Origin of the sequence: Paenibacillus polymyxa (assembly GCF_015710975.1) — a bacterium.
In the GTDB taxonomy this organism is placed as follows: Bacteria; Bacillota; Bacilli; order Paenibacillales; family Paenibacillaceae; genus Paenibacillus; species Paenibacillus polymyxa.
Window position 1 is genome coordinate 2547501 of record NZ_CP049783.1, and the last position, 57433, is coordinate 2604933.

Annotated in this window: 68 protein-coding genes, 2 rRNA genes, 1 pseudogene and 1 other annotated feature (2 of these 72 only partly in view); all 71 genes and pseudogenes read left to right on the forward strand. The window is 45.5% G+C overall.

The genetic code is table 11. The features are described from left to right. Window positions 1–1460 (forward strand): 23S ribosomal RNA (locus G7035_RS11340) (it extends 1468 nt beyond the left edge of the window). 150 nt (window positions 1461–1610) lie between these two features. After that, window positions 1611–1727 (forward strand): 5S ribosomal RNA (rrf, locus tag G7035_RS11345). A gap of 161 nt (window positions 1728–1888) precedes the next feature. Then, complete coding sequence (locus G7035_RS11350) at window positions 1889–3076, forward strand: GNAT family N-acetyltransferase (protein ID WP_019688726.1); 1188 nt, start codon at window positions 1889–1891, stop codon at window positions 3074–3076. Between the two features lie 493 nt (window positions 3077–3569). Next, window positions 3570–4034: a CtsR family transcriptional regulator gene (locus G7035_RS11355; RefSeq protein WP_016818631.1), complete on the forward strand. Its 465-nt coding sequence runs from the start codon at window positions 3570–3572 to the stop codon at window positions 4032–4034. A gap of 84 nt (window positions 4035–4118) precedes the next feature. After that, window positions 4119–4643: a protein-arginine kinase activator protein McsA gene (gene mcsA, locus G7035_RS11360; protein ID WP_016818632.1), complete on the forward strand. Its 525-nt coding sequence runs from the start codon at window positions 4119–4121 to the stop codon at window positions 4641–4643. Between the two features lie 29 nt (window positions 4644–4672). Then, a complete protein-coding gene (mcsB, locus tag G7035_RS11365) occupies window positions 4673–5737 on the forward strand; it encodes a protein-arginine kinase McsB (RefSeq protein ID WP_019688725.1) in 1065 nt (354 codons plus the stop codon). 44 nt (window positions 5738–5781) lie between these two features. Beyond that, entirely contained in the window at window positions 5782–8226 is a 2445-nt protein-coding gene (gene clpC, locus G7035_RS11370; protein ID WP_019688724.1) for an ATP-dependent protease ATP-binding subunit ClpC, read from the forward strand. Between the two features lie 242 nt (window positions 8227–8468). Continuing rightward, a complete protein-coding gene (radA, locus tag G7035_RS11375) occupies window positions 8469–9842 on the forward strand; it encodes a DNA repair protein RadA (protein WP_019688723.1) in 1374 nt (457 codons plus the stop codon). 12 nt (window positions 9843–9854) lie between these two features. Continuing rightward, window positions 9855–10931 (forward strand): DNA integrity scanning diadenylate cyclase DisA, encoded by a 1077-nt coding sequence (gene disA, locus G7035_RS11380; protein WP_013373290.1) that lies wholly within the window; start codon window positions 9855–9857, stop codon window positions 10929–10931. A gap of 54 nt (window positions 10932–10985) precedes the next feature. After that, window positions 10986–11732, forward strand: a complete 747-nt coding sequence (gene pssA, locus G7035_RS11385) for a CDP-diacylglycerol--serine O-phosphatidyltransferase (RefSeq protein ID WP_016818635.1) — start codon at window positions 10986–10988, stop codon at window positions 11730–11732. 190 nt (window positions 11733–11922) lie between these two features. Beyond that, the gene (locus G7035_RS11390; RefSeq protein WP_019688722.1) at window positions 11923–13008 is read left to right on the forward strand and encodes a PIN/TRAM domain-containing protein; all 1086 of its coding nucleotides are present in this window, start codon (window positions 11923–11925) and stop codon (window positions 13006–13008) included. Between the two features lie 70 nt (window positions 13009–13078). Next, window positions 13079–13777 carry a 2-C-methyl-D-erythritol 4-phosphate cytidylyltransferase gene (gene ispD / locus G7035_RS11395; RefSeq protein WP_019688721.1) on the forward strand — a complete coding sequence of 233 codons (699 nt, stop codon included), beginning with the start codon at window positions 13079–13081 and terminating at the stop codon, window positions 13775–13777. Next, window positions 13774–14250, forward strand: coding sequence for a 2-C-methyl-D-erythritol 2,4-cyclodiphosphate synthase (ispF, locus tag G7035_RS11400; protein WP_016818638.1), 477 nt, complete (start codon window positions 13774–13776; stop codon window positions 14248–14250). The genes ispD and ispF overlap by 4 nt, the downstream gene beginning before the upstream one ends. A 39-nt stretch (window positions 14251–14289) precedes the next feature. Then, window positions 14290–15750: a glutamate--tRNA ligase gene (gltX, locus tag G7035_RS11405; protein ID WP_017427898.1), complete on the forward strand. Its 1461-nt coding sequence runs from the start codon at window positions 14290–14292 to the stop codon at window positions 15748–15750. Between the two features lie 481 nt (window positions 15751–16231). Next, window positions 16232–16912, forward strand: coding sequence for a serine O-acetyltransferase (gene cysE / locus G7035_RS11410; RefSeq protein WP_013373284.1), 681 nt, complete (start codon window positions 16232–16234; stop codon window positions 16910–16912). 24 nt (window positions 16913–16936) lie between these two features. After that, on the forward strand, window positions 16937–18340 hold the full coding sequence (cysS, locus tag G7035_RS11415; RefSeq protein ID WP_019688720.1) for a cysteine--tRNA ligase: 1404 nt from the start codon (window positions 16937–16939) through the stop codon (window positions 18338–18340). After that, window positions 18337–18795: a Mini-ribonuclease 3 gene (locus G7035_RS11420; protein WP_019688719.1), complete on the forward strand. Its 459-nt coding sequence runs from the start codon at window positions 18337–18339 to the stop codon at window positions 18793–18795. The genes cysS and G7035_RS11420 overlap by 4 nt, the downstream gene beginning before the upstream one ends. Window positions 18796–18850: 55 nt before the next feature. Then, window positions 18851–19597, forward strand: coding sequence for a 23S rRNA (guanosine(2251)-2'-O)-methyltransferase RlmB (gene rlmB, locus G7035_RS11425; protein ID WP_019688718.1), 747 nt, complete (start codon window positions 18851–18853; stop codon window positions 19595–19597). A 4-nt stretch (window positions 19598–19601) separates the two neighbouring features. Next, entirely contained in the window at window positions 19602–20123 is a 522-nt protein-coding gene (locus G7035_RS11430) for an NYN domain-containing protein (RefSeq protein WP_016818643.1), read from the forward strand. 162 nt (window positions 20124–20285) lie between these two features. Next, window positions 20286–20930, forward strand: coding sequence for an RNA polymerase sporulation sigma factor SigH (gene sigH, locus G7035_RS11435; protein WP_016324748.1), 645 nt, complete (start codon window positions 20286–20288; stop codon window positions 20928–20930). A gap of 333 nt (window positions 20931–21263) precedes the next feature. Beyond that, on the forward strand, window positions 21264–21413 hold the full coding sequence (gene rpmG / locus G7035_RS11440; RefSeq protein WP_013373278.1) for a 50S ribosomal protein L33: 150 nt from the start codon (window positions 21264–21266) through the stop codon (window positions 21411–21413). A gap of 20 nt (window positions 21414–21433) precedes the next feature. Next, window positions 21434–21625: a preprotein translocase subunit SecE gene (secE, locus tag G7035_RS11445; RefSeq protein WP_013312170.1), complete on the forward strand. Its 192-nt coding sequence runs from the start codon at window positions 21434–21436 to the stop codon at window positions 21623–21625. Between the two features lie 22 nt (window positions 21626–21647). Continuing rightward, on the forward strand, window positions 21648–22181 hold the full coding sequence (gene nusG, locus G7035_RS11450) for a transcription termination/antitermination protein NusG (protein WP_007432596.1): 534 nt from the start codon (window positions 21648–21650) through the stop codon (window positions 22179–22181). Between the two features lie 73 nt (window positions 22182–22254). After that, window positions 22255–22680: a 50S ribosomal protein L11 gene (gene rplK, locus G7035_RS11455; RefSeq protein ID WP_007432595.1), complete on the forward strand. Its 426-nt coding sequence runs from the start codon at window positions 22255–22257 to the stop codon at window positions 22678–22680. Window positions 22681–22767: 87 nt separating this feature from the next. Next, window positions 22768–23460 carry a 50S ribosomal protein L1 gene (gene rplA / locus G7035_RS11460; RefSeq protein WP_016818644.1) on the forward strand — a complete coding sequence of 231 codons (693 nt, stop codon included), beginning with the start codon at window positions 22768–22770 and terminating at the stop codon, window positions 23458–23460. A gap of 68 nt (window positions 23461–23528) precedes the next feature. Beyond that, window positions 23529–23680: a sequence feature (ribosomal protein L10 leader region), on the forward strand. Between the two features lie 73 nt (window positions 23681–23753). Then, entirely contained in the window at window positions 23754–24257 is a 504-nt protein-coding gene (gene rplJ / locus G7035_RS11465) for a 50S ribosomal protein L10 (protein ID WP_016818645.1), read from the forward strand. A gap of 68 nt (window positions 24258–24325) precedes the next feature. Continuing rightward, window positions 24326–24691 carry a 50S ribosomal protein L7/L12 gene (gene rplL / locus G7035_RS11470; RefSeq protein WP_013373275.1) on the forward strand — a complete coding sequence of 122 codons (366 nt, stop codon included), beginning with the start codon at window positions 24326–24328 and terminating at the stop codon, window positions 24689–24691. A 156-nt stretch (window positions 24692–24847) separates the two neighbouring features. Continuing rightward, window positions 24848–25462, forward strand: a complete 615-nt coding sequence (locus G7035_RS11475) for a class I SAM-dependent methyltransferase (RefSeq protein ID WP_016818646.1) — start codon at window positions 24848–24850, stop codon at window positions 25460–25462. 343 nt (window positions 25463–25805) lie between these two features. Beyond that, window positions 25806–29351, forward strand: a complete 3546-nt coding sequence (rpoB, locus tag G7035_RS11480; RefSeq protein WP_016818647.1) for a DNA-directed RNA polymerase subunit beta — start codon at window positions 25806–25808, stop codon at window positions 29349–29351. A 140-nt stretch (window positions 29352–29491) separates the two neighbouring features. Further along, complete coding sequence (gene rpoC / locus G7035_RS11485) at window positions 29492–33106, forward strand: DNA-directed RNA polymerase subunit beta' (RefSeq protein ID WP_019688717.1); 3615 nt, start codon at window positions 29492–29494, stop codon at window positions 33104–33106. A 221-nt stretch (window positions 33107–33327) separates the two neighbouring features. After that, on the forward strand, window positions 33328–33579 hold the full coding sequence (locus G7035_RS11490; RefSeq protein ID WP_016818649.1) for a ribosomal L7Ae/L30e/S12e/Gadd45 family protein: 252 nt from the start codon (window positions 33328–33330) through the stop codon (window positions 33577–33579). Window positions 33580–33723: 144 nt separating this feature from the next. Then, window positions 33724–34146 carry a 30S ribosomal protein S12 gene (gene rpsL / locus G7035_RS11495; RefSeq protein WP_007432587.1) on the forward strand — a complete coding sequence of 141 codons (423 nt, stop codon included), beginning with the start codon at window positions 33724–33726 and terminating at the stop codon, window positions 34144–34146. Between the two features lie 50 nt (window positions 34147–34196). After that, complete coding sequence (gene rpsG, locus G7035_RS11500; protein WP_007432586.1) at window positions 34197–34667, forward strand: 30S ribosomal protein S7; 471 nt, start codon at window positions 34197–34199, stop codon at window positions 34665–34667. A 47-nt stretch (window positions 34668–34714) separates the two neighbouring features. Further along, on the forward strand, window positions 34715–36793 hold the full coding sequence (gene fusA / locus G7035_RS11505; RefSeq protein WP_019688716.1) for an elongation factor G: 2079 nt from the start codon (window positions 34715–34717) through the stop codon (window positions 36791–36793). A gap of 92 nt (window positions 36794–36885) precedes the next feature. Beyond that, window positions 36886–38076 carry an elongation factor Tu gene (tuf, locus tag G7035_RS11510; protein ID WP_013373267.1) on the forward strand — a complete coding sequence of 397 codons (1191 nt, stop codon included), beginning with the start codon at window positions 36886–36888 and terminating at the stop codon, window positions 38074–38076. 341 nt (window positions 38077–38417) lie between these two features. After that, window positions 38418–38726, forward strand: coding sequence for a 30S ribosomal protein S10 (gene rpsJ, locus G7035_RS11515; RefSeq protein WP_005544556.1), 309 nt, complete (start codon window positions 38418–38420; stop codon window positions 38724–38726). A 32-nt stretch (window positions 38727–38758) separates the two neighbouring features. Next, window positions 38759–39382 carry a 50S ribosomal protein L3 gene (gene rplC / locus G7035_RS11520; RefSeq protein WP_013312161.1) on the forward strand — a complete coding sequence of 208 codons (624 nt, stop codon included), beginning with the start codon at window positions 38759–38761 and terminating at the stop codon, window positions 39380–39382. A 26-nt stretch (window positions 39383–39408) separates the two neighbouring features. After that, window positions 39409–40031, forward strand: a pseudogene (gene rplD, locus G7035_RS11525) (50S ribosomal protein L4). Next, complete coding sequence (gene rplW / locus G7035_RS11530) at window positions 40031–40321, forward strand: 50S ribosomal protein L23 (RefSeq protein WP_013373266.1); 291 nt, start codon at window positions 40031–40033, stop codon at window positions 40319–40321. Before rplD ends, rplW begins: the two are co-directional and overlap by 1 nt. A 30-nt stretch (window positions 40322–40351) precedes the next feature. After that, the gene (gene rplB / locus G7035_RS11535; protein ID WP_016818651.1) at window positions 40352–41182 is read left to right on the forward strand and encodes a 50S ribosomal protein L2; all 831 of its coding nucleotides are present in this window, start codon (window positions 40352–40354) and stop codon (window positions 41180–41182) included. A 72-nt stretch (window positions 41183–41254) separates the two neighbouring features. Beyond that, the gene (rpsS, locus tag G7035_RS11540) at window positions 41255–41533 is read left to right on the forward strand and encodes a 30S ribosomal protein S19 (RefSeq protein ID WP_007432579.1); all 279 of its coding nucleotides are present in this window, start codon (window positions 41255–41257) and stop codon (window positions 41531–41533) included. A 35-nt stretch (window positions 41534–41568) separates the two neighbouring features. After that, window positions 41569–41901, forward strand: a complete 333-nt coding sequence (rplV, locus tag G7035_RS11545; protein WP_007432578.1) for a 50S ribosomal protein L22 — start codon at window positions 41569–41571, stop codon at window positions 41899–41901. 13 nt (window positions 41902–41914) lie between these two features. Further along, a complete protein-coding gene (gene rpsC, locus G7035_RS11550; RefSeq protein ID WP_007432577.1) occupies window positions 41915–42580 on the forward strand; it encodes a 30S ribosomal protein S3 in 666 nt (221 codons plus the stop codon). Window positions 42581–42582: 2 nt separating this feature from the next. Next, complete coding sequence (gene rplP / locus G7035_RS11555; RefSeq protein ID WP_007432576.1) at window positions 42583–43017, forward strand: 50S ribosomal protein L16; 435 nt, start codon at window positions 42583–42585, stop codon at window positions 43015–43017. Then, complete coding sequence (gene rpmC, locus G7035_RS11560; RefSeq protein WP_007432575.1) at window positions 43007–43204, forward strand: 50S ribosomal protein L29; 198 nt, start codon at window positions 43007–43009, stop codon at window positions 43202–43204. Before rplP ends, rpmC begins: the two co-directional genes overlap by 11 nt. Before the next feature lie 50 nt (window positions 43205–43254). Next, a complete protein-coding gene (gene rpsQ / locus G7035_RS11565) occupies window positions 43255–43518 on the forward strand; it encodes a 30S ribosomal protein S17 (protein WP_007432574.1) in 264 nt (87 codons plus the stop codon). 34 nt (window positions 43519–43552) lie between these two features. After that, on the forward strand, window positions 43553–43921 hold the full coding sequence (gene rplN / locus G7035_RS11570; RefSeq protein WP_007432573.1) for a 50S ribosomal protein L14: 369 nt from the start codon (window positions 43553–43555) through the stop codon (window positions 43919–43921). Between the two features lie 36 nt (window positions 43922–43957). After that, window positions 43958–44311 (forward strand): 50S ribosomal protein L24, encoded by a 354-nt coding sequence (gene rplX, locus G7035_RS11575; protein ID WP_013312155.1) that lies wholly within the window; start codon window positions 43958–43960, stop codon window positions 44309–44311. A 32-nt stretch (window positions 44312–44343) separates the two neighbouring features. Continuing rightward, complete coding sequence (rplE, locus tag G7035_RS11580; RefSeq protein WP_007432571.1) at window positions 44344–44889, forward strand: 50S ribosomal protein L5; 546 nt, start codon at window positions 44344–44346, stop codon at window positions 44887–44889. 75 nt (window positions 44890–44964) lie between these two features. Further along, window positions 44965–45150: a type Z 30S ribosomal protein S14 gene (locus G7035_RS11585; RefSeq protein WP_010348808.1), complete on the forward strand. Its 186-nt coding sequence runs from the start codon at window positions 44965–44967 to the stop codon at window positions 45148–45150. Between the two features lie 32 nt (window positions 45151–45182). Then, the gene (rpsH, locus tag G7035_RS11590) at window positions 45183–45581 is read left to right on the forward strand and encodes a 30S ribosomal protein S8 (RefSeq protein WP_007432570.1); all 399 of its coding nucleotides are present in this window, start codon (window positions 45183–45185) and stop codon (window positions 45579–45581) included. Between the two features lie 33 nt (window positions 45582–45614). Beyond that, on the forward strand, window positions 45615–46157 hold the full coding sequence (gene rplF / locus G7035_RS11595) for a 50S ribosomal protein L6 (RefSeq protein WP_013373263.1): 543 nt from the start codon (window positions 45615–45617) through the stop codon (window positions 46155–46157). 115 nt (window positions 46158–46272) lie between these two features. Next, window positions 46273–46641: a 50S ribosomal protein L18 gene (gene rplR, locus G7035_RS11600; RefSeq protein WP_007432568.1), complete on the forward strand. Its 369-nt coding sequence runs from the start codon at window positions 46273–46275 to the stop codon at window positions 46639–46641. A 27-nt stretch (window positions 46642–46668) separates the two neighbouring features. After that, window positions 46669–47166 carry a 30S ribosomal protein S5 gene (rpsE, locus tag G7035_RS11605; protein WP_013373261.1) on the forward strand — a complete coding sequence of 166 codons (498 nt, stop codon included), beginning with the start codon at window positions 46669–46671 and terminating at the stop codon, window positions 47164–47166. Window positions 47167–47178: 12 nt separating this feature from the next. Next, window positions 47179–47364 carry a 50S ribosomal protein L30 gene (gene rpmD, locus G7035_RS11610; protein WP_013373260.1) on the forward strand — a complete coding sequence of 62 codons (186 nt, stop codon included), beginning with the start codon at window positions 47179–47181 and terminating at the stop codon, window positions 47362–47364. Window positions 47365–47407: 43 nt separating this feature from the next. After that, the gene (gene rplO / locus G7035_RS11615) at window positions 47408–47848 is read left to right on the forward strand and encodes a 50S ribosomal protein L15 (protein ID WP_013312149.1); all 441 of its coding nucleotides are present in this window, start codon (window positions 47408–47410) and stop codon (window positions 47846–47848) included. Then, on the forward strand, window positions 47848–49146 hold the full coding sequence (gene secY, locus G7035_RS11620; RefSeq protein WP_013373259.1) for a preprotein translocase subunit SecY: 1299 nt from the start codon (window positions 47848–47850) through the stop codon (window positions 49144–49146). The genes rplO and secY overlap by 1 nt, the downstream gene beginning before the upstream one ends. A gap of 90 nt (window positions 49147–49236) precedes the next feature. After that, window positions 49237–49881: an adenylate kinase gene (locus G7035_RS11625; RefSeq protein ID WP_013373258.1), complete on the forward strand. Its 645-nt coding sequence runs from the start codon at window positions 49237–49239 to the stop codon at window positions 49879–49881. A 5-nt stretch (window positions 49882–49886) separates the two neighbouring features. Continuing rightward, window positions 49887–50426 (forward strand): M24 family metallopeptidase, encoded by a 540-nt coding sequence (locus G7035_RS11630; RefSeq protein WP_039269202.1) that lies wholly within the window; start codon window positions 49887–49889, stop codon window positions 50424–50426. Between the two features lie 9 nt (window positions 50427–50435). Continuing rightward, window positions 50436–50744 carry a KOW domain-containing RNA-binding protein gene (locus tag G7035_RS11635; RefSeq protein ID WP_019688714.1) on the forward strand — a complete coding sequence of 103 codons (309 nt, stop codon included), beginning with the start codon at window positions 50436–50438 and terminating at the stop codon, window positions 50742–50744. A 2-nt stretch (window positions 50745–50746) separates the two neighbouring features. Next, window positions 50747–50962, forward strand: coding sequence for a translation initiation factor IF-1 (gene infA / locus G7035_RS11640; protein ID WP_006212898.1), 216 nt, complete (start codon window positions 50747–50749; stop codon window positions 50960–50962). 118 nt (window positions 50963–51080) lie between these two features. Continuing rightward, on the forward strand, window positions 51081–51194 hold the full coding sequence (rpmJ, locus tag G7035_RS11645) for a 50S ribosomal protein L36 (RefSeq protein WP_003333770.1): 114 nt from the start codon (window positions 51081–51083) through the stop codon (window positions 51192–51194). A gap of 21 nt (window positions 51195–51215) precedes the next feature. After that, window positions 51216–51584 (forward strand): 30S ribosomal protein S13, encoded by a 369-nt coding sequence (rpsM, locus tag G7035_RS11650; RefSeq protein WP_007432560.1) that lies wholly within the window; start codon window positions 51216–51218, stop codon window positions 51582–51584. A 19-nt stretch (window positions 51585–51603) separates the two neighbouring features. After that, window positions 51604–51999, forward strand: coding sequence for a 30S ribosomal protein S11 (gene rpsK, locus G7035_RS11655; protein WP_007432559.1), 396 nt, complete (start codon window positions 51604–51606; stop codon window positions 51997–51999). A gap of 135 nt (window positions 52000–52134) precedes the next feature. Further along, window positions 52135–53079 carry a DNA-directed RNA polymerase subunit alpha gene (locus G7035_RS11660; protein WP_013373254.1) on the forward strand — a complete coding sequence of 315 codons (945 nt, stop codon included), beginning with the start codon at window positions 52135–52137 and terminating at the stop codon, window positions 53077–53079. Window positions 53080–53113: 34 nt separating this feature from the next. Then, a complete protein-coding gene (gene rplQ / locus G7035_RS11665) occupies window positions 53114–53479 on the forward strand; it encodes a 50S ribosomal protein L17 (protein WP_013373253.1) in 366 nt (121 codons plus the stop codon). Between the two features lie 151 nt (window positions 53480–53630). Beyond that, window positions 53631–54416, forward strand: coding sequence for a tRNA pseudouridine(38-40) synthase TruA (gene truA, locus G7035_RS11670; RefSeq protein WP_019688713.1), 786 nt, complete (start codon window positions 53631–53633; stop codon window positions 54414–54416). A gap of 183 nt (window positions 54417–54599) precedes the next feature. Continuing rightward, window positions 54600–55037 carry a 50S ribosomal protein L13 gene (gene rplM, locus G7035_RS11675; RefSeq protein ID WP_013373251.1) on the forward strand — a complete coding sequence of 146 codons (438 nt, stop codon included), beginning with the start codon at window positions 54600–54602 and terminating at the stop codon, window positions 55035–55037. Window positions 55038–55057: 20 nt separating this feature from the next. Further along, entirely contained in the window at window positions 55058–55450 is a 393-nt protein-coding gene (rpsI, locus tag G7035_RS11680; RefSeq protein WP_013373250.1) for a 30S ribosomal protein S9, read from the forward strand. 1159 nt (window positions 55451–56609) lie between these two features. Beyond that, the gene (locus tag G7035_RS11685) at window positions 56610–57302 is read left to right on the forward strand and encodes a phosphoadenylyl-sulfate reductase (RefSeq protein ID WP_019688711.1); all 693 of its coding nucleotides are present in this window, start codon (window positions 56610–56612) and stop codon (window positions 57300–57302) included. 55 nt (window positions 57303–57357) lie between these two features. Further along, window positions 57358–57433, forward strand: partial view of a sulfate adenylyltransferase gene (gene sat, locus G7035_RS11690; RefSeq protein ID WP_019688710.1) — the start only. Its footprint extends 1094 nt past the window's final position; 76 of the gene's 1170 nt are visible here — the first part of the coding sequence; the start codon lies at window positions 57358–57360; the stop codon falls past the right edge of the window.

Below are 57433 nucleotides of genomic sequence, written 5' to 3' on the forward strand. Positions count from 1 at the left end.
GATGGGGTGACGCAGTAGGGTAGTGACGCGGACTGATGGATGTCCGTCTAAGCAGTGAGGCTGATGTGTAGGCAAATCCGCACATCGTAAGGCTGGGCTGTGATGGGGAGCGAAAATTATAGTAGCGAAGGTCATGATCTCAGACTGCCAAGAAAAGCCTCTAGCCAGGAGAAGGTGCCCGTACCGCAAACCGACACAGGTAGGCGAGAAGAGAATTCTAAGGCGCGCGGAAGAACTCTCGTTAAGGAACTCGGCAAAATGACCCCGTAACTTCGGGAGAAGGGGTGCCTCGGTAGGGTGAATAGCCCGAGGGGGCCGCAGTGAAAAGGCCCAAGCGACTGTTTAGCAAAAACACAGGTCTGTGCGAAGCCGCAAGGCGAAGTATACGGGCTGACGCCTGCCCGGTGCTGGAAGGTTAAGGGGAGTGGTAAGCTCGTAAGAGCGAAGCTATGAACCGAAGCCCCAGTAAACGGCGGCCGTAACTATAACGGTCCTAAGGTAGCGAAATTCCTTGTCAGGTAAATTCTGACCCGCACGAATGGCGTAACGACTTGGGCGCTGTCTCAACGAGAGATCCGGTGAAATTTTAATACCTGTGAAGATGCAGGTTACCCGCGACAAGACGGAAAGACCCCATGGAGCTTTACTGCAGCTTGATATTGAATTTGGGTACGATCTGTACAGGATAGGTGGGAGCCGTTGAATCTTGAGCGCCAGCTTGAGAGGAGGCATCCTTGGGATACCACCCTGATCGTATCTAGGTTCTAACTTGGTACCGTAATCCGGTACGAGGACAGTGTCAGGTGGGCAGTTTGACTGGGGCGGTCGCCTCCTAAAGAGTAACGGAGGCGCCCCAAGGTTCCCTCAGAATGGTTGGAAATCATTCGAAGAGTGCAAAGGCAGAAGGGAGCTTGACTGCGAGACCTACAAGTCGAGCAGGGACGAAAGTCGGGCTTAGTGATCCGGTGGTACCGCATGGAAGGGCCATCGCTCAACGGATAAAAGCTACCCTGGGGATAACAGGCTTATCTCCCCCAAGAGTCCACATCGACGGGGAGGTTTGGCACCTCGATGTCGGCTCATCGCATCCTGGGGCTGAAGTAGGTCCCAAGGGTTGGGCTGTTCGCCCATTAAAGCGGTACGCGAGCTGGGTTCAGAACGTCGTGAGACAGTTCGGTCCCTATCTGTCGTGGGCGTAGGAAATTTGAGAGGAGCTGTCCTTAGTACGAGAGGACCGGGATGGACGTACCGCTGGTGTACCAGTTGTTCCGCCAGGAGCACCGCTGGGTAGCTATGTACGGAAGGGATAAGCGCTGAAAGCATCTAAGCGTGAAGCCCCCCTCAAGATGAGATTTCCCAGTATGTAAGACCCCTTGAAGACGACGAGGTAGATAGGTTGGGGGTGGAAGTGCAGTAATGCATGGAGCTGACCAATACTAATCGGTCGAGGGCTTATCCTAAAGATAAGACGCAATGAGTTTCGGATCCAGTTTTCAGGGTGTAACCTTGAAGGTATGTAGAAGTACATACGACAAGCGTATAGCTATTCATTCACAGAATCCGTGATGAACCGAATAACCTTACGGAAGAATTTGCGAGGCAAATTCATGTTTGGTGGCGATAGCGGAGGGGTTCCACACGTACCCATCCCGAACACGACCGTTAAGCCCTCCAGCGCCGATGGTACTTGGACCGCAGGGTCCTGGGAGAGTAGGACGTTGCCAAGCAAAAGTAAAAAGGATGATAACCTCACTGAGGTTATCATCCTTTTTTTATGCATTTTGTGGATGGACACCTGATTCTAAGGTTGACAGAGAGAAGAGGCTTTGCGACACTCTAAGTGCGTATTTTTTTAAAGGTCCAAGTATACGAGCGAGGTGACGAAGTTATGGAGATCAGACAATTACAACGTGAGGAATTTGAAGCAGCTATAGGATTATCCCAGTATGCTTTTCAGTTTACAATGACCCCGGAGGATCTGGAGAAAGCCAAGAAGAAATTCAAACCAGAACAAACATGGGGGATATTCGACGGACCTGACTTGAACGCTAAACTGACTTTGCTACCACTACAGGTATACATACATGGTCAGGTTTTTGATATGGGAGGCATTGCTGGTGTGGCAACGTGGCCGGAAAAGCGTCGCGGAGGTATGGTTTCACGTTTGTTGACGCATGCGCTTGAAGAAATGAAGACTGCAGGACAAAGCCTTTCTTTTCTGCATCCATTTTCTTTTGCCTTCTATCGTAAATTTGGATGGGAAACGTATACTGAGTACAAAAAATACGTCATTCCAATTGATAAATTCCCTGCTAAACTTAAAACAGAAGGTATAGTCAAACGGGATATCAAAAATATTTCAGAACTAGACCAAGTGTATCAATCATATGCTTCACGTTACAATGGTACGCTGGTACGAGATAAGGCATGGTGGCAGGAACGGATTTTAAATGAGAATTATCGAACTGTAGTATATTACACAGATGCAAGCGACCCTCAGGGATATGCACTATACAAAATAGAAGATAAACAGTTAAATTGTGATGAGTTGGTATATGAAAATGAGACGGCACGTCGGGCTTTGTGGACTTATTTTGCAAATCATGACTCAATGATAACCCAAGGTAAATTTATTTACGTTCCAGCAGATGACAATCTGCCTTTTTTACTCGATGATCCGCGAATTCAACAGGAAACGGTGCCTTATTTTATGGGGCGTATTGTGGATGCTGTTGCTTTTGTAGAGAGATACCCTTTTGAGCAGATTGGAGAGGAAACAAGTTTAACCTTACATCTGACAGATCGGTATGCTCCTTGGAATGAAGGAGTATGGAGATTAACGATTACTACGGAGGGGCAAGGACATCTGGCAAGAATGGATACATGTAATTTATCTGAGAACGATACAGTAGCTGACTTGGAACTGGGAATTCAGTCATTAACAACTTTAATGCTCGGCTACCAGCAAGCTGATAACCTGTTTAATTGGGGGCGCATTGAAGGAAGCAGTGAGTCTGTGGCTGCACTTAAACGTGTAATACCAACAAAACAAACGTTCCTATTGGATTTTTTCTGATAAAGGCCCAATTAGATTTTCTTAATGCCCAACTCTTTTTAACCAAATTGGATGTGGTATATCATAATTATTCAAAGCTCTTTCCATAATGGGAAGAGTTTTTTTATTCTATGGTATAAAACATAATTAGATTGCGAAAAATGGTATTGACCCCTTGGCAAAAATGAAATTTGTGCTATAATACGAATATAGTCAAAGAAAGTCAAAGTCAATCAGAACCAGTGTGAATCTACAGAAGTATAGCAATAATGACTTGATTTGCGTATAGTTAGGAGCTGCTTCTTATGGACAGAAGAGAAGTGTATGATTTATCGCAAATAAAGGTCACACTAGAAACGAAACGGTACAATTCCAATGGATGTAGAACAGGCAATAGCCTGAATACAGCTTAGATTCGTGACTATACCGTTTGGTTAAGTTCAATATACGGCGGACTCTGTGGAGCGTGAAATGTATTTGAATACTTGCGTTTCCGTTAGTGGAGGATGATGAAATGCGCAATGTTTCCGACATTATTGAACAATATTTGAAGAGCATGCTGCTGGAAAGTCCCCAAGGCTTAGTGGAGATTCAGCGCAATGATCTGGCTGACCGCTTTTCCTGCGTACCGTCGCAAATTAATTATGTAATTAGTACCCGGTTTACGCTGGAAAAAGGTTATGTGGTGGAAAGTAAACGCGGTGGTGGAGGTTATATTCGGATTCAGCGAATTCAATTACCTGCACAGCATGCGATCCATACACACCTTCATCAGAGCATCGGGGAGGAAATTAGCCAATCGGCAGCAGAAGGATTGATTTATCAGTTAGAGGAAGCTCATTTTTTAAGCAAAAGGGAAGCTGGTCTTATAAAGGCTGCTTTATCAAGAGATACGTTATTGCTGAAGCTTCCCTATCGTGACCAACTGCGAGCAAGATTGCTTAAGGCTATGCTGATCTCGTTGCTGGCGGCCAAATAGCTAGTATCCATTAACCAGTGAATAGAGATTTGCAATTCAGATGTAGGGATTTGTAAAAATCCTGACGTTGAAGGAGGTGCTTTTATGCTGTGCCAAGAATGTAATATGCGGCCGGCAACTTTGCATTTCACCAAAATTGTGAATGGCGAAAAGACAGAGTTTCATATTTGTGAGACATGTGCGAAGGAAAAAGGGGAGATGATCCCTGGAACACCTAATGGCTTTTCGATTCATAGCTTGTTGTCGGGGATGTTGGATTTTGACTCCAGCACAAAGAGCCAGTCTTCAGGTCACAGTGTTCCCCAAAATCTGCAATGCAAGGATTGCGGTATGACTTATACACAGTTTAGTAAGCTAGGACGCTTTGGATGTCCATCATGCTATCAATATTTTGATAGTCGCCTGGACCCTCTGTTCAAGCGTGTGCATGGTAGTACGAGTCATGTTGGGAAAGTTCCGGTCCGTACTGGAGGCCGATTAAAGGTTAAACGGCAAATTGATGATTTGAAAAAAGAGATGCAACAACACATTGTACAGGAAGAATTCGAATCAGCTGCTGAGCTTAGGGATCAAATCAGAAAGCTTGAAAAAGAAATGACTGAAGAGTAAAGTTTGTGAAGAGTAGGAGGGAATGCGTGATGCCCAATATCCGATTTACGGAAAAGCCGCTAAGTGATTGGATGCGTGGTGATGCTGCGGATTCGGAGATTGTCATTAGCAGCCGGGTAAGAATTGCGCGTAACTTGCAGCATCTGCCTTTTCCCATGCTTGCTACCAATCAGCAGTCGGAAGAAGTGCTTCAACGCTTAACGGATATCCTTCAGTATGATGATTTGCGTCGTTTTGGTACTTTTCATACCTTGAAAATATCCGAGTTGGATGAGATCGACAAACAGGTACTGGTTGAGAAGCACTTGATTAGTCCTAATTTGGCGAACGAATCTCGCAACGGTGCTGTGTTGATTAGTGATGATGAATCAGTTAGTGTTATGATAAATGAAGAGGATCATTTGCGTATTCAGTGCTTATATCCCGGATGTCAGGTTAGAGAAGCTTGGGAACGCGCTATGGTCATTGATGATGCATTTGAAGCGCATGTTGATTATGCATTTGATGATCGGAGAGGTTTTCTGACCAGTTGTCCGACGAATGTCGGCACAGGTATGAGAGCTTCGGTGATGATGCATTTGCCCGCATTGGTCATGACTCATCAAATCAATCGTATATTGTCCGCTGTTTCACAGGTGGGTCTTACAGTTCGCGGTATTTATGGTGAAGGCAGCGAAGCAGTTGGGAATTTGTTTCAGGTATCCAATCAGATTACCTTGGGACAAACCGAAGCGGAAATTATCGAGAATCTACATGGCGTGGTGCTGCAAATTATAGAGCACGAACGTTCTGCCAGAGAACGATTGATGAATGAATCCATGCTGCGGATTACAGATCGGGTGATGCGTTCATTCGGTATTTTGTCATATGCAGCAGTTTTGGATTCCAAGGAGGCTGCACAGCGGCTGTCCGATGTACGTCTCGGTGTAGATTTAGGGATTTTGGAGCGTCCTTCCATTGCAGCGATGAATGAGCTTAATGTGATGACGCAACCCGGCTTTTTACAAAAAAGCTTTGGGGATAAAATGAATACCGGTGAGCGCGATATGTACCGGGCGAAGCTGATCCGGCAAAAATTAGGCAAAACCCTTTAATATATAGAATGATCTGAAATACACACTGTGGAGGTGCAGGATATATGATGTTTGGAAGATTTACGGAACGTGCACAGAAAGTGCTTGCCTTGGCCCAGGAAGAAGCTGTTCGATTGGGACACAACAACATTGGCACAGAGCACATTTTGCTAGGACTCATTCGTGAAGGTGAAGGAATAGCAGCGAAAGCCTTAATCGGTTTAGGGCTGGGACTGGAAAAAATCCAGGATGAAGTGGAAACACTGATTGGACGCGGTCAAGAGCAACCGACGAACATTGCCTATACTCCACGTGCCAAGAAAGTCATTGAGCTGTCTATGGACGAAGCACGTAAATTGGGTCATACCTATGTAGGTACCGAGCATATTTTGCTAGGCCTTATTCGTGAAGGTGAAGGCGTAGCAGCACGTGTACTGAACAACCTGGGTATCAGTCTGAACAAAGCGCGTCAGCAAGTGCTTCAATTGCTCGGCAGCAGCGAGGCGGTTTCCAGCCATCACGGTGCTCCAGCTAATGTCAGCACACCAACTCTGGACAGTCTGGCACGCGATCTGACGGCTTCTGCGAAGGAAAATAACCTGGACCCCGTTATTGGGCGCAGCAAGGAAATTGAGCGCGTTATTCAAGTGCTCAGCCGTCGTACAAAGAACAATCCTGTTTTGATCGGTGAACCTGGGGTAGGTAAAACGGCGATTGCCGAAGGATTGGCACAAAAAATCATAGCGAATGAGATTCCCGAAACGTTGCGCGACAAACGCGTAATGACACTCGATATGGGTTCTGTAGTAGCTGGTACTAAGTATCGTGGTGAATTTGAGGATCGCTTGAAGAAGATTATGGACGAGATTCGTCAAGCTGGAAATATCGTATTGTTCATTGATGAGCTGCATACGCTGATTGGTGCTGGTGGAGCGGAAGGCGCAATTGATGCGTCCAACATCCTGAAACCTGCTCTGGCACGTGGCGAGCTGCAATGTATCGGTGCCACCACGCTGGATGAATACCGCAAATATATTGAGAAAGATGCTGCTTTGGAGCGTCGTTTTCAACCTATAACCGTGGATCAACCTTCTCCAGAAGAAGCGATTCAAATCTTGTATGGTCTGCGCGACCGTTACGAAGCGCATCACCGTGTAAAAATCACTGATGAGGCTATTGAAGCTGCAGTAAGATTGTCAGATCGTTATATTACGGATCGCTTCCTACCGGATAAGGCTATTGATCTTATTGATGAAGCGGGCTCCAAGGTAAGGCTGAATTCCTATACAGTACCGCCAAACCTGAAACAGCTGGAAAACCGTCTGGAAGATATCCGCAAGGAAAAAGATTCAGCGGTACAAAGCCAGGAGTTTGAAAAGGCAGCTGCACTGCGCGATACAGAGCAAAAAATTCGTGAAGAGCTGGATGTCACTAAAAACCAATGGAAAGAACAACAGGGGCGTACAGATTCCGAAGTTACACCAGAGGATATTGCTCAGGTCGTTGCCATCTGGACTGGTGTCCCAGTCAGCAAGCTGAAGGAAGAAGAAACACATCGTTTGCTGAATATGGAGCAACTGTTGCATGAACGGGTGATTGGGCAGGACGAAGCTGTTAAGGCAGTAAGCCGGGCGATTCGCCGGGCACGCGCCGGTCTGAAAGATCCGAAACGTCCAATCGGCTCCTTTATTTTCCTCGGTCCAACTGGAGTTGGTAAAACAGAGCTGGCACGCGCCTTGGCTGAATCTATGTTTGGTGATGAAAATGCGGTTATCCGTATTGATATGTCCGAATATATGGAGAAACACTCCACATCCCGTTTGGTAGGAGCGCCTCCAGGATACGTAGGATATGAAGAAGGTGGCCAACTGACTGAAAAGGTACGTCGTAAGCCTTACTCTGTTGTGTTGCTGGATGAAATTGAAAAAGCACACCCAGAAGTATTCAATATTCTGCTGCAAGTGTTGGAGGATGGACGTCTGACGGATTCCAAGGGACGTGTTGTTGACTTCCGTAACACACTCATCATCCTAACATCCAACGTTGGTGCACAGGCAATCAAACGTAACTCCACGCTTGGTTTTACAGCTGTTGTGGACGCTGGGGCGGATTACGATAACATGAAGGGCAAAGTGATGGATGAACTGAAGAAAAGCTTCCGTCCTGAGTTCTTGAACCGGATAGATGAAATCATCGTGTTCCATTCTCTCGAAGAAAAACATATTGCCGAAATTGTTTCACTCATGTCTGAGGAACTGCGTAAGCGTCTGAATGAGTATGAGGTTGACTTTGAGTTGACAGACAAGGCTAAGAATTTCCTTGCCAAGGAAGGCTTCGATCCAGCGTATGGTGCGCGTCCATTGCGTCGTGCAATCCAGAAGCATATTGAAGATCGCCTGTCCGAGGAACTGTTGACTGGAAACATTTCTAAAGGCGACTCTCTCTATATTGATGAAGAGAACGGTGCATTGACAGTAACGAAAAAGGATAATATATCCGCGAAGTCCTAAAGCAGTTTAGTAAATAAAACATTAGAAAAGGGTGTCTCGCAGGCTGGAAAGCTATTGCGAAGGCACCCTTTTTGTGTATTGAACACCTTGAAAGGGTAGGGTAAAAGCTTTGGGAAAGTTTGTGATATTGCTTTACGTCCGCCAAGCTTCAATGGTAAACTTTTATTGTTACAGCTCTTTCAGGTGCTGTGTGAAGATAAATTTGACATCATCGTTGTCAAGAAGGAGCCAGGGAATAAAGTATGGCTAAAGTGAAAACTAAATTTTCCTGTACAGAATGTGGCTATGAATCGCCTAAATGGTACGGAAAATGTCCTGGATGCCAGGCATGGAATTCCATGATCGAAGAAACGGAAAGCGTTGTAAAAACTCAAGGAATGGGATCTTCCCTTCTTACTCATAGCACAAAAGACAAACCGCTTCCTATTATTGAAGTGGAGAGTGGCAAAGAAACACGAATTTTGACGGGAATTGGTGAATTAAATCGTGTACTCGGTGGAGGTGTGGTGCCAGGTTCACTTGTTCTGGTGGGTGGTGACCCGGGGATCGGTAAGTCTACGCTTATGCTGCAAACCTCTAATGAGCTGGCTTTAACTGGTTTAAAGGTACTCTACGTGTCTGGTGAGGAATCCGTCCGCCAAACGAAGCTACGTGCAGATCGCCTCGGTGCTTTGTCTCCCAGTCTGTACGTATTATGTGAGACGAATTTGGAGACGATTGAAGAAGCAGTGGACAGCTTGAAGCCGGAGTTTTTGGTCATCGACTCGATACAGACTGTATATTTGCCTGAGGTGACAAGTGCGCCTGGTAGTGTAGCTCAGGTGCGCGAGTGTACTTCACGATTTATGCGGATTGCCAAGGGATTAGGTATTGCTACAGTACTGGTAGGGCATGTGACCAAAGAAGGCGCTATTGCAGGTCCGCGTTTGTTGGAGCATATGGTCGATTGTGTACTTTATTTTGAAGGAGAGCGCCATCATACGTATCGGCTGTTGCGTGCGGTTAAGAATCGTTTCGGTTCTACGAATGAAATTGGTATTTTTGAAATGGCCGAAAGTGGTTTGCGTGAGGTGGCGAATCCTTCTGAGCTCTTCCTGTCCGAACGGCCACTGGGGGTGGCTGGCTCCACTGTCGTTGCCAGTATGGAGGGAACCCGGCCTGTGTTGGTTGAATTGCAAGCACTCATTGCGGCTACGCATTTTCCATCTCCACGCCGAATGGGTACGGGGATTGACCATCATCGGATGGGATTAATCATTGCCGTACTAGAAAAGCGGATGGGCATGTTTTTGCAAAACCAGGACGCTTATCTCAATGTTGCTGGAGGCGTAAAGCTGGATGAACCAGCGGTGGATTTAGCCATAGCGGTGAGCATTGCTTCCAGCTTTAGGGATGCTCCTACCAAGCCGTACGATGTGATTTTTGGTGAAGTAGGACTGACAGGCGAGGTGCGGGCTGTATCCCGAGCAGAACAGCGAGTGCGAGAAGCAGAGAAATTAGGTTTCAAACGGGTGATCATGCCCGAGAAAAGCTTGAAGGGCTGGACACATCCAAAAGGGATACAAATTATCGGAGTTGGAACGGTGGCAGATGCACTGGCAGCCGCATTAGATTAGGGGGCATTGAGGATGAAGGAAGCGAGCCAACTGGATAAAATGAACGATTTGCTACGGCTTGTGGCACCGGGAACTCCCTTTCGCGACGGATTGGAAAACGTTTTGCGTGCCAAAACGGGTGCTCTTCTGGTCGTTGGCTATAGCCCGGAAGTAATGGAAGTCGTGGATGGCGGTTTCTCTATTAATTGTGACTTTTCGCCGAACTATTTGTATGAGCTGGCTAAAATGGACGGCGCAATCATATTAAGTGAGGATTTAAAACGAATTTTATATGCCAATACGCAATTGATTCCCGATTCCTCCATTTCGTCCATAGAAACAGGGATTCGGCATCGGACGGCGGAACGAGTTGCAAAGCAGACTGGTAAACTGGTTGTGTCTATTTCCCAGCGTCGTAATATTATTACGTTGTATCAGGGGACTTTACGATATGCGCTCAAGGAAATCGGGGTTATTTTAACGAAAGCTAATCAGGCTATTCAGACGTTAGAAAAATATAGATCCGTATTGGGGCAAGCCTCAACGAATCTAACTGCATCTGAATTCGAAGAACTGGTTACCATGCCGGAGGTCGTTAATGTCATTCAACGGATCGAAATGGTGCTGCGCATCAAAATGGAGATCAAACGATTTATTAACGAGCTCGGGAATGAGGGCAGGCTGATTAGCATGCAGATGGAGGAGCTTGTCAGTAATATCGAGGAAGAAGCTTGGTTGCTGTATAAGGATTATGCCAAAGACGACAGCGACGAGAAGATCCGTGAAATTATATTGGGACTCAAACGTTCTACGGACGACGAATTACTGGATGTGAATCATATAGTACGTTTATTAGGCTACCCTTCTTCAGCAGCGACATCAGAAGAATATATTGCTGCACGCGGATATCGGGTGCTGAACAAAATACCTCGTTTGCCAAATGTAATTATTCATAATCTGGTGGAGCGATTTGGACGTTTTCCACATGTCATGACAGCAACGATAGAAGAACTGGATGAAGTGGATGGTATAGGAGAGGTTCGTGCACGTACGATTAAAGAAGGGCTTAAACGTTTACAGGAACAAGTTTTCATTGACAGACAAATGTAAATGTAATACAGTGAAAGGATTATAATGGAACAATTCATACATTGAGGTGAAGAGATGATTACCAAATCAATTCCGAACATGTGTACCTTGGGTAACTTGTTTCTCGGAATGATCGCCATTTTATTGGCCGTAGACGGAAAATACAGTCTTGCCGCTATTATGGTTATTGTCGCCATGTTGTTGGACGGACTGGATGGAAGGATGGCCCGGGCTTTGAATGCCCAGAGCGAATTCGGTAAAGAACTGGACTCCTTATCAGATATGATATCTTTTGGTGTTGCTCCCGCAGTTATTATGTACATGGTTGCTTTTCATGATGCGAATTCGGCTTTGGCTTGGACGGTTACAGCCATTTTTCCGATGTGCGGCGCATTGCGTTTGGCTCGATTTAACGTACGTCCCGGTGTACCAGGTTATTTCACAGGTTTACCCATTCCGGCAGCAGGTGGCGTATTAGCCACTTTGTCCTTATTCCATAACGAGATTTCATTGTTATACATGTCGATTGCCATGTTGCTAGTCTCTTATTTGATGGTTAGCTCCATGAGATATCCAAATTTCAAAAAGGTCGGCCTTCCGAAAAAAGCCATCTGGGTTGCTCCGTGGGTCGTAATTGCAGCGGTGGTTCTAGCTGTTAAATTTCCTGATCAGCTGTCGAAGCTGATTTTTGTACCACTGGTGCTTTATGCGTTGTACGGTATGAAGCTGAACATTCGGAAGTTATCACGCAGACGTGGACGTGAGCGGGATCGTTCTAAACAGGAAGAACAGGACGATCAATATCGTCATTCGCAACGTTAGTGTCAGACAAGAACTACAAGAAGCATTTATTTCCTTGATTCATTCAGGGAGATAAATGCTTTTTTTATGCATAAAAAGTGAAAACATAGGGTTAGTTATGTGGGAACTGGACCATACTGGTAAGGGAAGTGCTATGTATCCAATAAATAGCAGACTGTTGAAAAGAAAATAAAGGAGGTATAGAAACTCAATGTGGAGAAAGGCTATTTTAACTTTTACAGGATTGTGCGGCGCGTGGTTTGGCTATACGTTATACCAGCGGATAGGAGGCTTAGTAACGTGGATGCCACAATGGTTGAGTGATGGTTCTTTACCAGGAATGGCTGTTTGGATGTTAGCGGGAGCGGTGGTATTTATGGTTGGCTGCTCATTCGCAGGGGCGTCCGTGGCGAATCGATTGCAGCAGGGTATTGAAGGTTTGGTACGAATTCCGATGAATGAGATGATGGCAGGTGTCATGGGGCTAGCAGTGGGGCTGATCCTTTCCTTGGCAGTTTATCCACTCTTTTCAGGGTTAGGGGCACCTGGTTTACTTATCCAGACCGCGGTTACCTTGGTATGTGGATATGTGGGGTTGATGGTTGGGCTAGAAAAACGGGACGAGTTGTCATCCTTTTGGAGTTCAGGCTTTTTTGGTCGGGGAATGGATGTAGAAGAACGCAAGCTGGAGGAACATAAAATTTTGGACACCAGCGTCATTATAGATGGGCGTATTGCGGATATCTGCAAGACAGGTTTTATTGAAGGGACCATTGTGATTCCTGAATTTGTGTTGGAGGAGCTTCAGCATATCGCAGATTCTTCAGATTTACTTAAGCGTAATCGTGGGCGGCGGGGTCTGGATATTTTGAATAAAATCCAAAAAGAGCTAGATGTGAATGTGCTCATCTATGAGGGGGATTTTGAGGAAATTTCAGAGGTCGACAGTAAGCTGGTTAAGCTTGCAAAGGTGTTGCAGGGTAAAGTTGTAACTAATGATTTTAACCTGAATAAAGTATGCGAACTTCAAGGTGTATCTGTGCTGAACATTAATGATTTGGCGAATGCAGTGAAGCCTGTCGTACTGCCCGGTGAGGAGATTATGGTGCAGATTATCAAAGATGGCAAGGAGCATGGGCAAGGTGTCGCTTATCTGGATGATGGTACGATGATTGTTGTGGAGGGTGGACGTGACTATATTGGATCTCTCATGGAAGTACTGGTCACGAGCGTACTTCAGACCTCTGCGGGCCGTATGATCTTTGCTAAACCGAAATTATTGGAAAAAGCTCAATAAACGAGGTATGATGAAGTAGATGTGTTATCATACGGATCGTCCAAGTGCGATCAGGGCAGGAGTTATTTGAATGAACAATCAGGTAGGAGTCGTGATTGTGGCGGCCGGGCGCGGCTCCCGTATGGGAACGCAGGAGAGCAAGCAATTTCTGCTTTTGCGAGACAAGCCCATCTTCATACATACACTTGAAATATTCGCAGCAATGCCTGAAGTGGATGAAATGGTGATGGTTACTGGAGCTGGAGATGTGGAACGCTGCAGAGACTGGATTCATCAATACAAGATTGGTAAAAATGTACGGGTGGTGGCTGGTGGCAGTGAACGCCAGCATTCGGTTTATCGCGGTTTGCGCCACTTGCGAACAGATTGGGTGATGGTGCATGATGGTGTGCGGCCATTGATTCAACCTGAGCTTGTACGTTCATGCCTGGAGGCTGCTCAGCGTACTGGTGCTTCTGTAGCGGCAGTACCTGTAAAGGATACGATCAAGCAAGTGAACGGGGATGGTATCATTACAGCAACGCCGGATCGCCGAAGTCTGTGGAGTATTCAAACGCCACAGACTTTTCGTCTTTCCGACCTGCTGCGGGCCTATGAGGAAGCGGAGCAGTCAGGATTTTTGGGGACAGATGATTCCATGCTGGTGGAGCGAATAGGCATTCCAGTTGCTGTCGTTCAGGGCAACTACAAGAATATCAAAATTACTACGCCTGAGGATTTGGAGATGGCGGCGTTATGGGTAAAGACAGAGGGAGAGGATATCAAATGATTAGAGTGGGGCAAGGATTTGACGTCCACCAGCTGGTGGAAGGAAGGCCATGCATCATCGGAGGCGTAAATATTCCGTATGAAAAAGGTTTACTGGGTCATTCCGATGCAGACGTGCTGCTGCATGCCATTAGCGATGCTATCCTGGGTGCGCTTGGCTTGGGAGACATCGGAAAGCATTTTCCAGATAATGACCCTGAATTTAAGGACGCGGATAGTCTTAAGCTACTGGAGCATGTGTGGGGGCTGGCTAAAGAGCGGGGATACCGATTGGGGAACATCGATTCTACAATTATTGCGCAGAAGCCCAAGATGGCATCGTACATCCCGCAGATGAATGAAATCATCGCCCGGGTGCTGGAAGCAGAGGAGTCATCCCAGGTAAATGTCAAGGCGACGACGACGGAGCAACTCGGGTTTACCGGGCGAAGCGAGGGAATCGCGGCTCAGTCGGTTGTCTGTCTAATCAAGTAAATGCTATCATCTTGAGTAATTCTATTTGGAGGAGATTATATGAGCACGGAAGTTCGTGTACGCTATGCACCAAGTCCAACAGGACATCTGCATATTGGAAATGCCAGAACGGCATTATTTAATTATTTGTTTGCCCGCAATCAAGGCGGGAAATTTATTATTCGCATTGAAGATACAGATGTGAAGCGCAATATTGAGGGCGGAGAAGAAAGCCAGCTTAAATATTTGAAATGGTTGGGTATGGACTGGGATGAAAGTATAGACGTGGGCGGCGAGTTCGGACCTTATCGCCAGACCGAGCGCTTGGACATCTACAAAACATACTGGCAGGACTTGCTGGATCGCGGTTTGGCATACCGCTGTTATTGCACGGAAGAAGAACTTGAACGCGAGCGTGAAGAACAGATGGAACGTGGGGAGACACCGCGTTACTCAGGAAAACACCGTGATTTAACAGAAGAACAGTGTCAGGCATTTGAAGCAGAGGGCCGTGTACCGAGTATTCGATTTCGCGTACCAGAAGATCGTGAATATACGTTTGATGATATTGTTAAAGGTCAAATTACGTTCAATTCCAAAGAAAGCGGCGATTTTGTTATCGTCAAAAAAGACGGTATTCCGACATATAACTTCGCTGTAGCGGTTGACGACTATTTGATGAAAATATCGCATGTACTACGGGGTGAGGATCATGTATCCAATACACCGCGGCAGTTGATGATTTTTGAAGCTCTCGGCTGGGAGCCTCCACGCTTTGGTCATATGACGCTGATCGTAGGCGAGGATCACAAAAAGCTCAGCAAACGAAATGAATCCATTATTCAGTTCATGGAGCAGTACGATAAGCTGGGCTATCTGCCGGAAGCTATATTCAACTTTATTGCATTGTTGGGCTGGTCTCCGGAAGGCGAGGAAGAGATCTATGATCGGGAACAATTAATCTCGATTTTCGATCCTAATCGTTTGTCCAAAAGCCCAGCTGTATTTGATACAAACAAGCTTGCTTATTTGAATAATCATTATATTAAAAAAGCTGATCCTGAACGGATTGCCAGCATGGCAATTCCACATTTGCAGGCAGCAGGACTGTTGCCGAATGATTTATCGGCTGAACAACAGGATTGGGCTAAAGCTCTTGTCCGCTTATACCAAGAACAAATGACTTCAGCGTCTGATATTGTGGCGTTGTCTGAGTTGTTTTTCCGTTCACATCTGGAGTTGGATGCTGATGCGGCGGCTGTTCTGGCTGAAGAACAGGTTCCTGATGTACTTAGAGCCTTTGCAGCTAAGGTTGAAACGAGCGAGGAATTTACAGCTCCACAAATGGCCAAGCTGATCAAAGAAGTCCAAAAGGAAACTGGTTTTAAGGGGAAACAGCTGTTCATGCCGATTCGTGTGGCCCTTACAGGTCAAACTCATGGACGGGATCTGAACGAGACCATCTATCTACTTGGACGTGACAAGGTATTGGACCGTCTTAAGGCACAAATTAAAGGCTGATATTTCTTGTCAATTTGTTGTCTTTTCGCTATAATGACTCCATTGATATGGATTGATACTTACGTGTAAAGGCTGCGAACAGGAGAAGTACACTGCATAAGGGCATCTGCCAGAGAGGACGGTCGAGGGGAAACCCCAGGCTGAGAACCGTCTAGATGACCTGCGGAGGAAATGCGCCTGGGAGCCGTGCGCCCGAACCCTCGTTAGCCTACAATGCTAATGTGGCAAGGGCTTGCCGATTCGTTCCCGTTACAGGACGCCAAAGACGGACTTTTCTGCTTTTTTTGTAGCAGATATGTTCGAAGCAGAGTGGGACCACGTATATGCGTCTCTGCAGCCTAGGCTGCGGAGACGCTTTTTCATTTTTATCAGATTCAGACTCGCTGTAGACTGAAAATTGTCGAAGAATGCTGGTGACTACGAAAATTGGCGAAATGTGAAGTGTGATGCGGCAAGGATATGGAGGGAATAGGAGGGCGACATGTTCAGGCATTTCAAATCCGATATTCAAACTGTTTTGGATAATGATCCGGCCGCCCGGAGTAAGCTGGAAGTCATTTTTACGTATTCTGGCGTTCATGCCCTTTGGGCACACCGAATCGCACATTGGTTTTATTTGCGAAAGTGGTGTACTCTAGCCCGTGTTATATCCCAGGTATCGAGGTTTATGACAGGAATTGAAATTCATCCTGGCGCTCGTATCGGAGATCGGCTGTTCATTGACCACGGCATGGGTGTTGTCATTGGCGAAACCTGTGAAATTGGCGATGATGTCGTATTGTATCAGGGGGTTACTCTTGGAGGAACTGGAAAAGAGAAAGGGAAGCGCCACCCCACCATTGGGAATAATGTCGTTATAGGCTCCGGCGCAAAAATATTGGGTTCATTTACGATTGGGGCGCAATCCAATATTGGCTCCAACTCGGTTGTGCTAAAAGAAGTTCCGCCAAACAGTACGGTAGTGGGTATCCCCGGGCGAGTGGTCAGACAGGATGGCAGACGTCCAGATCGACTTAGTCACCAGTTGCCTGACCCGGTCGTCGATTCCATACGGTCTCTTCAAATGGAAATAGAACGATTACGAGCAGAATTGTCTGATTTGAAGGAGGAGCAATCTGCTCAGAAACATCAGGTGACCCAAGAGAATAAATTACAAGGATAATTTTCATGAGGGAGGAACATAACGATGTCGCTTCAAATTTATAATACAATGACGAGGAGCCGGGAGCCTTTTGTGCCACTGGAGCCTGGAAAGGTTAAAATGTATGTATGTGGTCCTACAGTGTATGATTACATTCATATTGGTAATGCACGACCTGTAATTGTGTTCGACGTGGTACGCAGCTACTTGGAGTATTTGGGCTATGATGTAAACTATGTGGTGAATTTTACGGACGTTGATGATAAGTTGATCCGCAAAGCTCGGGAACTTAATATGGAGGTTCCGGCAGTTGCCGAGAAGTTTATTGCTGCCTATCATGAGGATCTGACAGGATTGAATGTTCCTGCTGCCAGCATAAATCCTCGTGTAACCGAAAGCATGGATCTGATTATTGATTTTATCAAGGACCTGGTAGACAAAGGTTATGCCTACGAGAATGATGGTGATGTCTTCTACCGGACCAAAATGTTCAAAGACTACGGACAGCTGTCAGGCCAAAATTTGGAGGAACTCCAGTTTGGGATTCGCATCAATGTGGATGAACGCAAGGAGAATGCCGAGGATTTTGTACTCTGGAAAGCAGCGAAACCGGGAGAAATTTACTGGTCAAGTCCTTGGGGGGATGGACGCCCAGGCTGGCATATTGAATGCTCTGCTATGGCTCGTCACTATTTGGGGGATACACTGGATATTCACGGAGGCGGACAGGATCTGCAATTTCCGCATCATGAATGTGAATGCGCACAATCCGAAGTGGTGACGGGTAAGCCATTATCACGCTACTGGATGCATAACGGATATATTCGCATAGATAATGAAAAAATGTCGAAATCACTCGGTAACGGTATTCTGGTTAAAGATCTGCGTGCTCGTCACAAGCCTGAGGCTTTACGTTATTTTATGCTGTCGACACATTACCGCAATCCTTTAAACTACAACCAAGAGACGATGAGTCAGGCGGAGAATAGTGTCGAACGGATAGCTAATGCAGTTGCCAACGTAAAGCATCGTTTAGCCATTGCTTTAAAAGGTAACGGAGAAGTATCTGCTGAGCTGCAAATGAAGCTTGACGGGATATTACAGCAATTTGGCGAAAAAATGGATGATGATTTCAATACGCCTGATGCGATTACTGCGGTGTTCGAATGGGTCAGCGAAGCCAATCTTTTGTTGCAGCGTGATGTTGTCAATCAGGCGGAATTGCAAGCGGTGCTGCATACCTTCCATTCGATGAATACGGTGCTTCGCATTTATTCGGAACCGAGTGAAGAACTGCTGGATGACGAAATTGAGCAGTTAATTGCAGAACGTGTCGAAGCTCGTAAAACTAAAAACTGGGATAGAGCTGACGAAATTCGTGATCTGTTAGCTACTAAAGGCATTGTGCTTGAAGATACGGCGCAGGGTATGCGGTGGCGGCGGAAATGAGTAATAAGCCACTGAACTCAGAAGCTGTGGAAGGCGCAGGAAACTGGTTTCCGTATCCTGCGTCCAAGCCGGCTCGCTTGATGCCCCCCATTGCGTTAGCTTACATTGGTGATGCAGTGTATGAGGTGGCTGTCCGGCAATATCTGTTGGCACAGCCCAACCTGCGTCCCAATCATTTACATCGACGAGCTACAAAACTTGTCTCCGCCAAGGCACAGAGCCGTATGTTGGGATTGCTAGAAACGGTGCTGACGGATGAAGAACGTGATATTGTCCGACAAGGAAGAAATGCCAAATCAGGGAGCCTGCCCAAAAATGCTGATGTGCTTGAGTATCGGCATGCCACGGCGCTGGAAGGCTTGATTGGTTATCTTTATTGTGATGGACATTTGGACAGATTGAGAGAGTTGATTACGTACGGAATTGCACAAATGGAAAATGCAGAAAAATCATAAATTGGAGACGGATTGAACGAATTGATATCGACCGTTTTCCGGGAGGAAACTAGAGATGGAAGAAGAATGGATTGCCGGTAAGCATTCGGTAACAGAGGCGTTGCGTTCAGGCAGGACGATAAATAAGATATGGATTGCGGATAATGCACAAAAGCATTTGACACTGCCGATTACAGCTGAGGCGAAAAAAGCTGGAATCATTGTTTTGCAGGTAGACAAGCGTAAGCTCGATCAAATGGTTCCAGGCATTCAGCATCAGGGAGTGGTCGCGCAAGCTGCACCTTTTGCCTACGCTGAGGTGGAGGACTTGCTTGCTGGTGCTCGTGCTAAGGGAGAAGAGCCGTTTTTGATTTTGCTGGATGAGATTGAAGACCCTCATAACTTGGGCTCCATCCTTCGTACGGCGGACTGCACTGGAGCACACGGTATTATAGTGCCGAAAAGGCGTTCAGCAGCTGTAACTGTAACGGTGTCTAAAACATCGGCAGGTGCTGTGGAGTACGTCCCGGTGGCGCGTGTGAGCAATTTGGGACAAACCATTGACCGTCTTAAAGAAGAAGGTGTATGGGTAGTTGGCACGGATGTTACAGCAACCGATCCCGTCTTTGGGAATGGAGTATTCACCGGTCCCGTAGCGATTGTCATTGGTAACGAAAATAAAGGAATGGGCCGTTTGATCCGCGAGAAATGTGATGTACTCGTCAAGCTGCCAATGGCGGGACAAATCAATTCCCTCAATGCTTCTGTAGCTGCAGGTGTCGTCATGTACGAAGTTTTGCGCGGACGACAGGCACGGGGCTAACGATATGGCTGACACGCGGGATGTTCTGCTTGTGGACGGTTACAACATGATTGGAGCCTGGCCCGAACTTTCCGCACTGGTACAATCTGGTATGCAGGAAGCGAGGGACAGACTTCTAGAACGACTGGCGGATCATCAGGCGTATTCGGGCAGAAGAGTCATCGTCGTATTTGATGCTTACAGGGTGCCAGGATTAGGTAAGACCTTTGCCCAGAGCAAAGTCCAGATTTATTTTACGAGAGAAAAAGAGACAGCCGATGAGTGCATCGAGCGATTAGTTCGTGAATTGAGCAGCAAGAGGAGAAGCATTTACGTAGCGACAAGTGATCAGGTAGAGCAGCATGTGGCCTTTGGCCAGGGAGCACTCAGAGTATCGGCACGAGAATTACTGATCGAGATTGAGGAATCTGAAAGGGAAGTCCAGAAGCGAATCCAGCAGGATAACGCCAAATTGTCCCGCAATTCGCTGGATGGCAAGCTGAGTCCGGAGCTTCGAAAGTTGTTTGAACGCTGGAGAAGAGAATGATCCAGTAATTGGGATACTCTCCATTTTGAAACCATTGACAATTTTGTTAGCGCTCTTCTTTTTTAGGTTGTTGTGGTTGACGGTATCAGGTTACATCGCGTATACTTGTCGTATATTTGAGAGAGTAACGGGTACCTTGCGTTGCAGCCGGAGGGATTGTTAGTGAGTGTGGACCTCAAGGATATCATGTTGTCAAAGTTTGATTACAAAAATGATGAAGACATTGTCGGAGCAGTCCATGAAGGTGATGGGGAAGCGCTGGAGTTTCTGATTAACAAATATCGAAACTTTGTGCGGGCCAAGGCCAGATCCTACTTCCTGATTGGGGCTGATCGCGAGGATATTATTCAGGAGGGCATGATTGGTCTCTACAAATCCATCCGTGATTTTAAGGGAGACAAGCTTGCTTCGTTCAAGGCTTTCGCCGAGTTGTGCATAACACGACAGATTATTACGGCAATTAAGACGGCTACACGACAAAAGCACATTCCTCTGAACTCTTACGTATCTCTGGACAAGCCCATCTATGATGAAGAGTCAGACCGGACGTTGCTCGATGTGATTTGCGGAACACAAGTAAGTGATCCTGAAGAGCTGATAATCAATCAGGAAGAGTTTGTGGGTCTTGAGGACAAAATGTCCGAGATTCTGAGCGAGCTAGAACGCAAGGTACTTATGTTGTATCTGGACGGTCGTTCGTATCAAGAGATTGCTGAAGATCTGGATCGTCATGTGAAATCCATTGATAACGCGCTGCAACGGGTCAAACGTAAACTTGAAAAGTATCTGGAAGTAAGGGATAGTTGAAAGTAGAGGCTGACATGGAAAAGGCTCGAGTTTGAGTCTTTTTTTATTCGTTTTGGGTATGCTGTGCAGGTTTATAAGTGTTGTAAATGATTTATACTAAAAAAGATGAATAATAGATATCGCTTTGATTTTGAAGCAGTATTTCAGAGAATAGCTTCAAAGGATGGACAGATGTAAAAATGCACCACAACCGGGACTGCGAAATGTATGCAAACATTCGTTGACATGGAAAACCCCGTGTGATAAAGTGTTTTAGGTAGGCCTAAATTCGCGGTTTTTTTTAGGATCAATTATGAGACTTCCGGTGTTGGATGTCTTCGGGAGGTGCACATCATGCGGGTAATTATTACTTTGGCTTGTACAAATTGCAAACAAAGAAATTACACAACGACGAAAAACAAGCGTAATCACCCCGACCGCATGGAGATGAAGAAATTCTGTAAGTCCTGTAACGAACAGACTTCTCATCGGGAAACCAGATAGTTTTTGGAGGTGTAGTCGGCGTGAAACGCAGTTTCAAGTCTCTGTTTTCCTTTTTCTCTGAAAGCTGGGCTGAACTCAAGAAAGTTCGCTGGCCCAATCGTAAAGAACTGACCAACTATACGCTGATTGTCATAGGGACGATTGCGTTCGTCACGATTTATTTTTGGGTTCTCGATATCGGCATTTCCGCTGTGATCGAAGCGATTATCTAGGAAGGGTTCCAGGTGGCTTGATATGGAAAAAAGATGGTACGTCGTTCATACCTATTCAGGGTATGAGAACAAAGTCAAAGCCAATTTGGAAAAACGCGTTGAGTCCATGGGCATGGAAGACAAGATATTCCGTGTTCTTGTTCCTATGGAAGAAGAACTGGTAACCAAGGACGGTAAGAAAAAAACCGTTATGCGTAAAGTCTACCCTGGTTATGTCTTGGTCGAAATGGTCCAAACCGATGATTCTTGGTATGTTGTACGCAACACGCCAGGTGTTACGGGATTTGTAGGATCGACAGGCTCGGGTTCCAAGCCGACGCCATTGCTTCCAGAAGAAGTTGAACAGATTCTGAAGCATATGGGCATGGTAGAGCCGAAACCGAAGATTGAATTCGATGTTAAGGAATCCGTGCGAATTAAAGTTGGTCCTTTTGCGAATTTTGTGGGCTCCGTGGAAGAAATTTTGGTTGAGAAGAGCAAGCTTAAGGTTCACGTCAACATGTTTGGACGGGAAACCCCGCTTGAGTTGGATTATACTCAAGTGGAGAAAATATAGATTTTTCTTACAGGTTTCTTGTGGGAGGATCAATAGGTCCGTCTACCACTATTGAGTCAAGGAGGTGTCATCCATGGCAAAAAAGGTAATTAAAATGGTAAAACTGCAGATCCCTGCAGGGAAAGCTAATCCAGCGCCTCCAGTAGGTCCAGCTTTGGGTCAAGCAGGTGTCAACATTATGGCATTCTGTAAAGAGTTCAATGCTCGTACTGCTGATCAAGCAGGCCTGATTATCCCGGTTGAAATTTCGGTATTTGAGGATCGTTCTTTTACGTTCATCACCAAAACTCCACCGGCTGCTGTTCTGTTGAAAGTTGCTGCTAAAATCGAAAAAGGTTCCGGTGAACCGAATAAAACGAAAGTTGCAACTGTAAATCGCGCTGCTGTTCGTCAAATTGCAGAGCAAAAAATGCCTGACCTTAACGCAGCTTCCGTAGAATCGGCAATGCGTATGGTTGAAGGTACTGCTCGCAGCATGGGTATCACCATCGTAGATTAATTTTATTAATCTACGTGTGCCGGCGGTTTGACTGTCCGGCAAGTGTGGGAGGAATATCCGCTAATACCACATAAGGAGGAAAAGATAATGGCTAAACATGGTAAGAAGTACCTGGAAGCTGCTAAGCTGATTGACAGCGAAGCAACTTATGAGCCTTTGGAAGCCGTTGAATTGGTGAAAAAGGCTGCAACTGCTAAATTCGACGAAACCGTTGAAGCTGCAGTTCGTCTGGGCGTAGATTCCCGTAAACAAGACCAGGCTGTTCGTGGTGTTGTTGTCCTGCCACATGGTACGGGTAAAACACAACGCGTTCTGGTATTTGCAAAAGGTGACAAAGTGAAAGAAGCGGAAGCGGCTGGCGCTGATTTTGTTGGCGATCAAGATATGATCAACAAAATCCAACAAGGCTGGTTCGAATTCGACGTCTGCGTTGCGACACCTGATATGATGAGTGAGGTTGGTAAACTGGGTCGTTTGCTCGGTGGTAAAGGTTTAATGCCTAACCCTAAAGCAGGCACAGTTACTTTCGACGTTGCCAAGGCTGTTCAAGAAATTAAAGCCGGTAAAATCGAATACCGTCTCGACAAAGCAGGTCAAATTCACGCACCAATCGGCAAAGCATCTTTCAGTGCTGAGCAACTGAACGAGAACCTTAAAGCCTTGATTGAAGCCTTGAACCGTGCGAAGCCAGCGGCTGCTAAAGGTGTATACCTGAAAAACATCGCTATTTCTTCGACTATGGGACCAAGTGCACGTGTGAACACATCTGTTTACAGATAATATTTCGGTTGACACGTTCAATCAAATTTGTTATTCTGTAAAAGTTGTGAGTCCTTGTGACTGACCGTTAAAGTTGAATATGCTTACCGTAGACAGTAGGTGCTTTCGGGCTTAATTTCCTACCGAGGTGTTATGATAGAACGTTTCATGCGACGGGCTTGTCCCGTCCATGTGGATTTATCAAGCCTTCGTACTCTACGGAGGCTTTTTTCATGCTCATGAAAACGACTTTGGTAGAACGCCAGAATGGGTGTTTCTAACAAAGTAGATAAATTGATCAGGAGGTGTACAGTTTGGCAAATGCAAAGGTGATTCAAGCAAAACAAGAAGCTGTTGAAGTTGTAGCTGCAAAATTGCGCGAGAGCGTAACAACTGTAGTTGCAGACTATCGCGGTCTGAATGTTGCCCAAGTAACTGAGCTGCGTAAGCAGCTTCGCGAAGCCGGAATCGAATTTCAAGTGCTGAAAAACACACTGCTCCGCCGTGCAACTGCGGCAGCAGAATTGACTGAACTGGACGCAGTATTGACAGGTCCTACTGCAATCGCGTTCGGCAAAGATGATGCAGTGTCTGCAGCTAAAATCTTGAACGATTTCGCTAAGAAAAACAATGCATTGGAACTGAAAGGTGCAGTTGTAGAAGGTCGTGTGATCGGTGTTGAGGAAATCAAAGCGCTGGCAGAACTGCCATCCCGCGAAGGTCTCCTTTCCATGCTCCTCAGCGTGCTTCAAGCTCCTATGCGCAACTTCGCGCTTGCGGTTAAAGCTGTTGCAGATAAAGAAGAGCAAAGTGCATAAGTTGGGATTTAAACCTGCTGTATAGCAGTTAAGAACAAAAAAATACGAATTTAAATGGAGGTTCAACCATGAGTAAAGAGCAAATCTTGGAAGCAATTAAAGGTATGTCCGTATTGGAACTGAACGATCTCGTGAAAGCAATCGAAGAAGAATTCGGCGTAACTGCAGCAGCTCCAGTAGCTGTAGCAGGTGGCGCAGCAGGTGGCGCAGCAGAAGCTGAGCAATCCGAGTTCGACGTAATCTTGACAAGCGCTGGCGCTTCCAAAATCAACGTTATCAAAGCAGTTCGCGAAATTACAGGTCTTGGCCTGAAAGAAGCAAAAGAACTGGTTGACAACGCTCCAAAACCATTGAAAGAAAAAGTTGCAAAAGAAGAAGCTGAATCCGTTAAAGCAAAATTGGAAGAAGCAGGCGCTTCTGTAGAAGTAAAATAATTGACTGCTCTTTAGCAGACAATGAATTAAAACAAACCCCTTGAGGTGATCTTCAAGGGGTTTGTTGCTGTAAAGCGGTAGTACAAACAGGTCTGAAATATTATTCTAAAGGCTATGATGTTAATATAACCGTACAACCGAAAGAGGTGGGCGTGAATGGCTGATCATTATTACTCCAGACGGCCAGAGACGGCACATGAACGGCGAAGTCTAGAGACGGTGCTGCGTGGACGTTCCTATCGATTTGCCAGCGATTCAGGCGTTTTTTCAAAGCAGGGGATTGATTATGGGAGTCGTGTGTTGATTGAAGCTATGCAACTTCCTGCAAATGCCTCGGTATTGGATGTAGGATGTGGTTACGGGCCGATTGGTTTGACGGCGGCTACGCTTGTCCCGGACGGACACGTTACAATGGTTGATATTAACGAGCGAGCCGTTCAACTAGCGATAGAGAATGCGGAGCGTAATGGAATTAAAAATGTCACCATTAAGCAAAGTGATTTGTTTGCAGAAGTGCAACATGAACGTTTTGACGTGATCTTGACGAATCCTCCTATACGTGCAGGGAAAGAAACGGTGCATACCATATTTGAGCTTGCGTATGAGCATTTAAATGAGGGTGGAGCTTTATGGGTCGTCATTCAGAAAAAGCAGGGTGCTCCTTCGGCGAGCGCTAAAATAGAGAGCCTTTTCGGTCATGTGGAAGAAGTTACGAAGGATAAAGGTTATCGGATTTTAAAGGCTGAAAAAAGTTTTAGAAAAATGCAATAGGACCATTGACTTGAATCCTGGTCTGTGATATCATTATAAAATGTCAGTATTAGGATGCCCTCCATGGCTTTAGTTTGTTGAAATGTCAATAGATTTATGCGTAACAGGGTATAGTATTTATATCTCTTACGTATAATATAACCATTTTGGGCAAATCTACAAGTGATGAAGATCTTCCGGTATGAGGATTCTGCAGATACGTCGCTCTTTTTTCGAATGCATTCGAGTAAGGGCTTTTCTGTATTTGTAAGATCGAATCATCTGTATGTGTCTTATTATAAGGTCACAAACAGAGGTTCGCAATGTATTTTTAAAGTGAGTAGACATGAGGGGTGAGTTTAAGTTGGCAGGACATCTTGTTCAATATGGTCGACGCACTCGGCGCAGTTATGCACGTATTAATGAGGTACTCGAGGTTCCCAACCTGATTGAGATCCAACAAAAATCCTATGATTGGTTTTTGGAGGAAGGATTACGGGAAATGTTTCGGGATATTTCTCCAATTCAAGATTTCACAGGAAATCTGATTCTGGAGTTTATCGATTACTCTCTCGGAGAACCCAAATATACCGTTGACGACGCAAAGGAACGCGACGTTACGTATGCAGCACCGCTTCGGGTAAAAGTCCGGCTTATTAATAAAGAAACCGGGGAAGTGAAAGAGCAGGAAGTATTCATGGGAGACTTCCCGCTGATGACTGAAACGGGTACGTTTATTATTAACGGTGCGGAACGGGTTATTGTCAGCCAGTTGGTTCGCTCTCCCAGCGTCTATTTCAGCACAAAAGTCGACAAGAATGCGAAAACAACATACACCGCAACGGTAATTCCTAACCGGGGGGCTTGGCTCGAACTGGAGATGGATGCGAAGGATATTATCTATGTCCGGATTGACCGTACCCGTAAAATTCCGGTTACGGTGTTGCTGCGTGCGCTTGGCTTTGGCACTGATGCTGAGATTCTGGATTTGCTCGGCAATGACGAATATATCCGCAACACACTTGATAAAGACAACACGGATTCCACGGAGAAAGCGCTGATTGAAATTTATGAGCGTCTTCGTCCGGGTGAGCCACCAACATTGGATAACGCAAAGAGCTTGCTTGTTGCACGCTTCTTTGATCCAAAACGGTATGACCTGGCCAACGTAGGCCGTTACAAAATCAATAAAAAGCTTCACATCAAAAACCGTCTGTTCAATCAACGTCTTGCTGAGACACTGATTGATACGACAACTGGTGAAATCATCGCTGAAGCAGGACAAATGGTAGACCGCCGCCTGTTGGACGAGATTTTGGCACAACTAGAAGAGTCGGTTGGACATCGTACGTATCATGTTGCTAGTGGCGTATTGGAAAGCAACGATATTCCGCTTCAAACGATCGATGTATTCTCGCCAATTGAAGACGGTAAAGTAGTAAAACTGATTGCCAATGGAAATATCGATAAATCGGTTAAGAACATTACGCCTGCCGATATTATTTCCTCCATCAGTTATTTTATTAACTTGCTTCACGGAATCGGAAGTACAGACGACATTGACCATTTGGGTAACCGTCGTTTGCGTTCTGTAGGTGAGTTACTGCAAAATCAGTTCCGTATTGGTCTGTCCCGTATGGAACGCGTGGTACGCGAAAGAATGTCAATTCAGGATGCTAATGTAATTACGCCACAGGCGCTGATTAACATACGTCCGGTCATTGCGTCGATTAAAGAGTTCTTTGGTAGCTCCCAGCTGTCTCAGTTCATGGATCAGACAAACCCGCTTGCTGAATTAACGCACAAACGTCGTCTGTCTGCACTCGGACCCGGCGGTTTGACGCGCGAACGCGCGGGCATGGAAGTACGTGACGTCCATCCGAGTCACTACGGCCGTATGTGTCCTATCGAGACACCAGAGGGACCAAACATTGGTTTGATCAACTCTTTGTCCACTTTCGCACGTATCAACGAGTACGGATTTATCGAAGCTCCTTATCGCTGGGTAGATCCGAAAACCGGAAAAGTTACAGATCAGATTGATTACCTGACTGCTGATGAAGAAGATAACTACATCGTTGCTCAGGCAAATGCGGAATTGACGGAAGAAAACACCTTTAAGGATGAAATCGTTATTGTCCGTTATAACAAGCAGTCTGATAACATTATTCCGATGGCAAGTAGCCGTGTTGATTACATGGATGTATCGCCTAAACAGGTCGTATCGGTCGCTACTGCACTGATTCCGTTCCTGGAGAATGATGACTCGAACCGCGCATTGATGGGTTCCAACATGCAGCGGCAGGCTGTTCCACTACTGATTCCGAAAGCGCCTTTGGTAGGAACAGGGATGGAACATAAGTCTGCAAAAGATTCTGGTGTTTGCGTTGTGTCCAAGTACAACGGGGTAATTGAACGTTCTTCGGCTAACGAAATTTGGTTGCGTCGTATTGAAAATGTAGATGGTACTGAAGTAAAAGGCGATATTGTTAAGTATAAATTACACAAATTTATGCGTTCTAACCAAGGAACATGCATCAACCAGCGTCCAATCGTAAACAGAGGCGATATTGTCAAGGTTGGCGATATTCTAGCGGATGGTCCATCCACAGAAATGGGCGAGTTGGCATTGGGACGTAACGTTGTCGTAGCGTTCATGACTTGGGAAGGTTACAACTACGAGGATGCGATCTTGCTGAGCGAGAAGCTGGTTAAAGAGGATGTATACACCTCGATCCATATCGAGGAATACGAATCCGAGGCTCGTGATACGAAGCTTGGACCAGAAGAAATCACTCGTGATATTCCGAATGTTGGTGAAGAAGCGCTTCGTAATCTAGATGAGCGCGGCATCATTCGCATCGGTGCGGAAATTGCCGCAGGTGACATTCTTGTTGGTAAAGTAACACCTAAGGGTGTGACTGAGCTGACAGCTGAAGAACGTCTCTTGCATGCAATCTTCGGTGAGAAGGCGCGCGAGGTTCGTGATACTTCCTTGAGAGTTCCTCATGGAACCGACGGGATCGTTGTAGATGTTAAAGTATTTACACGTGAAAATGGCGATGAGCTGCCACCGGGTGTAAACCAGCTGGTACGCGTATACATTGCTCAAAAACGTAAAATTTCCGAAGGCGATAAAATGGCCGGACGTCACGGTAACAAGGGTGTCGTTGCCCGAATTCTGCCTGAAGAAGATATGCCATTCTTGCCAGATGGTACCCCAGTACAAGTCGTACTGAACCCACTGGGCGTACCTTCACGGATGAACATCGGACAGGTGCTCGAAGTGCATCTGGGTATGGCTGCAATGCGTCTTGGTATTCATGTGGCAACTCCAGTATTCGATGGTGCCAAGGAGTATGACGTATTTGATACGATGGAAGAAGCGGGTATGCAACGCAATGGTAAGACGGTGTTGTATGATGGACGTACAGGTGATCGTTTTGAACGTGAAGTTACTGTCGGTGTCATGCACATGATCAAACTGGCGCACATGGTCGACGATAAGATCCACGCCCGTTCTACAGGTCCTTACTCTCTCGTTACGCAACAGCCGTTGGGTGGTAAAGCCCAATTCGGTGGTCAGCGCTTCGGGGAGATGGAAGTATGGGCACTGGAGGCCTACGGTGCAGCGTACACGCTTCAGGAAATTTTGACTGTGAAATCCGATGATGTGGTTGGACGTGTTAAAACTTACGAGTCCATCGTCAAAGGTGAAAATGTCCCTGAACCGGGTGTTCCTGAATCATTCAAGGTCTTGATCAAAGAGCTGCAAAGCTTGGGTATGGACGTGAAGATTCTGTCTGAAGACGAACAAGAGATCGAAATGAGAGAGCTTGATGATGAAGATGACACAACTGGCGATAAGCTGAGTTTGAATCTGGAAGGCTCTGAGGTTGGCGTAGAGTAATTTGACTGCTGACTGACTCATATCAGCTTTGTTATATGCCTCGATCCATTTTTGGATGGATCAGGCTTCTTGATACCGCCCGGTGCTGCCGGGCGGTATCAAACCTAAAAACTCAGGATTTGGTTAAGGAGGGTTGCTCCTTGTTGGACGTTAACAATTTCGAATATATGAAAATCGGGCTTGCTTCCCCCGAAAAGATTCGTTCTTGGTCCCGCGGAGAAGTCAAAAAACCGGAGACGATTAACTATCGTACGCTTAAACCGGAAAAAGAAGGACTATTTTGCGAGAAAATTTTCGGACCTACGAAAGATTGGGAATGTCACTGTGGTAAGTACAAACGTGTACGCTATAAAGGTGTTGTCTGTGACCGCTGTGGAGTAGAAGTTACTCGCGCTAAGGTTCGCCGTGAGCGTATGGGCCACATTGAGTTGGCAGCTCCTGTATCGCACATTTGGTACTTCAAAGGCATTCCGAGTCGTATGGGTCTTGCTCTTGATATGTCTCCAAGATCTTTGGAAGAGATCATTTACTTCGCATCTTATGTTGTAACCGATCCAGGAGATACGCCTTTGGAGAAAAAGCAACTCCTGTCCGAGAAAGAATACCGCAGCTATCGTGAGAAATATGGCTACGGATTCCAGGCAGGAATGGGTGCTGAAGCGGTTAAAAAGCTTCTTCAAGATTTAGATATAGACAAAGAATTGGAATTTTTGAAAGAAGAGCTGCGTACAGCTCAAGGGCAACGTCGAAACCGTGCGATCAAGCGCCTTGAAGTTATTGAGGCATTCCGTAACTCTGGCAACCAACCGGATTGGATGATCATGGACGTACTGCCTGTTATTCCTCCTGAGCTTCGTCCAATGGTACAGTTGGATGGTGGACGTTTTGCTACTTCTGACCTTAATGATCTGTATCGTCGTGTTATTAACCGTAATAACCGTCTGAAACGCTTGTTAGATCTGGGTGCGCCAGATATTATCGTGCAAAGTGAAAAACGGATGCTGCAGGAAGCTGTTGACGCTCTGATTGATAATGGTCGTCGTGGTCGTCCTGTTACAGGTCCGGGTAATCGTCCTTTGAAATCCCTCAGCCACATGCTGAAAGGTAAACAAGGACGTTTCCGTCAAAACTTGCTCGGTAAACGTGTTGACTACTCCGGTCGTTCCGTTATCGTAGTAGGTCCGTACTTGAAGATGTACCAATGCGGTCTGCCAAAAGAGATGGCGCTGGAGCTGTTCAAACCTTTTGTTATGAAAGAACTTGTTAACAAAGGTTTGGCACACAACATTAAGAGTGCGAAGCGTAAAGTAGAGCGTGTGAGTGCTGAAGTGTGGGATGTGCTCGAAGAAGTAATCAAAGAACATCCGGTTCTTCTAAACCGTGCCCCTACGCTGCATAGATTGGGTATTCAAGCGTTTGAACCGATCTTGGTTGAAGGTCGTGCGATTCGTTTGCATCCACTCGTATGTACGGCGTATAATGCCGACTTTGACGGTGACCAAATGGCGGTTCACGTTCCGTTGTCTGCAGAAGCTCAAGCGGAAGCTCGTTTGCTCATGCTGGCATCCGGCAACATTTTGAATCCAAAAGACGGCAAGCCTGTTGTTACCCCTTCCCAGGATATGGTCCTTGGTTCATTCTATTTGACTATGGACAACAAGGAAGAAGAGGGAAGTAACATGATCCTTCGCAACCCGAATGAGGCTATCTCGGCTTATCAACGTGGAACAGCGGGTCTTCATGCTCGTGTAGCTATTCCGGTTAAGGCTTTGAATAAAACTAGCTTTACAGAGAAGCAACAGGATGCAATGTTGATTACAACCGTGGGTAAAATTATCTTTAATGAGATTTTCCCGGCAAGCTTCCCGTACATCAATGACGCTACTCGTGCCAACCTGCTCTATGGTACTGCTGAAGAGTTCTTTGTTTACGATAAGGGTGTAAACCTCACTGAAGCCATCCAGAACGCTCCGCAAGCTAGTGGAGTGGGCAAGGATTACCTTGGTAATATCATCGCCCGTTGCTTTGAGATTTACCATACGACAGAAACTGCTGTGATTTTGGATAAAATCAAACAGCTTGGCTTTACGTATTCTACTCGTGCAGGTGTGACGGTTGCTGTGGCAGACGTAGTTGTACCTCAAGAGAAACAGGATATTCTTAAAGCGTCTGATGATAAAGCACAAGTCGTGACCAATCAGTACCGTCGTGGTCTGATTACGAACGAGGAACGCTATGATCGGATTATTGATATTTGGTCCAAGGCCAAAGACGATATTACAGACATTTTGATGAAATCCATGGATCGCTACAACTCTATCATGATGATGGTTGACTCCAAAGCGCGTGGTAACAAATCGCAGATTACCCAGCTTGGCGGTATGCGTGGACTGATGGCGAATCCATCGGGTCGTATTATCGAGCTCCCAATTAAATCGAATTTCCGTGAAGGTCTGACAGTACTCGAGTACTTCATCTCCACTCACGGAGCGCGTAAAGGTTTGGCGGATACAGCGTTACGTACGGCTGACTCCGGTTACCTGACTCGTCGTCTCGTTGATGTGGCACAAGATGTTATCGTGCGCGAAGATGACTGCGGAACGGATAAAGGCTTTACAGTAAGCCGCATCCAGGACGGTAAAGAAGTCATTGAGGACCTGTACGATCGTCTGGAAGGTCGTTATTGCTTCGAAACTGTACGTCATCCTGAGACGGGTGAGATCTTGGCTAGACGCAACGAATTGATTGACTCCAACAAAGCTGAGGCGATCGTCAAAGCTGGTGTGGATAAAGTTCAAATTCGTTCCGTGCTAAGCTGCCGTGCCAAACATGGCGTCTGCAAAAAATGTTACGGCCGTAATCTGGCTACTGGCAAACACGTTGAGATTGGTGAAGCGGTTGGTATTATCGCGGCTCAATCCATCGGTGAACCAGGGACACAGCTCACCATGCGTACGTTCCACACAGGTGGTGTAGCGGGCGACGATATCACACAAGGTTTGCCTCGTATCCAGGAGCTTTTTGAAGCACGTAATCCTAAAGGTCAGGCAACCATCAGTGAAATTGACGGTGTAGTTAAAGAAGTTCGTGAAGGGAAAGACCGTCGCGAAATCGACATTCAGGGTGAAGCTGAAACAAAAACCTATTCGGTCACTTATGGTTCACGTTTGCGCGTAAGCGAAGGCATGACTGTTGAAGCCGGGGACGAACTGACGGATGGTTCGATTGACCCTAAAGAAATGCTGCGTATTAAAGGTATTCGCGGGGTGCAGAACTATATCCTTCAGGAAGTTCAACGTGTATACCGGAACCAAGGTGTTGAAATCAACGACAAGCACGTAGAAGTTATGATTCGTCAAATGTTGCGTAAAATTCGTATCATTGATGCGGGTGACACAACACTACTTCCAGGTTCATTTGTGGATGTGCATGAGTATGAAAATGCAAACAAGATAGCGATTCTCAGCGGCCAAGAACCAGCGGTAGCCAAACCGGTTCTCCTTGGTATTACCAAGGCCTCTCTGGAAACGGACTCCTTCTTGTCAGCAGCTTCCTTCCAAGAAACTACTCGTGTCCTGACAGATGCAGCTATCAAAGGAAAAGTCGATCAGTTGCTTGGATTGAAAGAGAATGTAATTATCGGTAAATTGATCCCTGCGGGAACAGGTATGAATCGTTACCGTAGCGTGAAATTTGCCCAGCCTGAAGAGGGGCAATCCTCATCTGAGGAACTCGAACCCATTTCAGCTGAGTAGTAATATAAAAATAATATGATAAGCCCGGAACACCGTAGATATAAGCTTTGGTAAAGGCTGTAGCAACGGTGCTCCGGTACTTCTTATAAAAATGTAACGTATTACTGTGTTTAAATAGATTATAGTTGATAATTGTCTTGACATTGTTCATAGTCAATGCTAATATAGCAAAGGTGCGTGAGCAGCCTATATGCTATTGGGTCTTTTCGGAGGAATGAGATATGTCTAAAGAACAGGGACTGCAAGATGCTCATGTCAAAATCGGTACCAAACAAACCATTCGTATGGTAGAAATGGGCTTCGCCTCGGAAGTATATGTGGCAGAGGATGCAGATCAGCGTTTCACTTCCAACATCATTGATTTGTGCAACAAGCACGGGGTCAAAGTGACTCTCGTAGATACAATGAAAAATCTCGGAGCTGCATGCGGGATTGAAGTGGGAGCTGCGATGGCTGCTATCGTAAAACAATAGGGTAAGGAACGTTTTTGTCTAGGGAATTGTTATTCTTGGCGGCAAAGACTTTTCATTTGTTCTTTTATGAACCGCCTGGGTCTGTGGGCTTAGATAAGGTTTGTAAAGTAACAGCAAAAATTGAGGAAGGGGGTGGCAACCAACATGCCAACTATTAACCAACTGGTTCGTAAAGGACGTCAAGCCAAAATCGAGAAATCGAAATCACCGGCTTTGCAAAAAGGTTTTAATGCCTTGAAACGTGAAGCTACCGACATCAGTGCCCCGCAAAAACGCGGAGTTTGCACTCGTGTAGGTACTATGACTCCGAAAAAACCAAACTCCGCACTTCGTAAATATGCTCGTGTTCGCTTGACGAACCGTGTAGAGGTGACTGCTTACATTCCAGGTATTGGACATAACCTTCAAGAACACAGCGTAGTGCTGATTCGTGGCGGTCGTGTAAAAGACCTTCCGGGTGTGCGTTACCACATCGTTCGCGGTGCTTTGGATACTGCAGGCGTAAACAACCGCATGCAAGCTCGTTCCAAATACGGCGCAAAACGCCCTAAAGCTAAAAAATCCTAATGAATATAAACCGCGTATGCAGGTTTAACATGTAAGAAAGGGGGATATCCATGCCACGCAAAGGTCCAGTTACCAAAAGAGACGTGTTGCCAGATCCGGTATACAACAGCAAGTTGGTTACTCGCTTGATCAACCGCATCATGCTCGACGGAAAACGAGGCGTTGCTCAAAGCATTCTGTATAATGCGTTCAAGCTTATCCAAGAACGTACGGGTAATGACCCGATGGAAGTATTTGAAGCAGCTATCAAGAATATCATGCCAGTCCTGGAAGTTAAAGCACGCCGTGTCGGCGGTGCCAACTACCAAGTACCAATCGAGGTAAAACCAGAAAGACGTACGTCCCTGGGATTACGTTGGCTCGTAAACTACTCCCGCAACCGCGGCGAGAAAACTATGGAAGAGCGTTTGGCGGCTGAGATTATCGATGCTTCCAACAACACAGGCGCTTCCGTGAAGAAACGTGAAGACACGCACAAAATGGCTGAAGCGAACAAAGCGTTTGCTCACTATCGTTGGTAGGATTCAGCTTAAAAAAATAACTTCAATTTTGAAGGGAGACCCATTTCATGGCAAGAGAGTTCTCCTTGAAAAATACACGTAATATCGGGATCATGGCTCATATTGACGCGGGTAAAACCACAACAACAGAGCGGATCTTGTTCTACACAGGCCGTACGCACAAAATCGGTGAAGTTCACGAAGGTGCTGCGACAATGGACTGGATGGAACAAGAACAAGAGCGCGGAATCACGATTACTTCCGCTGCGACGACCGCTGCCTGGAAAGGTCACCGCGTCAATATCATCGACACCCCGGGGCACGTTGACTTCACTGTTGAAGTTGAACGTTCCCTTCGTGTATTGGACGGAGCAGTTGGTGTTTTCAGTGCGAAAGAAGGCGTTGAGCCTCAGTCTGAAACCGTATGGAGACAGGCTGATCGCTATGGCGTTCCACGGATCGCATATGTAAACAAAATGGATATTATCGGTGCCGACTTCTTGAACGTTGTAGCTGATATGCGTGATCGCCTTCAAGCGAACGCAGTTGCTATTCAACTTCCAATCGGTGCAGAAAATGACTTTTTAGGTATCATCGATATTGTTGAACAAAAGGCTCATATGTACAAAGATGACCTTGGTCAAAATATCGAAGAAGCCGAAATTCCTGCGGACTACAAAGACAAAGTTGAGGAACTCCGCAACGAATTGATCGAGAAGGTTGCTGAACTGGATGAAGATTTGACTATGAAATACCTTGAAGGCGAAGAGATCACGGTTGAAGAAATTAAAGCCGCTCTCCGTAAAGGTGTTGTAGAAGTTAAGATCTTCCCAGTTATCTGTGGATCTTCTTACCGTAACAAAGGTGTTCAGCTGATGCTGGATGCAGTTGTTGATTACCTGCCAGCTCCTATTGATGTACCAAGTATTCAAGGTCATCTGGAAGATGGAACGGAAGTTGAACGTCATTCTTCTGATGAAGAGCCTTTCTCCGCATTGGCCTTCAAAATCATGACGGACCCTTACGTTGGTAAACTGACATTCTTCCGCGTATATTCCGGTGTTCTTCAATCCGGTTCTTACGTATTGAATGCTACAAAAGGCAAACGCGAACGTATCGGACGTATCCTTCAAATGCACGCGAACAGCCGTCAAGAAATCACTGAAGTATACTCCGGTGACATTGCGGCAGCCGTAGGTTTGAAAGATACAGGTACAGGTGATACACTGTGTGATGAGAAGAATCCTGTTATTCTCGAATCCATGAACTTCCCTGATCCGGTTATCGAAATCGCGGTTGAGCCTAAAACCAAAGCTGACCAAGACAAAATGGCAGTTGCACTCGGTAAGTTGACCGAAGAGGATCCAACTCTTCGCGCTTCGACTAACGAAGAAACTGGCCAAACTATCTTGGCAGGTATGGGTGAGCTTCACTTGGACATTATCATTGACCGTATGCGTCGTGAGTTCAAAGTGGAAACCAATGTTGGTAAACCACAGGTAGCATACCGTGAAACATTCCGTGCTCCAGCACGTGTTGAAGGTAAGTTTGTTCGTCAATCCGGTGGTCGTGGTCAATATGGTCACGTATGGGTTGAGTTTGAACCACTTGAAGCAGGTACTGGTAGCCAGTTTGAAAGCAAGGTTGTCGGTGGCTCTGTTCCAAGAGAATACATCGGACCTGCACTTGCTGGTATTGAAGAGCAAATGAAGAACGGTGTCCTTGCAGGCTTCCCGCTTGTGGACGTTAAAGCTACAATCGTGGATGGATCATACCATGATGTTGATTCCAATGAAATGGCATTTAAAATTGCCGGTTCAATGGCGCTGAAAGCAGCGAAAGACAAATGTAAACCTGTATTGCTTGAGCCGATTATGAAAGTTGAAGTAACGGTTCCAGAGGAATACATGGGAGACGTAATGGGTATGCTGAACTCCCGTCGTGGTCGGATTGAAGGTATGGATTCCCGTGGCGGTGCCCAAATTATTCGTGCAATGGTTCCATTGTCCGAAATGTTTGGATATTCCACTACACTTCGTTCCGGTACACAAGGACGCGGTGTGTTCTCCATGGAGCTTCATCACTATGAAGAAGTTCCGAAGAGCATTGCTGAAGAGATCATTGCCAAAACCAAAGGCGGCGAGTAATACAGTGTATTAGCTGATCGGATACTCTAGGTTTTCCAAGAGGTTTCCGACAGCCTAAAAATAAAACATGTTATTGAGGAGGAATTGTTCAAATGGCAAAGGCTAAGTTTGAACGTAACAAACCGCACGTTAATATCGGTACAATTGGTCACGTCGATCATGGTAAAACAACTTTGACTGCTGCAATCACAACTGTACTTTCCAAAACTTACGGTGGTGCTGCTGTAGCATTCGATCAAATCGATAAAGCTCCAGAAGAGCGCGAACGCGGTATCACAATCTCCACTGCACACGTGGAATATGAAACACCTAACCGTCACTATGCACACGTTGACTGCCCAGGTCACGCCGACTATGTTAAAAACATGATCACTGGCGCTGCACAAATGGACGGAGCTATTCTGGTTGTATCCGCTGCTGACGGTCCTATGCCACAAACTCGTGAACACATCCTCTTGTCCCGTCAAGTAGGTGTTCCATACATCGTTGTATTCCTGAACAAATGCGACATGGTTGAAGACGAAGAGTTGCTGGAATTGGTTGAAATGGAAGTTCGCGACTTGCTGAGCGAGTATGACTTCCCAGGCGACGACACTCCAATCACTCGTGGTTCCGCTCGTGAAGCACTGCAAAACCCAGATGGCGACTGGGCTAAGAAAATCGTTGAAATGTTCGAAACAATCGACACATACATCCCAACTCCAGAACGCGACACTGACAAGCCTTTCCTTATGCCTGTCGAGGACGTATTCTCCATCACTGGTCGTGGTACAGTTGCTACAGGCCGTGTAGAGCGTGGTACAGTTAAAGTGGGCGACGAAATCGAAATCATCGGTATTCAAGAAGAATCCCGTAAATCCGTAGTAACAGGCGTAGAAATGTTCCGTAAATTGCTTGACTCCGCTCAAGCTGGTGACAACATCGGCGCACTGCTTCGCGGTGTAGATCGTGCACAAATCGAGCGTGGCCAAGTATTGGCTAAGCCAGGTTCTGTTAACCCACATACAGAATTCTCTGCTCAAATCTACGTTTTGACTAAAGAAGAAGGCGGACGTCACAAACCTTTCTTCACTGGTTACCGTCCACAGTTCTACTTCCGTACAACTGACGTAACTGGTATCATTACTTTGCCAGAAGGTTCCGAAATGGTAATGCCTGGTGATAACATTACGGTTACTGTTCAACTGATCAGCCCAATTGCGATTGAAGAAGGAACTAAGTTCTCCATTCGTGAAGGCGGACGTACAGTTGGTGCAGGCGCTGTAGCAACAATCTCTAAATAATAAGGCTTCGAGCCTTGAATATAGCAACATTGTACTGGAACGAGTAACATTGTATTGGAACGAAGCAAAACGAGCCCCTGCCATGGTGCGGGGGCTTTTCTCTTGAGGAAAATCGCGAGCTGCGAGCACAATTGTTATCTTTGAAAATAAGATACATTGTTTTTTTTCGTTTTTGCTTGCAATAGGCAGAAGTATTCGATATAATAACTAATGTTGTTTGTGACTGTGCGATGATGTGAGAGGTTACTGACACACCCGGCCCCTTTGCCATGGGAGGGCTGTCGGAAAATTTTCACGGAGTATGTCCGATACCAAATTGGGCGATAGAAGGAGGGACTAAAATGGCAAAGCAAAAAATTCGTATTCGTTTGAAAGCTTACGATCACAGAATTCTTGATCAATCCGCTGAGAAAATTGTTGAAACAGCTAAACGTTCGGGTGCAGGTGTTTCCGGACCAATTCCGCTGCCAACTGAAAAACAAATCATTACTATTCTCCGTGCGGTACACAAGTACAAGGATTCTCGGGAACAATTCGAAATGCGCACACACAAGCGTTTGATCGACATTGTTAATCCGACTCCACAAACTGTGGATGCCTTGATGCGCTTGGACCTGCCGTCCGGTGTAGATATCGAAATTAAATTGTAATATGTAATCAGGAAAAGAAAAGAGGTGTCAACATGAAAGGTATCTTAGGAAAAAAACTCGGAATGACTCAAGTGTTTACCCCTGAAGGTAACGTACTTGCTGTTACGGTTATCGAAGCTGGTCCTTGTGTTGTTCTGCAAAAGAAAGATCTGGAAAACGATGGATACGAAGCTATCCAACTCGGGTTCTCTGATAAAAAAGAAAAAAGATCCAATAAACCTGAAGCAGGGCATGCTAAAAAAGCAAATACTGCACCTAAGCGCTACGTTCGTGAACTTCGTGGCATCGACCTTGCTGCGTACGAGGTTGGCCAAGAACTGAAGGCTGATGTCTTCACAGAAGGCGAATTCGTTGACGTAACAGGTATTTCTAAAGGTAAAGGTTTTGCCGGCGTTATCAAACGTTGGGGACAAAGCCGCGGACCAATGGCACACGGCTCGCGTTACCACAGAGGTCCAGGTTCTATGGGTTCCATTCAAGCTAACCGCGTTCCTAAAGGTAAACACCTGCCAGGACACATGGGGCATGAAACGGTAACAATCCAACGCCTTGAAGTTGTTAAGATCGATACAGAACGTAATGTATTGCTCGTGAAAGGTTCCATTCCAGGACCTAAAAACAGCTTCGTTAAAGTATTAGAAACGGTGAAAAAGTAATTAACTGAAGAAAGGAGGAACACGAAATGCCAAAAGTAGCACTATTTAATATTAGCGGCAGCCAGTTGGCGAAATTGAATTGAACGATGCAGTGTTCGGTATCGAGCCGAATAAACACGTTCTTCATGACGCTGTTGTTATGCAATTGGCTTCCCTGCGTCAAGGTACTCACAAAGTAAAAGGACGTTCTGAAGTACGTGGCGGCGGACGTAAACCTTGGAAACAAAAAGGTACTGGTCGCGCTCGTCAAGGTTCGATTCGTGCACCACAATGGGTTGGCGGCGGTACTGTATTCGGTCCGACTCCGCGCAGCTATGCTTACAAATTGCCTAAAAAAGTTCGTCGTCTGGCGATCAAATCGGCACTGTCATCCAAAGTGATTGAGAATGAAATCATCGTATTGGACGCTCTTACACTGAACGGACCTAAAACGAAAGAATTCGCAGCCATTTTGAATAACCTTAAAGCAGATCGTAAAGCATTGATTGTAGCTCCTAGCTATGATGATAATGTAGCGCTGTCCGCTCGTAATATTCCTGGTGTGAAGTTTGTAGCCGCAGACGGCATTAATGTTCTTGATGTGCTCGGACACGACAAACTGATCATTACGAAGGAAGCAGTTCAGAAGGTAGAGGAGGTGCTCGCGTAATGAAGGATCCTCGTGATATTATCAAGCGTCCGATTATCACCGAACGTACGGCTGGTATGATGAATGACTTGAAATATGTTTTCGAAGTTGATATTCGTTCCAACAAAGTCGAAGTTAAGAAAGCAATCGAAGCGATTTTTAACGTGAAAGTAAGTAACGTTAACACACTTCGTGTTCCTGCAAAACCAAAACGCTACGGACGTCATTCCGGCTATACGAGCGAGTGGAAAAAAGCGTTCGTAACGCTGAGCAAAGACAGTAAGCCGCTTGAGTTTTTTGAAACAGTATAATTGAATCTGTAAAGTAAGGAGGGAAACTCAGTGCCAATTAAAAAGTATAAACCGACGTCCCCGGCCAGACGTGCAATGTCTGTATCTACTTTCGAGGAGATCACAACAAATCAGCCCGAGAAATCGTTGCTGGCACCTCTGAGCAAGCAAGCTGGACGTAATAACCAAGGTAAAATTACAGTTCGTCATCATGGCGGCGGACATAAACGTAAATACCGTATTATTGACTTCAAACGTAACAAAGATGGAATACCGGGCCGCGTTGCTACGATCGAATATGATCCAAACCGTACGTCCAACATCGCACTTATCCACTATGTGGATGGTGAAAAACGTTACATCATCGCTCCTAAAGGTCTGAAAGTAGGAGATGTAGTGGTATCCGGTCCGGACTCCGATATTAAAATCGGTAACTCCTTGCCATTGGAAAACATTCCAGTAGGTACGGTTATCCACAATATCGAATTGAAACCGGGTAAAGGTGGCCAACTTGTTCGTGCTGCTGGTACGGAAGCCCAACTTCTTGGTAAAGAAGAGAAGTATGTTACAATTCGTTTGACTTCTGGTGAAGTGCGTCGCATTCTGAAAGTTTGCCGTGCTACAATCGGATCTGTAGGTAACGAAGACCACGAGCTTGTTAAGATCGGTAAAGCTGGTCGTAGTCGTTGGTTGGGACAACGTCCTGAAGTTCGCGGTGTTGTTATGAACCCTAACGATCACCCACACGGTGGTGGTGAAGGTCGCGCTCCAATCGGACGTAAATCTCCAATGTCTCCATGGGGTAAACCAACCCTTGGTTACAAGACACGTAAAAAAGGCAAAGCATCTGATAAGTACATCGTTCGTCGTCGTACTAAGTAATAAAACGTGCGCTTAAGTCGCACGTTAACATATTAAAGAACGACTACGTTTTAACGAAGGGAGGATTCACAAATGGGTCGCAGTCTCAAAAAAGGACCATTTATTGATGGTTACCTGTTGAAAAAAGTAGAGGTTTTGAACGAGTCTGACAAAAAAGTCGTGATCAAAACTTGGTCCCGTCGCTCTACAATTTTCCCGCAATTTATCGGACACACGTTTGGTGTATATGATGGTCGTAAACACGTGCCTGTATACGTAACGGAAGATATGGTTGGACACAAATTGGGCGAATTCGCTCCAACGCGTACGTACAAAGGCCATACGGATGACGATAAGAAAACAAGAAGATAATCAACACAGCGTAGTGTTTGAGAGGAGGTAACTCAATGGAAGCAAAAGCACATGCTAAATCCGTGCGGATTTCCGCTCGCAAAGTGAAACTTGTTATCGATTTGATTCGTGGCAAGCAGGTAGGTGAGGCGATTGCAATTCTTCGTCACACTCCGAAATCCGCTTCTCCAGTCGTTGAGAAATTGCTGAATTCTGCTATCGCAAATGCAGATCACAACTACTCCATGGACGTAAATAAATTGGTAGTGTCTGAGGTTTTTGTAAACCAAGGTCCTACAATGAAACGGTTCCGCCCGCGTGCAATGGGTCGTGCAAGCCGCATCAATAAACGCACCAGTCATATTACTCTGGTGGTATCTGAAAAATAAGGAGGGAAAACGTGTGGGCCAAAAGGTAAATCCCGTCGGACTCCGAATCGGTATTATTCGTGATTGGGAATCCAAATGGTATGCAGGCAAAGATTTCGGTGATCTTTTGCTAGAAGACGTTAAGATTCGTGAGCATCTGAAGAAAAGATTGAAAGACTCCGCTGTATCCCGTGTTGAAATCGAGAGAGCAGCTAACCGTGTCAACGTAACGATTCACACTGCGAAACCAGGTATGGTTATCGGTAAGGGTGGTTCCGAAGTTGAAAATCTGCGTAATGAAATCACTAAAATCGCAGGCGGTAAAAAGGTACACATCAATATTTCTGAAATTAAAAATCCTGAACTGGATGCAATTCTTGTTGCTGAAAGCATTGCACAACAATTGGAACGTCGTGTTTCTTTCCGTCGTGCGTTGAAACAAGCAATTCAAAGAACTATGCGTTCCGGTGCAAAAGGAATTAAAACTCAAGTAGGCGGACGTCTTGGCGGTGCCGAAATCGCTCGTTCCGAAGGATACAGCGAAGGAACTGTTCCACTGCATACGCTTCGTGCTGACATCGACTACGGTACAGCAGAGGCTCATACTACTTATGGCCGTCTTGGCGTAAAAGTATGGATCTATCGTGGAGAGGTTCTTCCTCCAGCTAAGAAACAAGCTCCTCAGGAAGGAGGCAACTAATCATGTTGGTACCTAAACGCGTAAAACATCGTAAACAACAACGTGGTCATATGAAGGGTCGTGCAAAAGGCGGTACTACACTGAATTTCGGTGAGTACGGTTTGCAAGCTACTGAACCAGCATGGATCACTAACCGTCAAATCGAAGCTGCTCGTATTGCGATGACTCGTTACATCAAACGTGGTGGTAAGGTTTGGATTAAAATATTCCCTGACAAACCAATTACTCAAAAGCCTCTTGAGGTTCGTATGGGTAGTGGTAAAGGTAACGTAGAAAAATGGGTTGCAGTAGTGAAACCAGGTAAGATCATGTTTGAACTTGCTGGTGTACCGGAAGAGATTGCTCGTGAAGCAATGCGTCTTGCCGCTCACAAACTGCCAATCAAAACTAAGTTTGTGAAACGTGAAGAATTGGGTGGTGAAGCAAATGAAGGCTAGTGAATTCCGCAACCTTACCACTGCTGAAATCGAACAAAAGATCTCTGGTTTTAAAGAAGAACTTTTCAACCTTCGTTTTCAACTCGCTACCGGTCAGCTTGATAACCCGACTCGGATCGGTGCTGTGCGTAAGGAAATTGCTCGTGCTAAAACTGTGATCCGTGAAAGAGAACTTGGGATTAGCTAAGATATTAGACCGGGTGGAAATTCCGCCTGTAATTAGGAAGGAGGCCAACAATGAGCGAACGTAATGCCCGTAAAGTATTAGTCGGTAAAGTAGTCAGCGACAAAATGGATAAAACGATTGTGATTGCTGTAGAAACTTACAAAAAACATGATCTCTATCATAAACGCATTAAAGTGACTAAAAAATTCAAAGCTCATGATGAAAACAACACTGCACAAATCGGTGATACTGTTAAAATCATGGAAACTCGTCCTTTGTCCAAAGACAAAAACTGGAGACTGGTCGAAATCGTTGAAAAAGCTGTTATAATCTAATGTAGTGTAGTTTTTCCGAAAGGAGGATAAATAAATGATTCAACCATTTACACGTTTGACTGTAGCTGACAATTCCGGCGCGAAGGAACTGATGTGTATCCGTGTGCTCGGTGGTACGGGACGTCGTACAGCTCAAATTGGTGACCTGATCGTTTGTTCCGTAAAACAAGCAACACCAGGCGGCGTTGTCAAAAAGGGTGATGTAGTAAGAGCGGTTGTCGTTCGCACTAAACGTTCTATCCGCCGTAAAGACGGTTCCTACATCGGATTTGATGAGAACGCAGCAGTGGTCGTTAAAGAAGACAAGAGCCCACGCGGTACTCGTATTTTCGGACCAGTTGCTCGCGAACTTCGTGACAAGGACTTCATGAAAATCGTTTCCTTGGCTCCGGAAGTGATCTAAATTCACCTTAAAATGTGCCCGTAGGAGGTGTACGAAATGCCAAAAGTGAAAAAAGTTCTGGAATCCCATAACAACAAGCTGCACGTCAAAAAAGACGACACTGTTCTGGTGATTACAGGTAAAGATAAAGGTAAAAAAGGTCGCGTTATCGCTGCTTACCCTCGTCAAAACCGTGTGCTTGTGGAAGGTGTTAACATGATTAAAAAACACCAAAAGCCTAATCAGCTGAATCCACAAGGCGGCATCATCGAGAAAGAAGCTCCGATTCACGTTTCCAACGTTATGCACATTGATCCGAAGAGCGGAAAAGTAACTCGTGTGGGTTACAAGGTTTTGGACAACGGAAAAAAAGTGCGCATTGCAAAACGTTCAGGCGAAGTGATCGACTAATTATTTTTTTGAAGAAAGGAGGACTATGATTCATGGCAACAACAAGAATGAAAGAACGTTTCTTGAAAGAAATCACTCCTGCTTTGATGCAGAAGTTCAACTATACAACAGTGATGCAAGTGCCTAAAATCGAGAAAGTTGTAATCAACATGGGTGTTGGCGACGCAGTCCAAAACTCCAAAGTGCTTGATTCGGCTCTCAACGACATGCAGCTGATCGCTGGTCAAAAACCAGTTATCACTCGCGCAAAAAAATCTATTGCAGGTTTTAAATTGCGTGAAAACATGCCGATCGGTGTAAAGGTAACACTTCGTGGCGAGCGTATGTATTATTTCTTGGACAAATTGTTCAACATCACACTCCCTCGCGTACGTGACTTCCATGGCGTATCAACAAAAGCTTTCGACGGACGTGGTAACTACACGCTTGGTTTGAAAGAACAGTTGATCTTCCCGGAAATCGAGTACGATCAAGTTGATAAAGTTCGTGGTATGGATATCGTTATCGTAACGACTGCCAAGACTGACGAAGAGTCCCGTGAGCTTCTGACTCAGCTGGGCATGCCTTTCGCGAAATAATGTTGGCATAACGTTTCGGGCGTCTGATTTAAAGACACCCTGTTCTCCGAAACTATTTAGGAGGTGTCAGGCTAAGTGGCAAAAACTTCAATGAAAGTCAAACAACAACGCGCACCAAAGTTTAAAGTTCGTGCTTATACTCGTTGCGAACGTTGTGGTCGTCCACATTCGGTGCTGCAAAAGTTTAAGATCTGCAGAATTTGCTTCCGTGAATTAGCTTATAAAGGCCAGATTCCTGGCGTGAAAAAAGCAAGCTGGTAAAAAGTCCTGTTTGGGAAGGAGGTTTATACACAATGACTATGTCTGATCCAATTGCAGATATGCTTACTCGTATTCGTAACGCGAACACTGTTCGCCACGAAACAGTGGAAATGCCTGCATCTACAATGAAAAAACAAATCGCCGACATCCTGAAACGTGAAGGATTCATTCGTGATGCGGAATTTGTTGAAGATAGCAAACAAGGGATCATCCGTATTTTCTTGAAATACGGTGCGAACAACGAGCGTGTTATCACAGGTTTGAAAAGAATCAGTAAACCAGGTCTTCGCGTTTACACGAAGAGCAATGAGATTCCACGCGTACTGGGTGGACTCGGGATCGCAATCATTTCAACATCCAAAGGTATCATGACCGACAAAGAAGCACGTCAGTCCAAAGCCGGCGGAGAAGTGGTTTGCTACGTTTGGTAATTTAACGTTTAAAAGATAGGAGGTGCAACAGATATGTCCCGTATTGGTCGTAAACCAATCACAGTACCAAGTGGTGTTGACGTGACTTTGAACAACACAGTGATCACAGTTAAAGGTCCTAAAGGAACATTGACTCGTGAGCTTCATAAAGACATGTCCGTTACTGTGGAAAATAATGAAATTAATGTAGTTCGTCCTTCGGACAACAAACTTCACCGCTCTTTGCATGGAACAACCCGCAGCGTTGTCAATAACATGGTAAGTGGTGTAACTGAAGGCTTTTCAAAATCTCTGGAGCTGGTTGGGGTCGGATATCGTGCAAGCAAATCCGGAGATAAAATCGTTCTGAACGTTGGATACTCTCATCCGGTTGAAATTTCACCGGAAGCGGGCATCGAATTCGAAGTTCCTTCGAACACTAAAATCATCGTTCGCGGAATTGATAAAGAGCGCGTAGGTGCCTATGCTGCTAAAATCCGTTCCGTTCGTGAACCTGAACCGTACAAAGGTAAAGGGATTAAATACGAAGGCGAGCGCATCATCCGTAAAGAAGGTAAAGCCGGTAAGAAGAAATAAGTTTCTTACCGACTTTTGTGCGGTCTTTCTACTGGAAAGACTTGTACTTCTTTTTTACCCAGTGCGTCTTAGTATAAAGTTCTAAAAGGCAAACTGAAGGGAGTGAAAACTTGAGATGATTACAAAACAAGATAAAAATAAAGCGCGTGTCAGAAGACATCTGCGTGTACGTAAGAAAATCGAAGGTACGGCTGTACGTCCTCGTTTGAACGTATTCCGCTCTTCCAAGCATATCTATGCACAACTGATTGATGATGTTGCTGGTGTAACATTGGTTTCTGCATCCACTATGGATAAAGAGCTGAGCAGCGAAATCAAAAACGGTGGTAGTGTAGAAGCAGCTCGTAAGGTTGGCGAACTCGTTGCTAAACGTGCGAAAGAAAAAGGCCATGCTAACATCGTATTTGATCGTGGTGGATACTTGTATCATGGACGGATTCAAGCTTTGGCTGATGCAGCTCGCGAAGCAGGCCTTGAATTCTAAGACATTTCTCAAAAGGAGGTTAACGACTTGCGTGTAGATCCGAATACTTTGGAACTGACTGAAAGAGTAGTAAATATTAATCGTGTAGCTAAAGTTGTCAAAGGCGGACGCCGTTTTAGCTTCAGTGCTCTGGTAGTAGTGGGCGACGGCAACGGCTGGGTAGGCGCTGGAATCGGTAAAGCGGGCGAAGTACCTGATGCGATTCGCAAAGGTATTGAAGATGCTAAGAAAAACCTGGTTCACGTTCCACTCGTAGGCACAACAATTCCTCACCTTGTTACAGGTAAGTTCGGTGCTGGCCGGGTTCTGTTGAAACCGGCATCGGAAGGTACTGGGGTTATCGCTGGTGGTCCAGTTCGTGCTGTTCTGGAACTTGCTGGTGTAGGTGATATCTTGACAAAATCTTTGGGTTCTTCGAATTCCATGAATATGGTCAATGCGACTTTGGAAGGTTTGTCCCGCTTGAAACGCGCTGAAGATGTTGCTAAATTGCGCGGCAAATCCATCGAAGAGCTGCTGGGCTAAGGAGGGAATATCATGGCGAAATTAGAAATTACCCTCGTTCGTTCGTTGATCGGCCGTCCTGGTACTCAGAGAACGACTGTTAAAACGCTCGGCTTGCGTAAAATCAATCATAAAGTAGTTCAACCCGACAATGCAGCGATTCGCGGGATGATTAATCAAGTTAGCCATTTGGTTTCTGTTAAAGAAATCGAGGCTTAAGAAATAAAGTATTTTAACAATAATCAAGGAGGTGCAACGAACGATGAAGTTACATGAGCTTTCCCCAGCTCCAGGCTCCCGCAAAGAACGTAAACGTTTGGGTCGTGGTCCTAGTAGCGGTACGGGTAAAACTTCTGGTCGTGGTCATAAGGGTCAAAACGCTCGTTCCGGCGGTGGTGTACGTCCGGGCTTCGAGGGTGGTCAAAACCCACTGTATCGTCGCTTGCCTAAACGCGGTTTCGTAAATCCTACTCGTAAAGAGTATGCGGTTTTGAATATCGAAGATTTGAACAGTTTTGCAGCGGGTACAGAAGTAAGCCCTGAGTTTTTGCTGAACAATGGTATTGTGAAGAACGCGAAATCCGGAATTAAAATTCTGGGTAACGGTGAAATCACTGTGAAATTGACAGTTAAAGCGAACAAGTTCTCTCAATCTGCGGTAGAGAAAATTGAAGCTGCCGGCGGTAAAACCGAGGTGATCTAATGTTCAAGACCCTGAAAAATATATGGCGGGTTGAGGATCTTAGAACCCGAATCCTGTTTACCCTGTTTATACTCTTTGTATATCGTATTGGCTCCTTCGTGCCGGTTCCCGGTGTGAATAAGCAAGTCTTTACTTCTCAGGATCAGGCAGGAAGCGAGTTGTTTGGACTCCTTAACACCTTCTCAGGGGGCGCGTTGTATCAGTTTTCGATCTTCGCCCTCGGGATTATGCCATATATTACAGCGTCCATCATTGTACAGTTGCTGTCAATGGACGTGATTCCGAAACTTGCGGAATGGGCTAAACAAGGAGAGCATGGTAAAAAGAAATTGGCTCAAATTACACGGTATGGTACTGTAATACTGGGCTTAATCCAAGCATTCGGAACGTCGATTGGTTTCAATCGACTGTACGGTGCAGCAATGATTCCAGGTGCTACTTTTGCCGATTATCTGGTTATTGCCATTGTGCTTACAGCAGGGACTACGTTCCTTATGTGGCTCGGTGAGCAAATTACTGAAAAGGGAATCGGTAATGGTATCTCTATTGTAATCTTTGCAGGGATCGCGGCAGGTATTCCAAGACATATTCGGACGATTGTAGAATCTCAGTTTATTCAAGCAGATCAGCTGTTTATGAATATCCTGAAGGCAATTATCATTGCCTTGGTGGTTGTTCTGATTATTGTGGGTGTTATCTACATCCAACAAGGTATTCGGAAAATTCCAGTACAATACGCTAAACGTGTAGTTGGCAACAAGATGTACGGTGGCCAGAATACGCATATTCCGATGAAAATAAATGCGGCAGGCGTTATTCCGGTAATCTTTGCGGTATCATTGCTGCAATTCCCGACAATTATTGCGAGTTTCTGGGCAGATCATGCTTGGGCTAAGTGGATTACCACTTACTTGTATTATGACAAGCCGCTGGGCATGGTTTTGTATGTCGTAATGATTATCGGTTTCACATTCTTCTATACCTTTGTACAGATGAATCCGCAGCAAATGGCCGACAACATGAAGAAAAACGGCGGTTATATCCCGGGTATTCGCCCAGGTAAAGCTACGGAGAAATACTTGACACGAGTAATGTCACGTTTGACAATGACAGGAGCTTTGTTTCTGGCAGTCATATCCGTTTTGCCGGTATTCTTCGGTTCGCTTTCGGGCTTGCCTCGTTCCGTGCAAATTGGCGGTACTTCATTGCTCATCATTATTGGTGTAGCATTGGATACGATGAAGCAAATCGAAAGCCAACTGATCAAACGCCATTACAAAGGCTTCATCAACAAATAGGCAATAGGTACCGGCATAGGATGTTCGCATGCTTACCGGCACCTTTTGTGCTGTTTCTTGTGTAGGGGTCGTCTTGAGGAGTGACAGATTGTGAATATTTTGATCATGGGCCCTCCGGGGGCTGGTAAAGGTACACAAGCAGATGTCATTGTGAAGGAGTTCGGCATTCCTCATATCTCGACAGGTGATGCGTTTCGCCTAGCGATGAAACAGGGAACACCTATTGGCATTAAAGCCAAAGAGTATATTGACAAGGGTGAACTTGTTCCGGATGATGTAACAATCGGTATCGTTGAAGAACGGCTGCAGCAGCCTGATTGCAAGAAAGGTTTCTTGCTGGACGGTTTTCCAAGAACTTTAGCTCAAGCTGAAGCCTTGGATCAAATTTTGGGCCGTTTGAATACGAAGCTGGATGATGTCATCAACCTGAAAGTGGACCGTGACAACTTGTTGGCACGAATCACAGGACGGCGAGTTTGTAAAAGCTGCGGAGCTAGCTATCATATTGTCTTTAATCCTCCTAAGGTTGAAGGCATTTGCGATAAAGACGGTGGTGAACTCTATCAGCGTCCTGACGATAACGAAGATAGCGTAAGAACACGACTTGACGAATATAGTAATAAAACAGCACCACTCCTCACGTTTTATGAGAACCAGAATCTTCTGCGTCATATTGACGGAGAACAGGATATTGATGTGGTTTCCCAAAATATCGTGTCCTTGTTGCGGGGTTAGCTGTAATGATCATTTGCAAGTCGGGGACGGAATCAAGCTTTATGAGGAAAGCTAGGAAAATGAATTCGGCAACGAGTTATTTCTTAGCAGGACACATCGAGCCCGGTATTACGACCGGTGAACTTGATCATTTAGCTGATCGGTATATTCGCAGTCAGGGAGCTGTGCCGTCTTTTAAAGGTTATAACGGTTTTCCTGCTAGCATTTGCGCTTCAGTCAACGAACAACTGGTGCACGGATTTCCCGGCAAACGCAAGTTAAACAAAGGCGATGTCATTACGAAAACTCGCCAGTTTACAATGTCGCATGCCATTCGGCAATATATTGAGAATCCAAACCGTGGTATTCCTGAGCAGGGGCCGAGGCTGAAAACCGGCATTGTGCTGGCTATTGAATCAATGATTCCAATAGGTGCTCGCCTTGTAGGGACGCTGGAAGACAACTGGACGGTCGTTACGATGAACGTAATCTCTTGTACTCATTTTGAGCAAGTGGTGACGGGCGAAGCGGACGGCATGGACATTTTCACGAAACTGAGTGCGTAGGTGATTGGAATGAATCAGCAAGGAAACCTGCAAATCGGTCAGCTGGTGAAGATTCTGAAGGGCAGAGGTGCCGGACAGATTGCGGTTGTCGTTTCAATAGCAGATAGCAGGTTTGTGTATATTGCGGATGGGGATAAACGAAAGTTTGATCAAGCGAAGAAGAAAAATGTTCTTCATTTGGTACCTCAGCCAAAGATTAGTAGCGAGATTGTAAATAGTTTAAACGAAAGCGGTCGGGTGACGAACGGAAAACTGCGGCATGCAGTGAAAACTTTCCTGGAATCGTCCGAATACCAAGCTGAAGAGAAAGGAGACTGACTTTGGCCAAAGAAGATGTCATTGAGGTTGAAGGTACGGTAATCGAGCCACTGCCGAACGCTACGTTCAAGGTAGAGCTGGAGAACGGTCATCAAATTCTTGCTCATGTTTCCGGAAAGCTGCGGATGCACTTTATCCGTATTTTGACAGGCGACAAGGTGGTTGTACAGTTATCGCCTTACGATTTAACCAAAGGCCGTATAACGTACCGCAAGTAATTCATGCAGGTTTTTATTAAACGTACATCATTTAAAAAAACTTGTTTTGCTCGGCAAAACGATGTGAATGTTCACGAAGCGAGTTTTACCAGGGTAAAGCTTGGAGGAGGTAATCAACATGAAGGTAAGACCTTCTGTAAAACCTATTTGCGAGAAATGCAAAGTCATTCGCCGCAAAGGGAATGTAATGGTTATTTGCGAAAATCCGAAACACAAACAAAAACAAGGTTAATAGAAGGGGGTGTAGCGTAAAATGGCTCGTATAGCTGGTGTGGATTTGCCACGTGACAAACGCGTTGAGATCGCCTTGACTTACATTTTCGGAATCGGTAAGACGACTTCTCAGAAAATTTTGAAGGAAACAGGCATCAGTGCAAACACGCGTGTTCGTGATTTGACTGAAGATGAAGTGAGCAAATTACGTGAAACGATCGACAAAGAAGTTAAAGTAGAAGGCGATCTGCGTCGTGAAATTTCCTTGAATATTAAACGTCTGACTGAGATTGGCTGCTACCGTGGTGTTCGTCACCGTCGTGGATTGCCTGTTCGCGGACAACGTACTAAAACTAATGCTCGTACCCGTAAAGGTCCTCGTCGGACTGTAGCGAACAAGAAGAAATAAGAAGGGAGGATAACATTCAATGGCTAAACCGAAAAAAGTTGTACGCACAAAACGCCGTGACCGTAAAAATATCGAGAGTGGCGTGGCACACATCCGTTCCACGTTCAACAACACGATCGTTACGATCACAGACCCACACGGTAACGCAATCTCTTGGGCCAGCTCAGGCGGCATGGGATTCCGTGGTTCCCGTAAATCTACTCCATTCGCAGCGCAAATGGCCGCAGAAACTGCTGCTAAAGCTGCTATGGAACACGGCATGAAGACAGTCGAAGTCATGGTTAAAGGACCTGGTGCAGGTCGCGAAGCAGCAATCCGCTCTTTGCAAGCTGCTGGTCTGGAAGTTAACCTGATCAAAGACGTAACTCCGGTACCTCATAACGGATGCCGTCCTCCAAAACGTCGTCGCGTCTAATGAGATTTCTCCTCTGCGTGTAGTATAGATCCGGCACAAACTGCCAAGAATGGATGTTTAGGTATACTGCATGTTAGACTATGGATAAGGTGAATGTTTCATATAGGAGCGACGTTTTGAAGGAGGGATATTGCAGTGATAGAAATCGAAAAGCCGAAAATTGAGACGGTTGACGTCAATGATGATGGCACCTATGGAAAATTCGTAGTAGAACCGCTGGAACGCGGATACGGTACGACGCTGGGGAACTCGCTTCGCCGTATTCTGTTATCCTCGTTACCGGGGGCAGCAGTCACATCGGTTCAGATCGATGGGGTTCTGCACGAGTTTGCAACGGTTCCCGGTGTGAAGGAAGACGTAACGGAGATCATTCTGAACTTGAAAGCTTTATCGCTTAAAATCCACTCAGATGAAGAGAAAGTACTCGAAATCGATGCGGAAGGCGAAGGAGTTGTAACGGCAGGTGATATCCGTGCGGATAGTGATGTGGAAATTCTTAATCCGGATCTTCACATTGCAACGCTCGGACCGGGTTCGAGACTTCACATGCGTATTTTTGCCAATCGCGGTCGCGGTTACGTTAAGCAGGATCGGAATAAACGTGATGACCAGCCGATCGGCGTCATTCCCGTCGACTCCATCTACACTCCGATTGCACGCGTGAACTACGGCGTAGAAAATACGCGTGTCGGCCAGGTTACGAATTATGACAAGCTGACACTTGAGGTTTGGACAGACGGAACTATTCGTCCTGAAGAAGCTGTGAGCCTTGGAGCCAAAATTTTGACCGAGCATGTGATGCTATTCGTGGGTCTCACGGATGAAGCAAAAGATGCAGAGATTATGGTCGAAAAAGAAGAAGATAAGAAAGAAAAAGTTCTTGAAATGACGATCGAAGAGCTGGATCTCTCCGTCCGTTCCTATAACTGCCTTAAGCGCGCTGGTATCAATACGGTACAAGAACTCACGACTAAATCTGAAGAAGATATGATGAAGGTCCGTAACTTGGGTCGCAAATCTTTGGAAGAAGTACAAGAGAAGCTCGAGGAACTTGGTTTAGGACTTCGTACGGAAGAATAGCACAGCAACGTTTTTGTGAAGGAGGGGAAACTACATGGCATACCAAAAATTGGGCCGTAATTCCAGTGCCCGTAAAGCTTTGTTTCGTGATTTGGTAACCGATCTGTTCTTGTATGAGCGTATCCAAACTACTGAGGCTAAAGCGAAAGAAGTTCGTTCTATTGCTGAAAAACTGATCACCAAAGCGAAAAAAGGAGATCTGCACGCACGTCGTCAAGTGGCTGCGTTCGTTCGCCGTGAAACTTTGGATGGTGAGCAGGATGCAATCCAAAAGCTGTTTAGCGAATTGGCTACACGTTACAATGAGCGTCCAGGTGGATACACTCGTATCTTGAAACTGGGACCTCGTCGTGGCGACGCCGCTCCAATGGTATATCTGGAATTGGTTGACCGCGCGTAAACAGGCGAAGATGAGGGAAGGGTGGACAGAATCGGCTTGATTCTGAACAACCCTTTTTTTCTCTTGGAGGAGTCCTTGAGGGGCTTCTCCTTTGTTATGTTCGGTTATTTCCTGTAAGACCAGAGAATACCCCTGCAAAGGTGTGAGAAGCATGCGGAACTTGTGCATGAAGGTGAACTATGATGGAACCCACTATGATGGCTTTCAGACGCAGCCTAGTGGCAACACCATTCAGGACTGTCTTGAAAATGCTATATACTCATTGACGGGCGAACGTCTTAAAATTACGGGCTCAGGACGTACAGATGCAGGTGTGCATGCATACGGGCAGGTATTCAATTTTCATACTGAATCGCCGATTCCGATACATCGCTGGTGTCTGGCACTTAATGCCTGGCTGCCTCGTGATATCATCGTTACAGATGCGAGAGAGGTGCCACTGTCCTTTCATGCACGCCGCATGGCGAAGCGGAAGACGTATCGGTACAGTATTAATGCGAACCGATTTCCAGACATCTTTCACCGTCGTACACAGGCCCATCATCCAACGAGTCTTGATGTAAGAGCGATGAAAAAGGGATTGGCTCATTTAGTGGGCACCTTTGACTATACTTCGTTCGCATCTCGACGTTCCCAAAAGACGAATCATGTTCGCACTATTTACGAAGCCTATATAACGGTAGACCATTCCTTTTCACGTCCAGGGTCGGACGATCAGGGAATTATTCATACTTATATTACAGGTAGCGGATTTTTGCAGCACATGGTTCGGATTATAATGGGGACTTTGCTGGAAGTGGGAGAAGGCAAAAAATCGCCGGATGATATTCCTTCCATTTTGGAAGCAAAAAACCGTTCAAAGGCTGGCCCTACAGCCGTTGGACACGCTTTAACGCTCTGGAATGTAGAGTACGAAGAAAACATCAAAAAACATTGATTTTTTCCTTGCAGAATTGATGGTTATCCTGTAATATAAAAGTTGTGTTTTCTTAATGGCTTTCCCACAGCCCCAATTAAGATAATCACTTTATAGCAACATCTAATCCATCGATAATGCAGCAACTTAACGAACGAAGATAAATGATGATTTCTGTTAACGAACTTAAGGAGGATACTTTTCATGCGTACTACGTATATGGCGAAGCCAAATGAAGTTGAGCGCAATTGGCACATCATTGATGCCGAAGGCAAAACGCTCGGTCGTCTGGCAAGCGAAGCGGCTGCGTTGATTCGCGGCAAACACAAGCCACAGTTTACACCACATGTGGACACAGGTGATTTTGTTGTTGTAATCAATGCGGAGAAAATCGTATTGACCGGTAAAAAAATGGAGAACAAAAAATACTATCGTCACTCCCTGCACCCAGGTGGTCTGAAAGTAACAGTTGCACAAGATATGGTTAAGAACAAACCTGAACGTATGTTGGAATTGGCTGTTCACGGTATGCTTCCTAAAACTCGTCAAGGCGACAAAATGAAGCTGAGACTTAAAGCTTACAGAGGTACAGAGCATCCACATGCAGCACAAAAACCTGAAGTTTACGAACTTCGCGGATAATTAAAAGGGAGGACAGTTTCATGGCACAAGTACAATACTATGGGACAGGTCGTCGTAAACATTCGGTAGCTCGTGTTCGTCTCGTACCGGGTGAAGGACGCATTGTCATCAATAAGCGTGATATTAATGAATATTTCGGTTTGGAAACTCTCAAACTGATCGTAAAACAACCACTGAATCTGACAGAAACACTTGGTAGCTATGACGTACTCGTTATCGCTCATGGTGGTGGTATCTCTGGTCAAGCAGGCGCAATTCGCCACGGTATTTCCCGTGCGCTGTTGAAAGCAGATCCAGAATTCCGTCCAGCTTTGAAAAAAGCAGGATTCTTGACTCGTGACCCACGTATGAAAGAACGTAAAAAATACGGCCTCAAAGCCGCTCGTCGTGCACCACAGTTCTCGAAACGTTAATATTTCGAATACAGAAGAACCTTTTCCTTATGGAAAGGGTTCTTTTTTATTTAGATCATTTGCTGCACATTAACCACATGTGGATAAATGGATCTAGACTAGAATTTTATGGCTGCATCTGCCCTGCGATACATAAATAAGTGCATATACTATCTGGAATACGTAAGTTATCCACGATGTAACTAAAGTCGGTATAGTTATGCACAAATATAGTTTGCTATTTCAACACAGTTTATCCTTTAATGTTCACAACCTGTGACTAATTAAAAGATCAGGGAACTTTTGCAGAGCAATGTCTAGCTTACTACTGCCCATCTCCTCGGCTTCCGTAATTGCAGCGATGATGATGTGAGTATTTTTAACCATTGAGAATGGGCTAAAATAGGGCTCCAGTTACGTTAAGGGCTATCTGTATGTCGAATGCTTTAATTTCTCAGGGAGGGCCTCTGTGAGCGCTATAGGAGTGTTGAGAGGATTATTATCGATCTGGGTGCCATTTCTTTGTAATATTCCTTAATAGAAGCACGATTAGCATCAGAGCTCCCGATTTAGTAGTGGGATTCTTCGGATGTAAACCTTATAGTCAGAGCTGGTTTACCTTGAGCTGAGCACGACCACGTATGCTTCATCTTTGAATGCAAATGTAAATATGACGAACGAACCCTAATTATATTCCCTTGACCAAATCCAAGGATAATCATGGCTCTAAGGAAGGACGCTTTTATCCTCAGATATTTCTACCTGATCATAATAGCCATAGCTATCCAGGATTACGATGACAGCCGAGTAGTGGGTATATCTTTGTCTCGGGTGGAGTAGAGGAAGCATTTTCGCTAACCTAAAATACTTACGTTCAGGCATACCCTCTGTTATAACTAGTTACTTTTAGTTATTAAGCAATCTAAGGCAATTTTCAAACGTCTGGTATAAGAATATTTTATATATAGCCACTGAACTTGGTTGGATATGCAGGAGAGCGTTTAAGAATGCTGACAGAACAACGTTCCTGCTTCATACGGGATGATAAATGTTTACAGTATGACGATTTTGCTTGGATTGACAATGAATATGAAAGTTTTATACTGTACTTAATCTTATTAGTTTAGTCGGCATTGAAGTATCACTTATTTATGAATCTTCATATGGAGGCGCATTGATAATGAATTTATTGGAGAAAGAAGCGTTGATTAGAGTCAAGGCAAGTGAACTGGAAGAGGCCACGCCTGAAGAAATTATCCAATATGCTGTTCATACATTTCCCAACCTCACCTTTGCTTGTAGCTTCGGAGCAGAAGATGTAGTACTAGTAGATATGCTACAAAGAATTAGCCCTTCTACCGATATTTTTTACTTGGATACCGACTTTCATTTTCAAGAAACTTATGATACGCGTGATCAGATGAAAGCTAGATATAATTTGGATTTTGTTAGAGTCTCTCCCTTAATCACTCCAGAAGAGCAAGCTGCGGAGCATGGAGAGGAGCTGTGGAAATCAAATCCTAATGCATGCTGTGGTATACGCAAGGTTGAGCCGCTGACACGCATTCTTTCTCAATACGATGCATGGATTACCGGTATCCGTCGCGATCAGGCTCCTACACGTGCGAATGCAAAAAAGGTAGAGTATGATGAAAAGTTTGGTCTCGTTAAATTTAACCCCTTGGCAAGCTGGACTTCCGAGGATGTATGGAACTATATTCGCACTCATGATGTATTGTATAATCCATTGCATGACCGTAATTTTCCCAGTATTGGCTGTGAGCAATGCACACGTGAAGTCCTGCCAGGTGAAGATCCACGTGCTGGCCGTTGGTCAGGCAATGAGAAAACGGAGTGTGGGCTCCACCAATAAAAAATGGTATGTAGGTAGCTCTGAGACTTGTTTATGAATAGAAAGGAAGTGCATCATGACTGCAATTCTTCCGCATGGCGGAACGCTCGTTGATAGAAATATAACTGGACCGCAGCAAGAAGCACTGTTGC

Coding starts and splice junctions, on each gene's coding strand:
- G7035_RS11685 (WP_019688711.1), top strand. CDS start 56,610: ATGAATTTATTGGAGAAAGAAGCGTTGATTAGAGTCAAGGCAAGTGAA.
- rpsK (WP_007432559.1), top strand. CDS start 51,604: ATGGCTAAACCGAAAAAAGTTGTACGCACAAAACGCCGTGACCGTAAA.
- rplA (WP_016818644.1), top strand. CDS start 22,768: ATGGCTAAACATGGTAAGAAGTACCTGGAAGCTGCTAAGCTGATTGAC.
- rpmG (WP_013373278.1), top strand. CDS start 21,264: ATGCGGGTAATTATTACTTTGGCTTGTACAAATTGCAAACAAAGAAAT.
- rplF (WP_013373263.1), top strand. CDS start 45,615: ATGTCCCGTATTGGTCGTAAACCAATCACAGTACCAAGTGGTGTTGAC.
- cysS (WP_019688720.1), top strand. CDS start 16,937: ATGTCGCTTCAAATTTATAATACAATGACGAGGAGCCGGGAGCCTTTT.
- cysE (WP_013373284.1), top strand. CDS start 16,232: ATGTTCAGGCATTTCAAATCCGATATTCAAACTGTTTTGGATAATGAT.
- pssA (WP_016818635.1), top strand. CDS start 10,986: ATGATTACCAAATCAATTCCGAACATGTGTACCTTGGGTAACTTGTTT.
- G7035_RS11430 (WP_016818643.1), top strand. CDS start 19,602: ATGGCTGACACGCGGGATGTTCTGCTTGTGGACGGTTACAACATGATT.
- ispF (WP_016818638.1), top strand. CDS start 13,774: ATGATTAGAGTGGGGCAAGGATTTGACGTCCACCAGCTGGTGGAAGGA.
- rplR (WP_007432568.1), top strand. CDS start 46,273: ATGATTACAAAACAAGATAAAAATAAAGCGCGTGTCAGAAGACATCTG.
- G7035_RS11490 (WP_016818649.1), top strand. CDS start 33,328: ATGTCTAAAGAACAGGGACTGCAAGATGCTCATGTCAAAATCGGTACC.
- radA (WP_019688723.1), top strand. CDS start 8,469: ATGGCTAAAGTGAAAACTAAATTTTCCTGTACAGAATGTGGCTATGAA.
- G7035_RS11390 (WP_019688722.1), top strand. CDS start 11,923: ATGTGGAGAAAGGCTATTTTAACTTTTACAGGATTGTGCGGCGCGTGG.
- gltX (WP_017427898.1), top strand. CDS start 14,290: ATGAGCACGGAAGTTCGTGTACGCTATGCACCAAGTCCAACAGGACAT.
- mcsB (WP_019688725.1), top strand. CDS start 4,673: ATGCCCAATATCCGATTTACGGAAAAGCCGCTAAGTGATTGGATGCGT.
- rplN (WP_007432573.1), top strand. CDS start 43,553: ATGATTCAACCATTTACACGTTTGACTGTAGCTGACAATTCCGGCGCG.
- fusA (WP_019688716.1), top strand. CDS start 34,715: ATGGCAAGAGAGTTCTCCTTGAAAAATACACGTAATATCGGGATCATG.
- rpmJ (WP_003333770.1), top strand. CDS start 51,081: ATGAAGGTAAGACCTTCTGTAAAACCTATTTGCGAGAAATGCAAAGTC.
- G7035_RS11630 (WP_039269202.1), top strand. CDS start 49,887: ATGATCATTTGCAAGTCGGGGACGGAATCAAGCTTTATGAGGAAAGCT.
- rplM (WP_013373251.1), top strand. CDS start 54,600: ATGCGTACTACGTATATGGCGAAGCCAAATGAAGTTGAGCGCAATTGG.
- truA (WP_019688713.1), top strand. CDS start 53,631: ATGCGGAACTTGTGCATGAAGGTGAACTATGATGGAACCCACTATGAT.
- rpsH (WP_007432570.1), top strand. CDS start 45,183: ATGACTATGTCTGATCCAATTGCAGATATGCTTACTCGTATTCGTAAC.
- rpsQ (WP_007432574.1), top strand. CDS start 43,255: ATGAGCGAACGTAATGCCCGTAAAGTATTAGTCGGTAAAGTAGTCAGC.
- rpsL (WP_007432587.1), top strand. CDS start 33,724: ATGCCAACTATTAACCAACTGGTTCGTAAAGGACGTCAAGCCAAAATC.
- rplP (WP_007432576.1), top strand. CDS start 42,583: ATGTTGGTACCTAAACGCGTAAAACATCGTAAACAACAACGTGGTCAT.
- nusG (WP_007432596.1), top strand. CDS start 21,648: ATGGAAAAAAGATGGTACGTCGTTCATACCTATTCAGGGTATGAGAAC.
- clpC (WP_019688724.1), top strand. CDS start 5,782: ATGATGTTTGGAAGATTTACGGAACGTGCACAGAAAGTGCTTGCCTTG.
- G7035_RS11355 (WP_016818631.1), top strand. CDS start 3,570: ATGCGCAATGTTTCCGACATTATTGAACAATATTTGAAGAGCATGCTG.
- rplQ (WP_013373253.1), top strand. CDS start 53,114: ATGGCATACCAAAAATTGGGCCGTAATTCCAGTGCCCGTAAAGCTTTG.
- mcsA (WP_016818632.1), top strand. CDS start 4,119: ATGCTGTGCCAAGAATGTAATATGCGGCCGGCAACTTTGCATTTCACC.
- rpsI (WP_013373250.1), top strand. CDS start 55,058: ATGGCACAAGTACAATACTATGGGACAGGTCGTCGTAAACATTCGGTA.
- rpmD (WP_013373260.1), top strand. CDS start 47,179: ATGGCGAAATTAGAAATTACCCTCGTTCGTTCGTTGATCGGCCGTCCT.
- rpsM (WP_007432560.1), top strand. CDS start 51,216: ATGGCTCGTATAGCTGGTGTGGATTTGCCACGTGACAAACGCGTTGAG.
- rplW (WP_013373266.1), top strand. CDS start 40,031: ATGAAGGATCCTCGTGATATTATCAAGCGTCCGATTATCACCGAACGT.
- rpmC (WP_007432575.1), top strand. CDS start 43,007: ATGAAGGCTAGTGAATTCCGCAACCTTACCACTGCTGAAATCGAACAA.
- G7035_RS11475 (WP_016818646.1), top strand. CDS start 24,848: ATGGCTGATCATTATTACTCCAGACGGCCAGAGACGGCACATGAACGG.
- rpsJ (WP_005544556.1), top strand. CDS start 38,418: ATGGCAAAGCAAAAAATTCGTATTCGTTTGAAAGCTTACGATCACAGA.
- rplV (WP_007432578.1), top strand. CDS start 41,569: ATGGAAGCAAAAGCACATGCTAAATCCGTGCGGATTTCCGCTCGCAAA.
- rplK (WP_007432595.1), top strand. CDS start 22,255: ATGGCAAAAAAGGTAATTAAAATGGTAAAACTGCAGATCCCTGCAGGG.
- rplX (WP_013312155.1), top strand. CDS start 43,958: ATGCCAAAAGTGAAAAAAGTTCTGGAATCCCATAACAACAAGCTGCAC.
- rpsS (WP_007432579.1), top strand. CDS start 41,255: ATGGGTCGCAGTCTCAAAAAAGGACCATTTATTGATGGTTACCTGTTG.
- rplC (WP_013312161.1), top strand. CDS start 38,759: ATGAAAGGTATCTTAGGAAAAAAACTCGGAATGACTCAAGTGTTTACC.
- rplL (WP_013373275.1), top strand. CDS start 24,326: ATGAGTAAAGAGCAAATCTTGGAAGCAATTAAAGGTATGTCCGTATTG.
- rplE (WP_007432571.1), top strand. CDS start 44,344: ATGGCAACAACAAGAATGAAAGAACGTTTCTTGAAAGAAATCACTCCT.
- secY (WP_013373259.1), top strand. CDS start 47,848: ATGTTCAAGACCCTGAAAAATATATGGCGGGTTGAGGATCTTAGAACC.
- tuf (WP_013373267.1), top strand. CDS start 36,886: ATGGCAAAGGCTAAGTTTGAACGTAACAAACCGCACGTTAATATCGGT.
- G7035_RS11635 (WP_019688714.1), top strand. CDS start 50,436: ATGAATCAGCAAGGAAACCTGCAAATCGGTCAGCTGGTGAAGATTCTG.
- rplO (WP_013312149.1), top strand. CDS start 47,408: ATGAAGTTACATGAGCTTTCCCCAGCTCCAGGCTCCCGCAAAGAACGT.
- rpsG (WP_007432586.1), top strand. CDS start 34,197: ATGCCACGCAAAGGTCCAGTTACCAAAAGAGACGTGTTGCCAGATCCG.
- ispD (WP_019688721.1), top strand. CDS start 13,079: ATGAACAATCAGGTAGGAGTCGTGATTGTGGCGGCCGGGCGCGGCTCC.
- rlmB (WP_019688718.1), top strand. CDS start 18,851: ATGGAAGAAGAATGGATTGCCGGTAAGCATTCGGTAACAGAGGCGTTG.
- G7035_RS11350 (WP_019688726.1), top strand. CDS start 1,889: ATGGAGATCAGACAATTACAACGTGAGGAATTTGAAGCAGCTATAGGA.
- G7035_RS11420 (WP_019688719.1), top strand. CDS start 18,337: ATGAGTAATAAGCCACTGAACTCAGAAGCTGTGGAAGGCGCAGGAAAC.
- disA (WP_013373290.1), top strand. CDS start 9,855: ATGAAGGAAGCGAGCCAACTGGATAAAATGAACGATTTGCTACGGCTT.